Genomic DNA, 57671 nt, shown 5'->3' with positions numbered 1-57671 from the left:
ACGACAGATATTTATCTTTTTATGTCGCGGACAGCGGATATATCAAGGCAAATATTCTGCACATTGACGATTATTGGGTATACTTCAATGTGCAGATTGCACTGCTTCAGGATTTTGCGGTTATGACGGGTGTATCAAGACGTACATCGTGAATGTTGAAGTGGATTAGAACCCGGGTTATCGGGTCTGATGAAAATGTTCATCGTGAAACAGTAATGGAGATAGGGATAGATGGGATTATTAAGTTTTGTGAAAGAAGCGGGCGAAAAAGTCTGGGATGCCGTATCCGGCGGCAGCAAGGAAGATCAGGCCGATAAGCTGAAAAAACACATTGATAGCCTTAACCTGCCTGGTGCCGAAAAGGTCAATATTGATGTCGCGGACGATGGTACCGCGACGGTGACGGGCGACGTCGGCTCACAGGAAGATAAGGAAAAAATTCTGGTAGCGGTAGGTAACGTCACCGGGATTGGGCAAGTCAATGATAGCGTTACTGTGACGCAAAGCGGGGCGGAAAGCCGTTATTACACGGTGAAATCCGGCGATACCCTGAGCGCCATCTCGAAAGCAATGTATGGCTCCGCCAATGACTACCCGCGTATTTTTGAAGCCAATAAACCGATGCTGACGCATCCTGACAAGATCTATCCGGGTCAGGTACTGATTATCCCGGCGAAGTAAGTCGTGAATTAAAGATTATTAGCAATGTTTGTAGGGAGTCGGCAATGGGATTATTCGATCTAATCGGCGGCATGTCTGGCGGGCAGGCTGGCAAGGCTGAGCAACTTCAGGCGATCATGGCCTGGATTGAACAGCAGGGCGGTATCCAGGGAATTCTGGAAAAATTTCGCAACGGCGGCTTAGGTGAAATCGTCGAGTCGTGGCTTAGCCAGCAGAGCAATATGCTGGTAAATAGCGAGCAGATCGCTTCGGTGTTTGGTTCGCCTGCGCTACAGGAACTCGGCGCGAAACTGGGCATTGATTCGCAAACCGCCTCGGCGCTAATTGCCGAATACTTGCCAAAAATCGTCGATGGTCTGTCACCGCAGGGCGAAGCATCGGCTGAGGGCGATCTGGTCTCTGCAGGGATTAATCTGCTGAAAGGTAAGTTATTTAGTTAGATTTACGTCATTTGAGTATTCACGCGTGGCAAATTACAGGCCTGTATTCAGGCCTGAGACTGATGATAAACCTGTATCAGATATTGTGCCCGCATTTGCGCCGGGCGGCGGCTAACGCCTTGCCCGGCCTACAAAAATTATGATATCAATAGGTTACACATCACCTGTCGGTCCGCGCAAGCGAAACGCCGCCGGGCGATTCCTGAACAATGCACGCGGATGACTGCCCCCTAACTGACCAGCATTATTCTCGCCGCTACCCGTATCCCAGAACCGGCACAACCCGATCGCACCTGAACCACTACAGATCAGGCGCTGAGGATTAATTTTTGGCGATCAAACGTTCCGGTAACAAAAAGCTGAAACACGTGCCTTTACCCGGCGTACTCTCAATTTCCAGACGGCTGTCGTGATGACTAATGGCATGCTTGACGATCGCCAGCCCCAGTCCACTGCCGCCGGTCTGCCGCGAACGCGCTTTATCCACCCGATAAAAACGTTCAGTCAGGCGTGGAATATGTTCCGGCGCGATCCCCGGCCCGTTGTCCTCCACACGGAACAACGCCCCGTGCGGCGCACGCTGCCAGCTAACGGTGATTTCCGTTCCCGCCGGGGTATGATTAACCGCGTTATACACCAGATTGGAAATCGCGCTACGCAACTGTTCTTCATTGCCCAGCACTTTTAGCGCCTGATCGACTGAAAAATGCAAAACATGCTTCTGCTGGCTTAGCGTTTGTGCCTCGCGTTCAACGAGCCGCAGCATCATCGGAACATCAATTTTATCGTTCATCGCCAGCACCGGCGCCGCTTCAATTCGCGACAATGTCAACAACTGTTTCACCAGCCCTTCCATACGCTGCGTTTGCTCGCGCATGGTGTGTAACGCTTTTTCGCGCGTGGCCCCGGCCAGTTCCTGCTCCTGCATCATCTCCAGATACCCCTGCAATACCGTCAGCGGGGTACGTAACTCGTGGCTGACATTGGCAAAAAAATTACGCCGCGCCCCTTCGAGATTGTGCATCTGCGTAACATCGCGCGCCACCATCAACAGTTGATTATCGCTATAGGGCATCACGCGAATTTCCAGATGGCGGGCATTATTCAGCACCAGATTAAGCGGTTTTGAAAAGTCTCTGTATTTCAGATAGTGGGTAAATTCAGGATAGCGCAGAAGATTAAGGATATTCTGCCCATTATCATCCGGCCAGCGCAGATTCAGCAGTTGCTGGGCCAGACCGTTGCACCAGAACATGACGCCATCTTCCGTGGTCAGCACCACCGCATCAGGCAGAGATTCCGCACCGCTGCGAAAACGCTTAATCAGGCTACCCAGTTCGCGTCGACGCTTTTTATTACGCATCTGCATCTGATGCAGACCGTACAACAGCGGTTCCCAACTGCCGCTGCCAGGCGGCGGCGTCATGCTGCGATCAACCCACAGCCACCACGACAGGCGCATAAGATTCCAGAAATGCCAGATAAGAAGCGTTGTCACCGCCGCTAACAGAAACCACGGCAGATGACCCAAAAGCGCCCCGAGGATCAGGGCCGGGATACAACACAAGAAAAGCTCAAGCGCCAGCCTTTTCCATGACAGCCGTTCCAGCACGGGTCACACTCCTGTCAACATTCAGAAACGGGTAGAGAAACGATATCCCGTGCCGCGAACCGTTTGCACCATCCGATCATGGCCGCTATGTTCCAGCGCTTTACGCAGACGACGAATATGCACGTCCACCGTTCGGTCTTCTACATAGACGTTAGTTCCCCAGACATGATTCAGCAACTGTTCGCGGCTATAGACCCGTTCCGGATGTGTCATGAAGAAGTGTAATAATTTAAACTCCGTTGGCCCCATCTCCAGCGGATTTTCGCCGGTCATCACGCGATGTGAAGACGGATCGAGGCTCAGCCCCTGCATCTCAATCACCTCTTCCACCGCCATCGGCGAAATGCGTCGCATCACGGCCTTAATCCGCGCCACCAGCTCTTTCGGTGAGAATGGTTTGGTAATGTAATCATCCGCTCCGGTTTCCAGCCCGCGGACGCGATCTTCCTCTTCGCCGCGTGCGGTCAGCATCACCACCGGAATATCGCGGGTCATCGCTTCACGCTTAAGTTGTTTAATAAACTGCAGACCTGACCCACCCGGCAGCATCCAGTCAAGGAGGATCAAATCAGGCCAGGGTTCATTGAGTTGATTAACCGCGCTGTCAAAATCTTCCGCCTCAACCGGCTGAAAGCCGTTTTGCTCCAGCACAAAGCAGACCATTTCACGGATTGGAGCTTCATCTTCAACGACCAGAATTCTTCTCGCCATTATTTACCCTGTATTTTTTAGCCATCAGTATAGAAGTGCGCGGCCATTATGCGTCAGATTTATGACAGATTTATGAAAAAATGACGGACTGATGAACACGGATTTTGAATTATGACACGGACTTAACTCACCGCAGAGCGGTGTTATCCGGGGTGCTTAAAGGCGGCACGGGAGCAGGTCTCTGGCGCACAGGTAACGATGTCACCGGGGCGAGCGTAGCCAACACATAAGCAACCAGGAGTATGACAGGTATATAATACCGCTTACGTTTTTTCGCTAAGGGACCACTATGCGCATCCTTCACACGTCAGACTGGCATCTGGGCCAGAATTTTTACAGCAAAAGTCGCGCCGCTGAGCACCAGGCATTTCTCGACTGGCTGCTGTCCCGCGCACAGGAGCATGACGTTGATGCGATTATTGTCGCTGGCGATATTTTTGATACCGGCTCTCCGCCAAGCTACGCGCGCGAGCTGTATAACCGTTTTGTCGTTCAGCTACAGCAAACCGGCTGCCAGCTGGTGGTGCTGGCAGGAAACCACGATTCAGTGGCGACGCTTAATGAATCGCGGGACATTCTCGCCTTCCTGAAAACCACGGTGGTGGCCAACGCGGGTCACGCTCCCTTTATTTTGCCGCGGCGCGACGGTTCACCGGGGGCCATTTTTTGCCCGGTGCCCTTCCTGCGCCCGCGTGAACTGGTGACCAGCCAGGCCGGACACTCCAGCGGCGAAAAGCAGCAGCAGCTTCTCAACGCCATCAGCGACTACTACCAGCAGCAATACCAGCAGGCCTGCGCCCTGCGCGGCAACCAACAACTGCCAATTATTGCCAGCGGCCATTTAACCACCGTCGGCGCCAGCAAAAGCGATGCAGTTCGCGAAATCTATATCGGTACTCTCGATGCTTTCCCGGCAAGCCACTTCCCCCCTGCCGATTATATCGCGCTCGGCCATATACACCGGGCGCAGATCGTCGGCGGCTGCGAGCATATTCGCTATAGCGGCTCGCCCATCCCGCTGAGCTTTGATGAAACCGGAAAAAACAAAAGCGTCAATCTGGTGACCTTTCGTGACGGCCGCCTGGCGGAGGTCACGCCCCTTATCGTGCCCATCACCCAGCCGCTGGCGGTCTTAAAAGGCGATTTCGCCAGTATTGGCGAGCAGCTTAATCAATGGCAAAGCGACGATCGGTCACCTGCCGTATGGCTGGATATCGAAATCACCAGTGATGAATATTTACATGATATTCAAAGGAAAATTCAGGAAAAGACCGAAACGCTCCCGGTAGAAGTGCTGCTGGTGCGCCGCAGCCGCGACCAGCGCGAGCGCATTCTGGCGGGAGAAAGACGGGAAACCCTCAACGAACTACGGGTCGAGGATGTCTTCGCCCGTCGTCTGGCGCTGGAAACCCTGGAAGAGGCGCAACAGCAACGCCTGGAACACCTGTTTAATGCAACCCTGCATAGCCTGAACGGTGAGGACCGCCTGTGAAAATCCTGAGCTTACGCCTGAAAAATCTCAACTCGTTAAAAGGTGAATGGAAAATCGATTTCACCCGCGAGCCGTTCGCCAGCAACGGACTGTTCGCCATCACCGGGCCAACGGGTGCCGGGAAGACCACGCTGCTGGATGCCATCTGCCTCGCGCTGTATCACGAAACCCCGCGCCTGAGCAGCGTGTCGCAATCGCAAAACGATCTGATGACCCGCGATACCGCCGAGTGCCTGGCGGAAGTGGAATTCGAAGTTAAAGGTACCGCCTACCGCGCCTTCTGGAGCCAGAACCGGGCAAGAAACCAGCCGGACGGTAATCTGCAGGCCCCGCGCGTCGAACTGGCGCGCTGCGACGACGGCAAAATCCTCGCTGATAAAGTCAAAGATAAGCTGGAGATGACCGCCTCGCTCACCGGGCTGGACTACGGCCGCTTCACCCGTTCAATGCTGCTATCGCAGGGGCAATTCGCCGCCTTCCTCAACGCCAAACCCAAAGAGCGTGCCGAATTGTTGGAAGAGCTAACCGGCACCGAAATTTACGGCCAGATTTCCGCTCTGGTCTTTGAAAAACATAAGCTCGCTCGCGTTGAGCTGGAAAAAATACAGGCCCTGGCCTCCGGCGTCCTGTTGCTGAGCGATGAACAGCAGCAGTCACTCCAGAAAAGTTTGCAAGCGCTTACTGATGAAGAAAAACAGCAGATTAGCGAACAGACCCGTCTACAACATGCGTGTCAGTGGCTGGTGCGTCGCGACGAACTGACAGCGGAAGACCGAAAAGCGCAGGCCGCGCTGCGCGAGGCCCGACAGGCTCTCGAACAGGCCCAGCCGCAGTTGACTGCGCTACTCAATGCGCAGCCTGCGGAGCATTTACGCCCGCACTGGACGCGTCAGCAGGAACAAACCGCCGCGCTGGCGCAAATTCGCCGCCAGAGAGAAGAAGTAAATGCTCGCTTACATGAGAAATTACGCTTACGGGCTGGCATTCGTCTCGCCGCGCAGCAACAGTCAGAACGCCTGCACGCTCTCCGGCAAACGCTATCAGCATGGCTGAAAGAGCACGAGCGCTATCAACAATGGGAAAATGCGCTGGCGGGCTGGCGGGCGGCGTTTCAACAACAATCACGTGACACCCAGCAGCAATCCGCATTACAACAGCGTCTGGAGGAAGCCAGCCGCAAACTGGCCGAGCTACCGTCCGCCAGCCTGACGCTGGATGCCGAACAGGTCAGCGCCGGACTGTCTCTGCACGCCGCCGCCCGGCCGCTTCGCCAGCAACTCTCTGCTCTGCATAGCCAGTTGCAACCACTGGGCCAACGTCTGGAACAGCTCAATCGCGCCGGGCAGACCAGTAAGCAGGAGCAGACGCAACTGGAAGCCACGCTGGCCCGGCGTCGTCAGGCATATAAAGAAAAAAATCAGCAGTTCAGCGATGTCAAAGCCTTGTGTGAACTGGAAGCGCGTATCGCCAGTCTGGAGGCTGAACGTACCCGCCTGCAGCCCGGCTCGCCCTGCCCGCTCTGTGGCTCTGAACAACACCCGGCCATCGCCGCATATCAGGCGCTGGCTCCTGACGTTAATCAGGCGCGGCGCGATGCGCTTGAGCGTGAAGTCAAACAACTGGCGGAAGCTGGCGCGCTGGTACGTGGCGAGCTGGATGCGTTGCTTAAGCAGCAGCAAAAAGAAGCCGCCGAGAAAGCATCACTTCTTCAGCAGAAGCAAGCGCTTACATTACAGTGGCAAGAGACGATCGCTGGATTGAATATCAACCTGACGCCGCAGGACGATATTCCCGGCTGGCTAAATACGCAGCAAGAGCATGAACAGCGACTGTACCAGCATCAACAGCGTCTGGCCTGGCAGACCCGACAGCAGGAGAGCCAACAGCAGCTACAGCAGCTGCGGCAAGAACACGCGCAGCGTAGCGCCGCGCTGGAGAGTGAACTGGCCGCATTCGCCCTTAGCTTACCCGCCGCGGACCAGGCCGCGGGCTGGCTGGCGCAGCGGGAAGAAGAGAGCCGCAGCTGGCAAGCTAAACAGAACGAATTAACGGCCCTGCAGGAACAAATCCAACGGCTTTCGCCGCTGCTGGAGACCCTGCCGGAAACGGAGCAGCAGACCGAGCCTGCGTCGATCGAGGGCTGGCGTCAGGTACACGATGACTGCCTGGCGCTCCAGAGCCAGTGGCAAACGCTGGGGCAGCAGGAAAACCAATTACAGGCCCAACTGACAGAGACCGCACAACAGTTCAGCGCCGCGCTGGCCGCCAGCCCGTTTGCCGATCGGCAGGCGTTTCTCGCCGCGCTGCTGGATGAAGAAACGCGCCAGCGGCTCGAAAACCTGAAGAAGACACGGGAAAGCTCGCTACAGCAGAATCAGGCGCTGGCGCTGCGGGCCCGCGCCGCGCTGGATAGCCATAGCCAGCAACCGCCGCAGGAAAGCGATAGTAGCCAGCCGCTTGAGCAGGTGCGGGAAAAGCTCCAGCTGTTGACATCGCAGTTGCGGGAAAACAGCGCTCGCCAGGGCGAAATTCGCCAGCAGTTGAAGCAGAATGCCGAAAATCAGCAGCGTCAACAGACGTTACGCCAGCAGATGGAGCACGCCGCGCAAGAAGTGGATGACTGGGCGTGGCTGAACTCACTTATCGGCTCCAAAGAGGGCGATAAGTTCCGTAAGTTTGCGCAAGGCCTGACGCTGGATAACCTGGTGTGGCTGGCCAACCATCAGCTCAACCGCCTGCATGGCCGTTATCTGCTACAGCGTAAGGCCAGTGAAGCGCTGGAACTGGAAGTGGTAGATACCTGGCAGGCGGACGCGGTACGCGATACGCGGACGCTTTCCGGCGGCGAGAGTTTTCTTGTCAGCCTCGCGCTGGCGCTGGCACTGTCCGATCTGGTGAGCCATAAAACGCGGATCGATTCGCTGTTTCTTGATGAGGGCTTCGGTACGCTCGATAGCGAAACCCTTGATACCGCGCTGGATGCGCTGGACGCACTGAATGCCAGCGGCAAAATTATCGGCGTGATCAGCCATGTCGAGGCAATGAAAGAACGCATTCCGGTACAGATTAAGGTAAAGAAAATCAATGGGCTGGGCTATAGCCGTCTGGATAAGATCTTCGCGGTGGAGTGAGGCGCGGCTTCGCTGGTGCGCCCCGCCCCATTTGGTGAGCCCGCAATCAATCAGCGACGACCTGAGCGCTGAAAGTCATAATATCCAGAGGCGAAAACACAGCTCGCTTCTGAAATAACACGAGTTACACCGATTTACAGCGGCCACAGCCAGGCCGCTCCGCGCACGCCGCTGGAGTCACCGTGCGCCGCTTTACGAATCGGCGTCTCGCATTCGCCGCCGAATACCCACGGTTTCAGCAAATTCGGCACCGTCTGATACAATCGGTCAACGTTGCTCATTCCCCCGCCCAGTACAATAACGTCCGGATCGAGGATATTCACGACGTGCGCCAGTGATTTCGCCAGCCGCATCTCATAGCGGCTCAGCGCCAGTTCCGCCAGCGGATCTCGCTCGCCGACGCGCTGCATAATCTCGCTCCCCTTCAGCGAATGACCGCTTAAGCGATGATAATCAGTAGTAAAACCGGTGCCGGAAATAAATGTTTCAATACAGCCCTGCTTGCCACAATAGCAGGGCACCTCTTCCCGATAGCGCAGTTCGTCGTCATCCATCCACGGCAGCGGATTATGCCCCCACTCGCCCGCCGTCCCGTTACCGCCAATATGCGCGCGACCGTTAAGCGCCACGCCAGAACCACAGCCGGTGCCAATAATCACCGCAAATACCGTTTGCGCCCCGGCCGCCGCGCCATCCACCGCTTCCGAAACCGCAAGGCAGTTCGCATCGTTCGCCAGCCGTATTTCCCGTCCCAGGCGCTGACTGAGGTCTTTATCAAACGGCTGACCGTTGAGCCAGGTCGAATTAGCATTTTTAACTACGCCCGTATAGGGCGAAATTGAACCAGGGATGCCGATACCGACCGTACCTTTCTGCCCGCTGGCCTGCTCAGCCATCTCCACCAGCGAGGCTATCGTCTCTATCGTCTGCCGATAATCCTCTCTCGGCGTCGGCAAACGGTGGCGAAATAACTGCTCCCCCTGGTCGCTTAGCGCGATGACTTCCGTTTTTGTTCCACCTAAATCAATCCCAATACGCACTGTTAGTTCCTCACCCCGATTAACAATGCAAGCATAGCGACAATTCGCTATCATGCCCGCTGGATTTAATAAAAAAGCCGTGGAAATTATCATGCTTTGGTTCAAAAATTTAATGGTTTACCGTCTCAGCCGCGACATTTCCCTGCGCGCGGAGGAGATGGAAAAACAGCTTGCCGGTCTGGCGTTTACTCCGTGCGGCAGCCAGGATATGGCCAAAACCGGTTGGGTACCGCCGATGGGTTCGCACAGCGATGCGCTGACGCATACCGCAAATGGCCAGATCGTTATCTGCGCGCGTAAAGAAGAGAAGATTCTGCCATCGCCGGTGATCAAACAAGCGCTGGAAGCGAAGATCCTCAAGCTGGAAGCTGAACAGGGCCGCAAGCTGAAGAAAACCGAAAAAGATTCGCTGAAAGATGAAGTGCTGCACGCCCTGCTGCCGCGCGCCTTCAGCCGCTTTAGCCAGACCATGATGTGGCTCGATACCGTCAACGGATTGATTATGGTGGACTGCGCCAGCGCTAAAAAAGCGGAAGACACGCTGGCGCTGCTGCGTAAAACCCTGGGCTCGCTGCCGGTTGTCCCTCTGGCTATGGAAACCCCGATCGAGCTGACGCTAACCGAGTGGGTACGTTCCGGGACCGTCGCTCAGGGCTTCCAGCTACTGGACGAAGCGGAGCTGAAAGCTATGCTGGAAGATGGCGGTGTGATCCGCGCGAAAAAGCAGGATCTGGTCAGCGACGAGATCGCCGTGCACATTGAAGCCGGTAAAGTCGTGACCAAACTGGCGCTCGACTGGCAGCAGCGTATTCAGTTCCTGATATGCGATGATGGTTCGATTAAACGTCTGAAGTTCTGCGATGAATTGCGCGATCAAAATGAAGATATTGACCGGGAAGATTTCGCTCAACGCTTTGATGCGGACTTTATTCTGATGACCGGCGAACTGGCAGCGTTGATTCAGAATCTGGTGGAAGGATTAGGCGGCGAAGCGCAGCGTTGATATTCTGAGCTCCTTCCTGCACCGGCAGGAAGGAGCTCAGGCGATGTCCCGTAGCAGGTCGTTGCGTCTAAAGCCCGGCATCGGCCCCCACACGCTATTGCGGGACACGGCCTGACATTACAGATAGCGGCATAAATAAGACGTTGGCTCAGCCACCTGCAAATTAAACTCGCTATTTCCCGGAACGTTGAATACTTCACCGGCGGCGTACACTTTCCACTCAGTCTCGCCCGGAAGAAGCACGTTCAGCGCACCGCTAACCACGGTCATCTCTTCCGGCTGCCCGGTGCCAAAGGTATATTCCCCTTCCGCCATCACGCCAACGCTGGCGCGACCGGTGCTGCTGCTGGTGAAACCAATAGATTTTACTTTTCCGTCAAAGTATTCATTGCTTTGAAGCATAAACTCGCCCTTATGATCTTGTGTTGAAGGCACAATATAGGGGGCGCTCGTTACCCCTGTCACGTAAAATTAACGCACGACGGCAGGTTAAACTAATAGTTCTGCCGCCAACCGAGAAACCAGCACATTTGACAACAGAACCGGGATATCCAGCGCTTTTTGTAACACGTCGCGATGCTTCTGGTGATAGCAAAGACAATCCATCATCAGCACATCCGCCCCCTGCTCGATTAACTCCCTGCCCGCCGCCAGTAAGTCGTCGTCGCTACCGGTAACGGGATTCGCCAACGCATAGTAGGGCGTATTTTTTAACACCCGCCATTTCTCCCGCTGCAACGGCAAAATCTCTTCAACCGGAACAATCACGCCGACCTGATGCCCATCAACAATCGATGCAACGAGCGGCGGGATAATTCTTTGCGGCTCAAGCAGAATCGCATTATTCGCGGTAAAATCGCCGAATGGATGGGTACTCATCAATAAAATAAGATCATAATTTTGTTTGTCGAGCATGGCGATAATGCGACGTAAATCGCGCTCAACCTTGTGCCGGGAGACCGGTATGATTTGCTTATCGCTGAGCAAGATCAGCAGCGTCTCCTCACCAGCTTCAGCGCCATAGTCTTGAATAACCTCTTCGCGCGTCATTTTGCCTGACAGGCTAATGTGGACAATCTGCTCTTCCCTGATATGTTCGGTCAAAAGCGGCAACATCTCCACCACCGGTACCACCCCAATGGTCAAAATAGCCATCAATGCACTACTCATATCATGTACCTTTTACTGCCACTGTTTTAAAACGAGCTTCTATTTACGACTTCTGCCCCCTGTTGGCTGAAAATCAACCGTCAAGAAGCGTAGCAGGTTACAGCTAATATGGCATGTAAAGATTCCAGAAACATCAAAAACGCTCCTGAAAAAACCAGCATCAGATAATCATTAGTACCGCTGATAAATTAAAGATGTGATATATGCCCGGTAACGATCTTTTCAGAACATATCCCGGGCGTGAGGGGGAATTATGATTTGTCAGGATCTTCATAGCGCCGTTTAGCATCCAGCGCTTCCTGTTCAGTGGGGTGTTCACTGATGAGCGAGTTCGGGGCAGGATAGTCAGCACGCAGTTCATACCAGGTTACCGTTTGGCCCTGCGGACCTTTTTCGACCGTAACAATACGCGCTTCTCTTGGATAGGGGGGTCTGGTCGGCATAGCGCTTCCTTTTTTATCTCGTGGATCCTAAAGTATAGGCGTTGCCGATCCGTTGTCCGTAAGCAAATTCTTAACTGGTATAGCTCACACCGCACACTGTCGCCATAATCTGTTCAACCACCTCATCCGGCGTAGCGGTGGCATCAATAATATGGTGCGCAGCCGTACGATACAGGGCTTCCCGTTGCGCCAGTATTTCGCCGACTTCATCACGAACGGGTTTTCCGGTCAGCGTCGGACGTTGCTCCGCTTTCGGATAGGCTTCCAGACGCTCAATCAGCGTCGAAACCGAGGCTTCAAGATAGATCACCACACCATTTTCACGCATAAACTGACGATTGTACTCACTGAGAATAATGCCGCCGCCGGTCGCAATAATCGTCGCTGGCTGCGAGACTCTTTCTAAAGCCTGAGTTTCCAGCGCACGGAAGCGCTCCCAGCCTTCCTGCTGAACGATAGCCGCGACCGTGCGCTGCTCATGTTCCTGCAGCTCATGATCAGTATCCGCAAACTGGTAGTTACGCGCTCGCGCGAGGGCGTGACCAATCGTCGTTTTACCGCAGCCGCGAGGCCCGACAAGAAAAATTAGCTGTGTCATTACCGAAGACCCCTTGGTTCCGCCATTGTGGTGCGGATAAATGAAAGCGAAAAGAGAAGCAATAGTACCGCAAACTTACTCAACACCAACCGTAAAATAAACGTTACACACCATCAATAAAACCTTTCACCTTACTTTACGAAAGGATATTGAATGTAAACTTATCATTGCACGTGGTGTTATGCTAGCTTTACTTTTATGCGAAAGCTATTTTTTGTTCTCAGTCTGGCGTAAACAGTAACACATTTCCGCATAGCTTTACGTAGTAACATATTTACAACACCCGTGTTTCAGAGCGACTCTGACGCCAACCAATCAGTATGACAGAGGAATGTATCATGCAATCTGAAGAGCAACGCCTTATTGATGGACTGTTTTCCCGGCTGAAAGAGGCCGAGACCCGCAGCGCATCACGCGATGCCGACGCCGAGGAGCAGATTGCCCGGCACATCAAAGAGCAGCCTTTCGCCCCTTACTATATGGCGCAAACCATCCTGATTCAGGAAGCGGCAATTAAACAGCTCAATGCCCGTATCCAGGCGCTGGAAAACCAGGTGACGCAACTTCAGGCCGCGAAACCCAGCAGCGGCGGGTTCCTTTCCGGCCTGTTCGGCGGCGGTCAGTCCCGTGGTTCCGCCCCGATTCCCGGCGCAGAGCAGTATGCTCGCCCGCAGACGCCTCCCCAGCCGCAGTACGCCCCACAGGCGCAGCAGCAAAACTATGCGCCTCAGGCGACCCGCAGCGGCGGCGGTTTTATGGCCGGCGCGCTGCAAACAGCAGCCGGCGTCGCCGGCGGCGTGGTGCTGGGGAACATGTTGACTCATATGTTTAGCGGTTCACACCCGCAGGAGATCGTCAACATTATTGAAGAGCAACCGCAGCCGGACCTGAGCCAGCCGCAGGACAGCAATGTCGCGGACGATACGTTCCGCCAGGATGACGGCCAATTCCTTGCCGACAATAATGACTATGATTCCGACTTTGATGCCGGTTTTGGCAACGATGATTTCGGCAGCGGCGACGATGACAGCTGGGTTTAACTCTGCTGACGCCTGACGTCTGACAGCCACTTCTCCAGCGCGGCGGCAAATTGCTGGCGATCGCGCTGAGATAAACTATCCGGACCACCGGTCTGCACGCCGCTGGCACGCATAGTTTCCATGAAATCGCGCATCGTCAGGCGTTCGCGAATGGTCGCCTCGCAGTAACGTTCGCCGCGCGGATTTAACGCCGCGGCGCCTTTTGCCAGAACGTCGGCAGCCAGCGGGATATCCGCGGTAATCACCAGATCGCCTGCGGCGCATAACCGAACGATTTCGTTATCCGCCACATCGAAACCCTGCGCCACACGTAGAGTACGGATAAAACGCGAGGGCGGAACCCGTAGCGGCTGATTGGCCACCAGCGTCAGCGAGGTTTGTGTACGCTCGGCGGCGCGGAACAAAATATCTTTAATCACATTCGGACATGCATCCGCATCAACCCAAATAGCCATTACGGCTCCTGTCGACAAAAAAGAGAAGTCATATTGTCACCTGCTTTTACCTTTCGTGAAAGCGACAAGGTGATAAGCTATGTCTCTAACGATAAAACAAGTAAAGGGGATTGATGATGGAGAAAAAAATCGGCTTTATCGGCTGCGGCAACATGGGGAAGGCCATTCTGGGCGGCCTGATCGCCAGCGGACAGGTACAGCCGGGGCAAATCTGGGTCTATACCCCGTCGCCGGAAAAAGTGGCAGCCCTGCATGACCAGTACGGCATTAATGCGGCGCAAAGCGCACAGGAAGTCGCTCAGGTGGCAGATATCGTTTTCGGCGCTGTAAAGCCGGGGATTATGGTCAAAGTGCTTAGCGATGTGGCTTCCAGCCTGAATAAAGACTCGCTGGTCGTTTCGATTGCCGCTGGTGTGACTCTCGACCAACTGGCGCGCGCGCTGGGCCACGACCGTAAAATCGTCCGCGCAATGCCTAACACCCCTTCACTGGTGAACGCAGGTATGACATCCGTCACGCCAAATGCGCTGGTCAGCCCCGAAGAAACGGCTGATATCCTGACCATCTTCCGTTGCTTCGGCCAGGCGGAAATCATCGCTGAGCCAATGATTCACCCGGTAGTTGGCGTCAGCGGTTCCGCACCGGCTTACGTATTTATGTTTATCGAAGCGATGGCCGATGCCGCTGTGCTCGGTGGGATGCCACGCGCGCAGGCCTACAAATTCGCCGCGCAGGCGGTGATGGGTTCGGCCAAAATGGTGCTCGAAAGCGGCGAACATCCGGGTACGCTGAAAGATATGGTGTGCTCGCCTGGCGGTACCACGATTGAGGCCGTACGCGTACTGGAGGAGAAAGGTTTCCGCTCCGCCGTTATTGAAGCGATGGCGAAATGCATGGAGAAATCAGAGAAACTCAGTCGTTCCTGATTGATCCCCCGGTGCCGGTTGAAAGCGGGTGAGGTTCCCCACCCGTTTGTTGTTATTTTTTCAGGCAAGTGCCCATAAATTTGCTTCGATCATCCCCTTTCAAAGACTGCCGGGTCGCCTGACTGTTGCAGTCGCGCATTTTTTGCTGCTGCGGCGTCAGGGTTTTGCCGTCCTGGGTTGTTGCATTTTTCTTCAGGCAGTTGCTCATAAACGTTTTACGTTCATCCCCTTTCAGCGACTTTGAAGAGGCGGCTTTATTACAGGCGCTCATCTTCTGCTGCTGCGGTGTTAACGTTTTTTCCGCAGCGCTGGCCCCTGTCATAAATACCAGGCCCAAAAGTAGCGTCGCAAGCAAGTTTATTTTCATCGTACATCCTTCTTTGAGTGAATCTTTGTAATTCTGGTCGCTAATGGAAAAAAAACCAGTCGGCAACGAAAATTCGTCGCTGACAGCCAATGCCAGGGCAGAGGGACGAGCGAAACGTCCCCCTGTCCGTTCACAGACAATGAATACGAAGAATATCCTGGTGTTCACAGTGAACGGAACAGGTCGCAGACCAAAATCTGAAGGAAATAAGGCACATGCCATTTTTGCCAAAACCACCTGAAAAGCGACATTCAGGCTGACAGGCATTCATCACCGGCAGCGGTCTATCACAGATTCAGCGCCGCTTTCATGGTGTAGAACAGATCGGTCTGGTCCGTTAACCCCACCACATTTGCCGCATATGGGCCGTAAGCAGCAATACGCAGTTGGGTTCCGGTATGCTCCATCGACGCCGCTTCTGAATTGCCGTAGCTTATCACCATCACCGAGCCGTCTTTCGTATTCAGCGCCTGAGTCAGGCCGGGAGCTTTCGTCTCCGCCGGGATAATCTGGCTGGAATGCGCATGATCGGCGGTAACGATAACCAGGGTATTACCGTCTTTTTGCGCAAACGCCAGCGCCTTCTGCACGGCTTCATCCAGATCAACGGTTTCCCCGATCTGACCACAGGGATTCGCCGCATGGTCCTGTTTATCAATCGAAGCGCCTTCCACCTGCAGGAAAAAACCTTTCTCATTGCCGCTCAGCAGATCGATGGCTTTTTCAGTCATCTGCGCCAGCGTCGGTACCGAAGCGTCACGTTTGGGATTTGGGGTACAGGTTACCGCCGCCTGCTCGATATTACCGTGATAAGACGCTTTCGGACCTTGCCAGCGTACCGGCATATTGCCCTGGGAGAAGAGTCCCAACAACGGTTTGTCCTGATTTGCCTGGCTAACGGCAGCCAGAGAACTGGCATCAGTGACAATTTGATAGCCGCGTGCAACAGCCTGATCGTGCAGAGTTTTCCCCTGCCACTCGCCAGCCGTGGCGATTTCAGCGAAGGTTTTCGCCCCGCCGCCAAGCGTCACATCGGCTCGGGCATTCAACAGTTGTTCAGTAATGGAGCCTTTACCGCCCTTTTCCAGCGCATTGCTGGCACATTTTTCACGGGTTACGCTCGGACCATAGCATTTACGTGAAGTGACGTGCGCCACCAACGCGGCTGGCGTCGCATCCTGCAGTTCCGCCGTTGAGACGTTACCGGTCGCTAACCCCGCCGCTTTAGCCAGCTCAAGAATGGTTTGATGAGATTTTTCATGAATGTCGACGCCCAGCGCGCCATTATAGCTTTTCACACCGGTCGTCCACGCGGTCGCGGAGGCGGCTGAGTCCGTGACATAATTCGGCTTACCGGTTTTTTTGTCCAACGAATAATGGGTGTACTGACCAGTCAGCGGCAGCGCGTCAATACCTTTAAAAAAACCGCCGGCCCCTTCAGCATAATTACGCGCGGCGGTAATTTCAGCATCACCCATTCCATCGCCAATCAGCAAAATAATATTTTTAGCTGGCTTATTAATTAACGACGCTCGCAGGGCCTCCGTCCGATCGCTGCTTAAACGCCGCGCGCCGCCCGGCGTAGTAATATCACCCTGAGCGGCCCGACTTTCCAAAAGCGGCATCATTGTTGTTTCTGCGTGAATAACCGGGGCGCCCAACAGAGGTAGCAAAGCAATAAACAGGACACGTAATTTCACTTTTATCATCTCCATGTAATAAATACTTTAAAAAACAACACGAGGGAGACTGTATAAAAGCGATGTGACAGTAAAATGACAGCATCCATACCCTGTCACAACACTAGCTACGAGGATGCTGTAATAGCTTCTTTATATATTGCTGCAATAACTGGGCGTCGCGATCGTCCACCAGCGGACCAGGGCTGGCCTCTTCGATTGCCCGCTCGATATCATTGATTAACGCCTGCCGGGTGTCCTGCGACATATGACGCAGGAGCGATGTGACCACCACTTCCAGCGCTTCAACCTGAGCCGTCAATTCCTTTGACTCTTCTTCCTTTTGTGCCAGTTTCACCAGTAGTTCAGCAATGAGATTCTTCACAACGCGTTATCCTTATGCGAGGTCCGTTTTCTGCTAGTTATGTCATACATTAGCCATCGGTTGCCACAATTATTTTTAGAAAATGGCTTTCCGTATCAATCAAAAATAAACGAAACGTTTTTCTCATTACCTATTTAACCAGGAATTTACTTAACGGCAGGTTAATAACCATATTCAACACCATAAGAATAAAATGGAATATCAGCGTTAATCCATAGCTACAACGTATCACCATAATATATCTGATAGGCCAGATTAACGCGGTCTGCCGCGTCTTTACCGGCCAGCCGCGCAATAAGTATTTCACTCGCCGTTTTACCTATTTCATAACGTGGGGTAATGACGCTGGCTATTTTTTGTAGCCGCGCGCGGCCAATTTCCAGACCATGAAAACCGGCAATAGCTATGTTTTGCGGCACAGCGATTCCCTGGGCCTGGCACGCCAGCAACACACCAACGGCCAGATCGTCGTTGGTACAAAAAATCGCGTCAATATCCGGTCGCGACTGCTGCATCTGCAGGAACATCTGTCGGCCAAGCGCAACTGAAGAGATCGTCCGCGGCGCCATGTGATACGCCTTCAGGCCATGCGCCGCCAGCGCCAGTTCGGTGCCGTGAAAACGGCTTAAATCCCGCGGATCGTCCATTGAACCAAAAAAGGCAATCGCCCGCTTGCCGCTTTCAAGGAAAGCGTTGGTCATGTCCCACGCCGCCTTTTCGTTATCGAAACCCACCTGAATATCCAGTTGCTGACCGCCGAAATCCATCAGTTCAGCAACAGGTATGCCGCTGGCACGCACGTACTGCACCATACGATCGCTATGCTGCTTACTGGTCAAAATCAGCCCATCAATATTGTAAGAGAGCAGATTGAGCACTTCACGCTCTTCGCGCTGTGGATCGTATTCGTAGTTGGCAATCAGCGTCTGGTAGTGATGCGCAGAAGTGACCGACTCGATTCCGGCCAGAACATCAGCAAAAATCTGGTTACGAAATGAAGGGATAAGCACGCCTATCGTTTTACTACGCGCGTTAAGCAGGATTTCCGGCGCCCGATTAGGGATATAGTTGTTCTCTTCCATGACCTTTGCAATCAGCTCACGGCTGCGCTGGGAAACCTGGCCGGGGTCGCGCAAATAACGGCTGACCGTCATTTTATTGAGTCCCGCCAGGTTAGCGATATCCTGTAATGTCATCCGGTTGTTTTTCATCAGGTTCTCTACGACATACGACTTATGCGTTCCCAGAGAACCTTATCACAGCAGCCAGGTTTTATGTTAACCCGTCACCTTTTTTGCTGTCACGGACGTTAAAGAAGGCGGGTTATTCGCACGAACGTTATACATCAACACCACAGAAGCCAGCAGCGCAATAGCCATGAAGGTATAAGAGACGCCGGGTCCGCCGGTAATACCGTTCAGATACCCCACCAGCCATGCGCCGAGGAAAGCGCCCAGCGCACCAAAGCTATTAATCAACCCCATCGATACACCTGAGACGTTACGCGGCAGCAGCTCGGGAATGAGCGCGAAGAATGGTCCATAAGGCGCATACATGCAGGCAGCGGCAATGACCAGCAACACATAAGAGAACCAGAATGCCTGGTTCCCCACTATCCACGAACCAAAAAACGCAATAGCGGCAATCAGTAATAATGGCCAGACAAACAGCTTACGGTTCTGGAACTTATCCGACAGCCAGGAGACCGTCAGCATCAGGCAGATCGCCGCAAGATACGGCACCGCCGCCAGCCAGCCTACCGCCACAATATCCATCTGCGCGGCGTTTTTCAGAATCGACGGCATCCACATCATGAAACCATACACCCCGATACTCCACAGCGCATGAACGGCGCAGAGCATAATCACATTGCGCGAGCGCAGCGCTTCACCATAGTTACGCACCGGCTTTATATTGCTCTGCTCGCTGTCCATTGCCTGCTGCAGGACCTGCTTTTCCCGATCGTTGAGCCAGGAAACGTCTGCGGGTTTATCGCGAACCAGAATCCACCAGCAAATCGCCCACAGTACCGCCGGAATACCCTCGATAATAAACATTTCGCGCCAGCCCCAGGCCTGAATCAGGTAGCCGGAAACAATGGACATCCACAGGACGGTCACCGGGTTGCCGAGGATCAGGAAAGTATTGGCTCTCGAACGCTCGGTTTTGGTAAACCAGTTGCTGATATAAATCAGCATCGCTGGCATTACCGCCGCCTCAACTATACCGAGAATAAAGCGAATCGCCATCAGCATCGGGATATTACTGACAAACCCGGTTGCCGCCGCGCAGAATCCCCATAATATCAGACTAAAGAAAATCATTTTCCGTACGCTGCGTTTTACTGCATATATCGCACCAGGCACCTGGAAAAAGAAATAGCCGAGAAAAAATAACGCGCCAATAAGTGAAGCGGTTCCTTTGGTAATACCTAAATCACTTTCAATTCCTGCCGCAGCGGCAAAACCATAATTTGCACGATCGAGATATGCCAGACTGTAGGTAATAAATATAATCGGCATTAAATACCACCAGCGGCGAGCTGGTAATTTCGAGAGCATTTGCATAAGCAATCCTCATATTATGAATAACATCACAGGGGGTTAATTCATTCTGCAGACCCACTCGCCGAGCCAGGGCTTCCGCAACCAACGAGCAGGCAATCTGCAGTGTGCCGGAGATCAGACGGCGGCGAGCATCCCGCCATCCACAAACAGCAGATGACCGTTAACGAAGTTTGCCGCTGGGGAAGCCAGATAGACCGCAGCGCCAATTAACTCTTCCGGTTTTCCCCAGCGCGCCGCTGGAGTCCGCTGATACAACCAGGCGGAAAACGCTTCGTCATTCACCAGAGCGGAAGTCATCTCGGTGGCGAAATATCCCGGTGCAATACCATTAACCTGAATATTATATTCCGCTAATTCAACGCACATTCCGCGGGTCAGCATTTTTACCGCCCCTTTCGACGCGGCATAAGGAGTAATTGTTTTACGTCCCAGTTCACTCTGCATCGAACAAATATTAATTATTTTCCCTGCCCGGCGCGGGATCATATATTTAGCCACCTGCTGCGAAACAAGAAAAACGCCCTTTTGGTTAACTTCAATAACCCGATCCCACTCCTCTTCAGGAAATTCGGTAAAAGGGAATCGACGCTGGATACCGGCATTATTAATTAAAATATCAATTGCTCCGACTTCCTCTTCAATACGGGCAATCGCCTGCTCAACTTCCGCCGCCTGAGTGACATCAAATGCATACCCTACGGCGCGATGGCCCTCGGCAACCAGCACCTGCGCAGCCTGGTCGGCCCGCGCCTGAGTACGGTCATTGATAATGATTTCAGCGCCATACTCTGCAAGTCCACCAGCCAGCAGATTCCCGATCCCCTGGGCAGAACCGGTGATCAGCGCGCGCCTGCCTGACAAATCAAATAAATTTTTCATACAACCTCTTTTTAAATAACTGTTACGCGTAACTGTATACGCGTAACAGTTAATATTGGAAGAGGTCAGGAGATAAAAACGATCGTTTTGTGATCGGTAATACATTTAGAACCAAAGAGACCCAACAACCGGCATTTACCTTGTGAGGTCAATACCGGTTGAGACGAGAGAAAGGTGATTACGCAGCAGTACGGCGGCTACGACGCAACATGATCGCCAGTTGCCAGATATTAACAAGCACGATAATCGCAGTCGCGATAAACACCCAGCGGAAACCGGCCATCGCCGAAACCGAGGCGCCAATCAGTGGCCCCGCCACGTTGCCGAGATACATAAACGACTGGTTATAACCGAAAATTCGCCCGGTCACGCTGTCGCTACAGTACTTCAGCAGTAAAGTTTGTACCGCCGGCAGCATCGCGCCATCGGCAAAGCCGAGCAGAAAACGCAAAACGCCAAGCTGAAATGGCGTCGTGACAAACGACATGGCAAAGAACATCACCACCGCGCAGCACAGCGTGGCCAGCAGAATCCGCGAGGTGCCAATCCGATCGCCGAGTTTCCCCAGACGAGGCGCTGAAATCAGCGCAGAAACCCCCGGCACGGCGGCAATCAGTCCGGCGAGGAAAGCGATATTATTGCTATCCGGCACCATGGATTTAATAAACAGCGCAAGAATCGGGCCGATGGAACCGTTACACAGTTGAATCACCAGGGTGGTGAAAAAGAGGCTGATCACCAGCCCAGGATAAGTTAGCGAAGCAAACACCGCTTTACCGCTCAGCCGCTCCGCTTTGCTAACCTGCGGGCGGGTGCCCTCTTTAATCAGAAACAGCGTCACCAGGAAACTCACCGTCAGCAGGGCGGCGGTGATAATAAACACCACGCGCAAACCAACATGATCGGCGAGAAAACCACCCAGCAGCGGCCCGCCGATCACCCCGCAAATTTGCGCTGTCGAAAGCGTGCTCAATGCCCAGCCGCTGCGCTCCCGCGGAACCTGAGACGCCACCAGCGCCATCGCGTTAGGAATATAGCCGGAAGTCAGCCCCATCACCGCACGCAGGATAAACAACTGCCAGACATTGGTGGCAAAGGCCTGTAATAAAATGGCGATGGCCATACCCAGCGAAGCGCGCAGCAGCATCAGTTTGCGCCCCTTGCGATCCGCAAGGCTTCCCCACATCGGCGAGACAATCGCCGATACCAGGAACGTCACGCTAAAGGTCAACCCTGACCACATGGATAACGCTTCGTGGGAAGTGATGCCCAGTTGGGAAATGTACAGCGGCAAAAAGGGGAGAATTTGGCTGATAGCCAGTCCGGTAAAAAAACAGCCAAACCAGACGGAGATAAGATTAACCTTCCAGGATTCCATAACTACACGTATTCATTAATTTTTCGGCAGTGAGCCACTAGCTTAGCAATTTCCTTTATCCGGCGAAGTACCCGCAATGCCCAGGCGATGAGTTTGGTGCTTTATGTTGCATAATTACGCCATGACAAACAATTCCACAGTAAAAGATACCGTACAAAGCGTGATCTACTTAGAAACAGAAGCGCTGACCGCGCATCCCGAAATGAAAATGACTGGCATGCGCGGCGTTATAGTCCGGTCCTAACGCGTTGCCGTAATAGCGACAACCGCTGGTAAGCAACGCCCGTAGCCAGGAATGATATGTCGCATCATGCCACCCTTTCAGCACGCTGATACGTCGGCCATCGGATAATCGGAAACCGCTGATGTCCAGCGCTTCCGCCGTGGCATGTTCACTGCGCCGCGCGTGCTGACGATGGTAAATATTACGACAGGCAAAACTGCCTAAATGATCGATTTGCCGAAGGTCGTCTCCCAGCATCTGGCGAGCCAGCGGTTTCACCTGCTGTTGCAGATACAGCGCACTGCTCAGCGCCAGCGGACAGCTGGCGAGAAAGCTGCTGCTCAGTTTTACCGTACCAAAGTCGCGTACCCGAACCACGTTTTGCAGAGGGCACGCTCCCTCGCTGTCGGCAACCGGATGGCTGGTGATAAGCTGGCGGTGATTAGCCTCCTCCAGCAGCGTGGCGCATTTTGCGGGCGTTAACCGCCGCAACTTATACTGGCTGATTAATCCCGGCGGGTCCTCCAGACGCAGCGGCGCCAGCGGATTATATTGCGAAGGCAGATAACGGTATCCGTAAAACCCTGCCGCCAGCAGCGCCAACAGCGCGATAAAGCCTTTTTGTTTCACGCCATCTCCCAATGCTTCACCAGATGAATATTATGGCAGCCAGGCGGCGCTTTCACATGTTATGTTATGCCCTTTGATGTCATCAGGATGAAAGTTGAAATGGCTAAGATGAGGGTTGGGATCGTTTTTGGCGGGAAGTCTGCAGAACATGAAGTGTCGCTACAATCAGCGAAAAATATCGTTGAGGCGATTGATAAAACGCGTTTTGACGTGGTTCTGCTGGGGATTGATAAGCAAGGGCAATGGCATATCAACGACGCCAGTAACTATCTGCTGAATCCGCAGGACCCCGCCCACATCGCCCTGCGTCCATCCGATATTACACTGGCGCAGATTCCCGGACGCGAAGCGCAGCAGTTGATTAACGCGGACAGCGGTCAGCCGCTGGCAGCTATCGATGTAATCTTCCCCATCGTTCACGGTACGCTCGGAGAAGATGGCTCCCTGCAAGGCATGCTGCGGATGGCTAACTTACCCTTTGTGGGTTCCGACGTACTCAGTTCTGCCGCCTGCATGGACAAAGATGTCACCAAGCGCCTGTTGCGCGATGCCGGTTTGTCGATTGCGCCATTTATCACCCTGACCCGCGCCAACCGTAGCCTGGTAAGCTTTGCCGATGTGCAGGCGCAACTGGGCCTGCCGCTGTTCGTTAAACCGGCGAATCAGGGCTCCTCGGTGGGCGTCAGCAAGGTGAACAGCGCAGAGCAGTATCAGCAGGCCGTCGATCTGGCCTTTGAATTTGACCATAAAGTGGTGGTTGAACAGGGAATTAAAGGGCGGGAGATCGAGTGCGCGATACTGGGCAACGATCGTCCGCAGGCCAGCACCTGTGGCGAAATCGTTCTCAATAGCGAATTCTACGCCTACGACACCAAATACATTGACGATCAGGGCGCGCAGGTTGTGGTTCCGGCGGCAATCGACAGCGATGTCAATGATAAAATTCGCGATATCGCCGTACGCGCCTATCAGACCCTCGACTGCAGCGGTATGGCCCGCGTCGATGTTTTTCTGACCGCCGATAACGAAGTGGTGATCAACGAAATCAACACCCTGCCGGGCTTCACCAATATCAGCATGTATCCAAAACTGTGGCAGGCCAGCGGCCTGGACTACACCAGCCTGATTAGCCGACTGATTGATCTGGCGCTGGAGCGCCATGCCGCCGACCGCGCGCTAAAAACATCAATGAATTAATCACGGGCAGCGGGTAGATTTGCCCGGTAAGGCATTCACCGCCGCCGGGCAAAAATATGTGTACGATATTCATTGAGGAACTGATATCAGCTTTGCGCTTCCTCGACCGGACGGCGGCGAATAATAAGCCCGGCAATCCAGAAACTGATCGCCCATGTCACCAGTCCCACCGCGTAAGAGCGCCAGCCTTCGGTTTCCCCCCCCAGCAGCCCGATCACGCCATTCAGAATAAAAATCACCCCCAGCGCGACCGCATAGTAGTGCCAGTCACGGCGAATTTTTTCAGTGAGTTTCATAACCACTCCGACAACAAAAAAAGCATCTTCGCATAACCGCCATCACGGATCTGTAGCCGGGTTGAGAATTATCGCGCATTGGGATATCGGTCTACATTTCACGAATGTGTCGCAGGTTCGCAAATGGGTGAAATCAGGAACATTCCTGGACGGAAATTACCAGCAATCTGATACTGCAATCCCTCCGCCATTGCCACAATAGCCGCCATATAGCCGTTATCAAAACGGCAGGAAAGCGAAGTACGGAGGTAAATATGGCAGAGTTCACCTTTGCAAAGACCGTTACTGGCGGCAAAAAAAGGGGCTCTGGCACCGGCAGCAACATCGCTTACGCTCTGTTTGTGCTGTTTTGCTTCTGGGCCGGAGCGCAAATGCTGAGCATGCTGATCCACGCTCCCGGCGTTTTTGAGCATCTGATCCAAATGCAGGATAACCGCTACCCGCGAGTCGAAATAGGCTTCCTGGTCGGGACCCTGTTTGGTCTGATCCCGTTTCTGCTCGGTTGCCTGTTAATTGCACTATGCGGGCTGATTTTCCGCTGGCGCAGCCACCACTAACGGCGCGCCATACAGTTCGCCCGCCGCTCGTCAACGCGTTTAGCGAACCAGGCGGTGGTCAAATTACGGGTGATTTTCGGGCTCTCAAGCCGGATCCCCGGCAGCACCTCTCGCGGTAGCCTTTTACCGGCTTTTTTATCCGCAATCCGGAACACATTTTTGTAGAGATCGCTCTCTTCAAAGGCCAGAGAATCACCCTTTTTCAACTGACGATGGATATCATCATCGCTCATTGCCAACTGTGCGGATAAACGGCGCACCGCCTGTTCGGTGGCGCCAGCCGCGTCGCTATCGTAGCGAATTAAATCGCCATCCAGCGCCAGCTTCACGCCCGTTGCCTTAGAGACCGCATTCTGGAAAGCGGCATTGCGGCTGGCGTACCAACCGGCATTGAAATCGGCAAAGCGATACAGCGGCACGCTATAGTTCGCCGGGTAGTTCAACAGGTGATACGTACCGAACCACAGCCCACCGCGCAGGCTGAATACCTCCTGACGCACGGTACCCTCGATTTTCCACGGATAACCGTCGGTATGCTGCTGAGCGAAAGCGATGCTGACCTGCATCGGGCCGCCGGTATGCACCGGATTCAGCGAGCCAAACAGGGTCTGCCCCATCGGCACCATGCCGATAAAATCATCAAAAATCGCGCTCAGCTGTTTTTCAGTTTTCACGTTATCGAGGCGTTCGCTATAGCTTTTGCCGTCAGGCGAACCGATTTTCAGCGCGGTATGCACCAGAAACAGCGGAATATGCATTTTTTCCGCCCGACGATCGATCTCCTGCCAGGCGATTTTGCTTAACCCAGGTACCACTGGATCTGACTGATAGTTAGACTCCTGCTGCGCCACCGCCAGTACGGAACAGACGTTCTCTTCCGTCGGCGCCAGCTTCTGGCTGGCAAAGGTTTTGGCGATAGCCTGCGCCCAGGCCTCGCGGTCTTTCACGCTGGCAGGCATTTTCTGCCGCACCACCGCCGCAACATCCACCGCTTTTTCTCCCTCCTTCAGCACCGGCGTCGGCTTGCTGGAACAGGCGCTGAGGACGATACCGGCCAGTAGCGTCAGGGTGAGAGACGTAATTCTGGATTGCGCTACCGGCATAAACCATCCTTGAGTTGATTAACTTAATGTTTGCGTAACGGGCTGCAGCGCTTTGCCATCCAGCTCGCGCTCGAAGCTGCGCAGACGTTTGTAGATGGACATCAGTTCCACCAACGTAGTCCAGGAGCTAATCAGATACTGGAACGAGCCGCGAACCTGGCCAAAAACGTTGGTTATCTGGGTCATCAGGCCCAGCGTAATCGTACCGGCAACAATCGACGGAAACAGCAGGAACAAACCGAAAACGTTATCCACCTGCAGATACAGAATACGCGCGATATTGAAGTACATATAGTGGAAATAGAGACGGAAATAGTTGCGACGCACGGCGCTGAACAGTTCACGTACCGTCGGTGGCGTGGCGCGGGATCCATCATCCTCGCCGTACACCAGCTCTTTACGATAGGCCGCCTCGACACGCTGGTTTTTAAACTCCAGGCCCGGTAGCTTAATCCCCACCACCGCCAGCAGCCCCGTCCCCATCAGCGACCACAGGATAGCCGCAATCACCAGACCGTATGGCAAATGGCCGACAATCGGCAGATCCGGCACATGTTGAGAGAGCGTGACCAGCACTGGCAAAAAGGCAATAAGCGTCATCACCGCATTGATAAAACTCACGCCCATATCTTCCAGCGTTGAGGCAAAGCGCATGGTGTCTTCCTGTACACGCTGCGCGGCGCCTTCGATATGGCGCAGATGCTGCCAGTGCGCCATATAATGCTCGTTCATGGCGGTGCGCCAGCGGAAGACATAATGGCTGACGAAGAAGTTATTCAGCACGCCAATAACGACCGCGATTAAGGCTATGCCGAGAAAAACACCCGTTTCCTGATAAAACTGGTTAATGCTGACTTTATGCGGCGTCGCCAGCGCGCTCTGAATCAGATCGTAGAACGGCGCATACCAAGCGTTAACCGCCACCCCGACTTCAACGAGGAACCAGGTGACAAAAATAATCAGCGACGTGCCGAGAATCGACCAGTATTGCCAGCGATGCGGACAGTAAATGAACCAGAACAGGGCAAAAACGCCGACGCAAAACGCATAATAGGCGTAAAACACCAGATAGTTGAGCGACCAAAAACGCGCTGCGCTGATGGCGACATTTGACGATGCTCCGGCCAACCGCAGCAGCCAGTCGCCGCCTCCCGCCTGCCAAAAGATCACGGCCAACAGCGACCAGATAAAGGCAGAAATAAAAAACGGCCCCGGATTGGGGAAAAAGGATTTAAACATCGTGCTCTCCTGCTAACTTCTTTCTCGTTTTGTTGAGCTATGCACCGCGAAAAGCGCCCGCCGCAGAGCCATCGCGGCAAAGCAAAGTGGGCGCAGTATGAGACCGGATATCAGCGACTTAGTTCGTCTGCCATCCGCTAAGAATTGTTTCTGTGGGTTTCACGTGTAAAGGATTGCCAGGAACTGTCAGCGTACGCCACACTTCGTTGTAGTGGGCAATCAGCGTGGTCGCCTGCGCCGCCGGGCGGTTGGCGGTAGTGTGGGCATCTTCGGCAACGGTAATCGCATAGCCGCGACTGCTGCCGTTTTTGATGGTGGTATCCAGGCAGTAATCCGTCGCACAGCCGCAAATCACAAACTGCCTGATGTTATGGGCGCGCAGCACCTCTTCCAGCCGGGTGTGGTAAAAGGCATCGCAGGCGGTCTTAGTGACGTACAGCGCGTCGGCGGGTTGTTGCAGTTCAGGCAGCAATTCAAAGCCTTCGCTCCCCTCTTCCAGCCCTCCCGCTTCGTTGTGCTGAATGAAGATAACGGTATCCGCAGCATTTATCAGGCGGTTAATTTGCGCAGCGCAGCGCTCGCGCTCAATCCGCGGCGTCGCGAAAACGCCATTTTGCATATCCACTACCATTACGACCCGTTTATCCGCCATCGTCTTTTTCACCCCATCATTAACCAGGCGATCATCATACCTGCGCGCGGGTAACATCGGCTATCCAAAAGCGTAAAAAAGGTTTTTTACGCCGCGTTACGTTTTTCCGCACAGATTAGCGTGATTCCCGCTTTGTTCGGCAACGCTTCGTAGTATAAATACGCACTATGTTTTTCTTCATCAGGATGGATCTCCCGTTGAAACGTAGTCTGCTCATTTTTGCTGCGCTATGCGTGGCCTCGTGGACATCGGCCCAGGCCGCGCAACCGAGCGTCGACCCGGAATTCGCCGCAGATGTTGTCGACCGTTACGCTAACCATATTTATTACGGCAGCGGCGCGATCGGCATGGCGCTTGTGGTTATTGATGGTAATCAGCGCGTATTCCGCAGCTTCGGCGAGACGCGTCCTGGCAACAATACGCGTCCACAGCTTGATTCTGTGATTCGTATCGCCTCCCTGAGTAAGCTGATGACCAGCGAAATGCTGGTCAAACTGCTTGACCAGGGGATAGTGAAGCTCAACGACCCGCTGAGCAAATACGCCCCGCCTGGGGCCAGGGTGCCGACTTATCATGGCGCGCCAATCAGGCTGGTCAATCTGGCGACGCACACCAGCGCCCTGCCGCGCGAACAGCCCGGCGGCGCCGCGCACCGTCCGGTGTTCGTCTGGCCAACGCGCCAACAGCGCTGGAACTGGTTATCAACGGCAACGCTGAAAGCCGCCCCCGGCACCCAGGCCGCCTACTCCAACCTCGCGTTCGACCTACTGGCCGACGCGCTCTCTACCGCCGCAGGCAAACCCTATACTCAGCTATTTGAAGAGCAGATCACCCGTCCATTAGGGATGAAGGACACCACCTTTACGCCTTCACCGGATCAATGCCGACGATTGATGATCCCAGAAAAAGGGGCCAGTCCGTGCAACAACACCCTTGCGGCCATCGGCAGCGGCGGCGTCTATTCCACGCCTGGCGATATGATGCGCTGGATGCAACAGTTCCTCTCCTCCGATTTTTTCACTCGCGGACGGCAGGCGGATCGCATGCAAACGTTGATTTATCAGCGTAGCCAGTTGACGAAAGTCATCGGGATGGATGTACCGGGCAAAGCGGATGCGCTGGGCCTCGGTTGGGTCTATATGAAACCGAAAAACGGCCTGCCGGGAATTATTCAGAAGACTGGCGGCGGCGGCGGATTTATCACCTATATGGCGATGAATCCGCAGGCGAATGTCGGGGCATTTGTAGTGGTCACTCGTTCCTCTTTAACGCGTTTCAATAATATGAGCGACGGCATCAATGCGCTGATCGGCGAATTAAGCGGCGTCCGCCCTGCGTTAGAGACGGCCAGCCAGTAGTCTGGGGGATGTTTTCCGGCGATTGATAAGGATCGTTTTGGTGAAACATCCCGGCCTCAATTCAGGTAAACTTGTTCTTTTCATTTCACAAAATCAGGCAAACCATGACAGATTTGATCACTCGCCCCCGCCGCCTGCGTAAATCCGCTTCGCTACGCGCCATGTTTGAAGAGACAACACTGAGTTTGAACGACCTGGTGTTGCCGATCTTTGTTGAAGAAGAAATCGACGATTACAAAGCTATTGACGCCATGCCCGGCGTGATGCGTATTCCGGAAAGACACCTGGCACGCGAGATCGAACGCATCGCCAACGCCGGTGTCCGTTCGGTGATGACCTTCGGGATCTCCCATCATACCGATGCCATCGGCAGCGATACCTGGAACGAAAACGGACTGGTGGCGCGCATGTCCCGCATCTGCAAAGACGCGGTGCCGGAGATGATTGTCATGTCCGATACCTGCTTCTGCGAATACACTTCCCACGGGCATTGCGGCGTGTTGTGTGACCACGGTGTCGATAACGATAAAACGCTTGAAAATCTCGGTAAGCAGGCGGTGGTTGCCGCCGCCGCCGGCGCGGATTTTATCGCCCCTTCCGCCGCGATGGATGGTCAGGTGCAGGCGATTCGCCAGGCGCTGGATACCGCCGGATTTACGGATACGGCGATTATGTCCTATTCCACTAAATTTGCGTCATCGTTTTACGGCCCGTTCCGCGAAGCCGCCGGAACCGCGCTGAAAGGCGATCGTAAGACCTATCAAATGAGCCCGATGAACCGCCGCGAAGCGATCCGCGAATCGCTGCTGGATGAAGCCCAGGGCGCCGATTGCCTGATGGTTAAACCGGCCGGTCCGTACCTCGACATTCTGCGCGATCTGCGTGAGCGTACCAACCTGCCGCTGGGGGCGTATCAGGTGAGCGGTGAATACGCGATGATTAAATTCGCCGCTCAGGCCGGCGCCATTGATGAAGAAAAAGTGGTGCTGGAAAGCTTAGGCGCCATCAAACGGGCCGGTGCGGATCTGATCTTCAGCTATTTCGCCCTTGATCTGGCTGAAAAGAACATCCTGCGTTAATTCAGCGATTGTCGTATCTCCGGTGGCGCAGTGCGCCACCTGGAGCCGCGAAATCTTCATTCAACTGTAATCTGAGCGACATCTGCGCCTTCTACTGTCTGGGCAGGACGAAGGAGGTGCCATCATGTTTAGTCTCGACAATGTACTCGATGACCTGTGGCCTCAGGCGAGGCCTGCGCCCTGGCAAAAAAAGGTGCTGAAAAAGCTCCTGCATGAGGAAGAGTTTCAACAATTTGCCGCGCGTCATCCTCACCTGAAAGGACTGGATACGGTCGAACAGGTACTTGAACATCTCAATATCCGCTGCGCTGTCCCGGCGCACGATCTCGAACAAATCCCCGAACATGGCCCGTTGGTCATTATCGCCAACCATCCCACCGGCACGCTTGACGGTCTGGCGCTGCTCTATGCGGTCTCCCGGGTGCGTCGCGATGTCAAAGTGGTCGCCAACCGTATGCTGACGCATCTTGAGCCGCTGAGCTCGCTGTTTATTCCGGTCGATAACATTCATGGTCGTACCGCCAAAGCGGCGCTACAGCAAATGGATCAGCAGTTGCAAAACGGCGGCGTGCTGATTTTCTTCCCGGCGGGCGAAGTTTCACGCCTGACCTGCCGCGGCATCCGTGATAAAAGATGGCACTGCGGATTTATTAAACTGGCGGCCAAATATCGCGCTCCGCTGCTTCCGGCATGGATCCACGCACGCAACAGCGCGCTGTTTTACGCCAGCACGCTGGTTTCCGCTAACCTCCCGCTACTCCTGCTGATGCCGCAAATGTTTCGCCGCCGCAACAGCAGCCTGCCGGTCAATATTGGCCAACAAATTGCCTGGTCAAGCTGGTTCGATCCTCTGAGATCCTCTCGTGAGTTGACCGAGCGTTGCTATCACCATCTGGAACAGTTTGCAAAAGGGCTTCCTGGCGTATTCAAAACCGAAAGCGCTATCGCCCGCCCGGAAGACCGCGCCCTGCTTAAGCGCGAGCTGAATAAAGCGGAAACACTGGGGCGAACGGCGGATGGAAAAGTGATTTATCTCTGGCAACGTAATGGTCAGGAAGAGGCCCCGGTGCTGCGCGAGCTTGGCCGCCTGCGGGAAATCGCCTTTCGCGCGGTAGGCGAAGGCAGCGGAAAACGTCGCGACATTGACGGCTATGATGACGACTATCTGCATCTGATACTGTGGGATGAAGAAGACCTTGAGATCGTCGGCGCTTACCGTTTTATGCCAACCGAGATGCAGTTGGAAAAGCGCGGTCTGGAAGGCATCTACAGCTACAGTCTGTTCCATTACGACGCGCGTATGGCCGATATTCTTCAGTACGGTATCGAGCTGGGCCGCAGCTTTATCCAGCCACGTTACTGGGGACGCCGCGGGCTGGACTATTTGTGGTCGGGTATCGGCGCTTATCTGGCGCGCTACCCGCACTATCGTTATCTGTTTGGACCGGTTTCCATTTCCGGTGGGCTACCGCCGACAGCGCGCGATCTGCTGGTGGCGTTTTACCGGCTGTGGTTCCCCGCAACGCACCCGCTGGCTAAGTCCCGCCGCCCGTATCCCGCTTCGCTGCCCGATGTGCTGGCGCAGTTTGGCGGTGAGGATTACAACGATGATTTAGTGCGCCTGAAATCTCTGCTCGGCAATCTCGGCTGCGCGATCCCGCCGCTGTATAAGCAATATTCGGAAGTATGTGAACCGGGAGGCGTGCAGTTTATCGATTTCGGCAGCGACCCGGAGTTTAATAACTGCGTGGATGGTCTGGTGCTGGTGGATTTAACCTATCTGAAAGCGAATCGCTATCAGCGCTATATTGGCGCGCATCTGGAATCCCGGAAGACGGCATAATCACCGATTTTATCTCTCTCGCTTCCGGATAGAGGGATGGAGTGACGGTATCACGCACGGGTGAAACGACCCCCCGGCGCTGCTTCCGGCTACTGAGCACGATAATAAGGCTTATCTCCCAGAATCGTCGCCCGGTGCATAATGCGCCGCTGCGGCAGGTAATCAGCGTTGGCATAATGCTGGGTGACGCGGTTATCCCAGATGGCTACGTCATCAAGCTGCCAGCGCCAGCGCACCTGAAACTCCGGTTTTGTGATGTGCGCAAACAAGAATCTAAGCAGCGCCTCGCTCTCTTTCGCCGTCACATCGACAATTCGCGTGGTAAAGCCTTCATTCACAAACAGCGCCTGTTTGCCGCTCACCGGATGGGTACGCACCACCGGATGCAGCAAAGGCGGATGTTTTGCTACCGCCTCAAGCCAGCGCTGATGCTCCTCATTAGTTTTGCGGTATGTGTATTCCGGGAACGATTTACGGAAATCATGCTCCGCCCGCAAACCGCTCAGCAACTGGCGAAACGGTTCGGAAAGCGCGTCATATGCGGCAATACCGCTGGTCCATAGCGTATCCCCGCCGGTAGAGGGCAGTTCCTTTGCCGCCAGAATCGCCCCTGCTGGCGGCGTCTCAATAAAGGTCACATCGGTGTGCCAGTTATCGTTATCCGGCGGGTTATCGTTATGGGTATCCAGCACGATAATCTCTTCGACGCCTTCGGCGTGGGGATAGACCGGATGAATATGCAGATCGCCAAAACGCTGTGCCAGCGCGCGCTGTTGCTGCGGCGTGATGGCTTGTTCACGCAGAAAAACCACCTGGTGGCGCAGCACCGCGTGATACAGCTGTTCAAACTGGTTATCGCTCAGCGGACGAGCCAGATCCACGCCGGAAATCCGCGCCCCAATATACGGCCCCAGCGGGCTAATACTCAGACGTTCACTCATTGTATTTCTCCATGCCAGGGCGTCAGGCGGCGCTGAAGCGCACGCAGACCCAGTGCTAAAATAAACGCGATCACCGCAAATATAGGGTCGTTACGCGTCGATGGCGCTTTTCGCTAACGCCGTGACCATATCCGGGTGTTTTTCCGAGAAGCTACTCATCCAGCGTCGGCAATAAGTACGTTACGCGATGAAATACCCATTATTGTCTGCTCCCCTGTCTTGTTATGGGGGCAGTATTTCGTTGCGGCCGAGTTTGATAAAGGAATTAAAAATTCTTGCTAATAGCAAAGCGTTTTTAGAAAAAAAACGGGAATGGTTAGTGTGGAAATGTATTTAGCATTGAGTTGTAGGCTGGATCAGGCGCTTGCGCCGCCATCCGGCAATCCATGCCTGATGGCGCTGCGCTTATCAGGCCTACCACGACAACAACACCCTGCAAATTATTGCGATTTTGTTACATTCATTCCATAACCACACCCGGATGATTGCCAGCGCAGCGGGGGCAGGCATCATAGAGGCATTATTCGGCAAGAGAGTAAGCATATGATTCGTGTGGTGCTGGTTGATGACCATGTGGTGGTGCGTTCCGGCTTTGCGCAATTATTAAGTCTTGAAGACGATCTGGATGTAGCAGGCCAGTACAGCAGCGCGGCGGAAGCCTGGCCCGCATTATTGCGCGATGACGTTAACGTCGCGGTGCTGGATATCGCGATGCCGGACGAAAACGGGCTGAGTCTGTTAAAGCGGCTACGCGCGCAAAAACCCACGTTTCGCGCCATCGTCCTCAGCATTTACGACACGCCAGCGTTTGTACAAAGCGCGCTGGATGCAGGCGCCAGCGGCTATCTGACCAAACGCTGCGGGCCGGAAGAGCTGGTTCAGGCGGTGCGTTCCGTCGGTATGGGCGGCCACTATCTGTGCGCCGATGCGTTGCGGGCGCTGCGCGGCGGCGAACAGCCGGCGCAGGTTCTGGAGGTATTAACCCCCCGTGAGCGAGAAGTTTTTGATTTACTGGTCAAAGGCGACAGCGTCAAAGAGATCGCATTTAAGCTCGACCTCAGCCATAAAACCGTTCACGTCCACCGTGCTAACGTACTGGGTAAATTGCAGTGCCACAGTACCATCGAGCTGGTGCATTTCGCCCTCGACCACCAGCTGCTGACGGGGCACTGATGTCTCGCGGCGTGCGTTACTGGGTGATCTCACTGTTTATCCTGCTGGCCTGGGGAACAGGTTGGCTGATGCTATGGACGCTGGGCTTTTACCTGACCCATAACGGCCAACAGGCGGCGCTCTTTTTGCCGCACGGCGTTTATCTTGCGCTGTTGATTTTACTCTCCCGCCGTTACTGGCCCGCGCTGATACTGCCGCCGGTGCTGATGCCGTTATGGCTCCATAGCGAGCAATTGCTCAGCGGCTACGTCCTGCTGGCGGCGCCGCTGATCTGCCTGATCCCGGCCAGCATCGGACAAAAATTCTGGCACCGTTTTCCCTTGTACTGGCAGCGTCTCACGCTGCTGCTGGCCGCCGTCACGCTGGCCTCGCTGCTGAATACCGCCCTGCTGTCGCCCTTTATAAAAAGCCCGGCGATGCTGACTGGCCTGGCGTCGTTTACCGGCGGCGTGCTGCTCACCCCCTTTGTTTATCTGGTATTTGAATTTTTACGCCAGCAGCACCGTTATCATCTGTTGGGGCTGGATACCAGCAACCCGCCGCTGCGCACTTCGCTGATCATCTGGTGCAGCCTGTTCTTTATTATCGGCATCGGCACGCAAATGGTGCTGTCGCCGGAAATTGAACGCCTGCTGCTGATCGTGGTGTTCCTGCCTAACGTGGTGATGGCGTGGAAGTTTGGCTGGCAGGGCGGCGTGCTCTCCGGCCTGCTGGGCAGCATGATGATCACCATCGCCCGCCAGGTCGGCGTCGGGTTTAACAACCTGGTCGAGCTGGAGATTTTCCTCGCTACCCAGGCGCTACTCGGCATAGGGCTGGGGATCGCCATCAGCCGCCAGCAGCATCTGGCGCAAAACCTGCACCACTATCGCCAGCGTCTGGAAGCAGAGCTGGCGGCGCGCCGGGCGCTGACCGAAAAGCTGATCCACACCGAAGAGGATACGCGCAAAAACCTGGCGCGCGAGCTGCACGACGAGATCGGCCAGAACATCACCGCCATTCAGATCCAGTCACAGCTGGTGAAACGGGCGCGCGATCCGGTGCAGACGCAGGCCGCCGCCAGCCAGATAAACGATCTCGCCCGCCGTATTCACCACTCTACCCGCCAGCTGTTACGCCAGCTACGTCCCCCCGCGCTGGATGAACTGTCGTTTCAGGAAGCACTGCTTCATCTGGTTAACGAATTCGCCTTCCCCGAGCGAGGGATTCGCTGCCAGTTTGAATATCGCCTTACGCATACCCCGGAAAATGAAACCATCAGGTTTACCCTCTACCGCCTGTTGCAGGAACTGCTGAACAACGTCTGCAAACACGCCGAAGCCAGTGAAGTCTCGATTCTGTTACGCCAGCAGAAACAGACCCTCTATCTGGAAGTACGGGACAACGGCACCGGCATCCAGCCTGAAAACGTACCGGGATTCGGCATTCAAGGGATACGCGAACGGGTTAACGCGTTGGGCGGCGAACTGATGCTCGAATCGCGGCGCGGCACGCGGGTAATTGTTAACCTGCCCACAAATTTGCAACAAACCGCGCACTAGCCAGGAAAAAGTCTTAGTCACTCCAGACTTTCTCCCATCCCCTTTCACTTTCGTTTTCCTATAGTCAGCACAAACGGAGACGGTCATGCCCCCACGCTCAGTCACTGACATCAACCAGCATTACCGCACGCTGCGGCCACAATTGCTGATGTACATGATCATCGGGTACGCCGCGTTTTACCTGACGCGAAAAAGCGTGAATTACGTGCTTCCGGCGCTACAAACGGATCTGGGACTCGATAAAGGCGATATCGGCCTGTTGGGTTCACTGTTTTACCTGACCTACGGCCTGTCGAAGTTTACCGCCGGGCTGTGGCACGACAGCCATGGGCAGCGCTGGTTTATGGGCGTCGGCCTGTTCGCCACCGGTCTGCTGAATGTGGTGTTCGCCTTTGGCGAGTCGCTGACGCTGCTGCTGGCGGTCTGGACGCTGAACGGTTTCTTTCAGGGCTGGGGATGGCCGCCCTGCGCCCGACTGCTGACCCACTGGTATTCGCGCAACGAGCGCGGCTTCTGGTGGGGCTGCTGGAATATGTCGATCAACATCGGCGGGGCGATTATCCCGCTGATTAGCGCTTTCGCCGCCCACTGGTGGGGCTGGCAGGCGGCGATGCTGGCGCCGGGGATCATCAGCATGGCATTAGGTATCTGGCTCACGCTACAGCTGAAAGGCACGCCGCAGGAAGAGGGATTGCCAACGGTCGGCGCATGGCGTCATGACCCGCTGGAGCTGCGCCAGGAGCAGCAAAGCCCGCCGATGGGGCTGTGGCAGATGCTGCGCGCCACGATGCTGAAAAACCCGATGATCTGGCTGCTGGGCGTCTCATATGTGCTGGTCTATCTGATCCGCATCGCCCTCAACGACTGGGGCAACATCTGGCTCACGGAAAGCCACGGCGTTAATCTGCTCAGCGCCAACGCCACGGTGATGCTGTTTGAAGTCGGCGGCCTGCTCGGCGCGTTGTTCGCCGGTTGGGGATCGGATTTGCTGTTCAGCGGCCAGCGCGCGCCGATGATTTTGCTGTTCACGCTAGGGCTGATGGTGTCCGTCGCCGCATTGTGGTTAGCGCCAGTACACCATTACGCACTGCTGGCGGTCTGTTTCTTTACGGTGGGCTTTTTCGTTTTTGGCCCGCAAATGTTGATTGGCCTTGCCGCCGTCGAGTGCGGGCACAAAGCGGCGGCCGGTTCCATCACCGGGTTTCTCGGCCTGTTCGCCTATCTGGGGGCAGCGCTAGCGGGCTGGCCTCTGTCGCTGGTCATTGAACGCTACGGCTGGTCGGGCATGTTCAGTCTGCTCTCGGTCGCTGCGATACTTATGGGTTTATTGCTGATGCCGCTGCTGATGGCGGGCATCACCACCTCGCTCAGTCAAAGGATAAAACAATGAAATTGACGCTTACCTCTACCCTGATTGCATCCGGCATTGCGCTGGCAACCTTAACCGGCGCCGCGCAGGCCAAAGGCCGCCTGGTGGTTTATTGCAGCGCCACCAATGAAATGTGCGAAGCAGAAACCAAAGCGTTTGGCGACAAATATGACGTCAAAACCTCGTTCATCCGCAACGGCTCCGGCAGTACGCTGGCGAAAGTCGACGCCGAGAAGAAAAACCCGCAGGCGGACGTCTGGTACGGCGGGACGCTGGACCCTCAGTCCCAGGCGGGTGAAATGGGGCTGCTGCAACCCTACAAGTCTCCCAATCTTGAGCAGGTCATGGAGAAATTCCGCGATCCGGCGAAAGTAAAAGGCAACCTCTCTTCAGCGGTGTATGTCGGTATTCTCGGTTTTGGCGTCAATACCCAGCGCCTGAAAGAGAAAAATCTGCCGGTGCCAAAATGCTGGAAGGATCTGACCAAACCGGAATACAAAGGCGAGATCCAGATTGCCGACCCGCAAAGTTCAGGCACCGCGTATACCGCGCTGGCGACCTTCGCCCAGCTATGGGGAGAAGATCAGGCCTTTGATTACCTGAAACAGCTCAACGCCAACGTCTCTCAGTACACCAAATCCGGTATTGCCCCGGCACGTAACGCCGCCCGTGGCGAAACCGCTATCGGCATCGGCTTCCTGCACGACTATTCGCTGGAAAAAGAACAGGGCGCGCCGCTGGAGCTGATCTCTCCGTGCGAAGGCACCGGCTATGAAATTGGCGGCGTCAGCATTCTGAAAGGCGCGCGTAATCTTGATAACGCCAAACTGTTCGTGGACTGGGTGCTGTCAAAAGATGCCCAGGAGCTGGCGTGGAAAAAAGGCAAGTCTTATCAGATCCTGACCAATACCACCGCAGAAACGTCACCAAACTCGCTGAAGCTCGACAACCTGAAACTGATCAACTACGACATGGATAAATACGGTTCGACCGATGTCCGTAAGGCGTTGATCAATAAGTGGGTTAGCGAAGTGAAGATGGGTAAATAAGCCCACATTTGCGTTCATTTGCCGGGTGGCGGCGTAAACGCCTTACCCGGCCTACGACACCGGAACCGCTATGTCACACACACTTGCACACCATCCCGTGAAAAAACGGGATGCGATATTCTTTTGGGTTCTGCTGGGCTGGCTGGCGTTTGCCCTGCTGCCGAGCTGGAGCCTGGATTACGGCCTGCTGGAGTCCACGGGCGATGAAATCCTTGAGTCCTACGGCTGGTCACAGCGCAATATCAGTTGGCTGTGGTATCTGCTGCCGAGCCTGCTGCTGATTCGCCCGTTCCATGAAGCCAGGCGCGAACAGCGCAGCCGCCATTACCTTGATGCGGGCTGGGCGCTGTTGTGTATGGCCTTTATCGTCGTCAGCGCCACCGTTGAAGGCCGTGGTTTAGGCTACGCCACTATCGTGCTGTTCGTCGCGCTGGGCGCGATCATGACGCTGGCGTTGACCCGTCTGGAATGGCTGGGCGGCGACCGCTTCGTGATCGGCTCACTTACCGCCATTGTGGCGCTGATCGGCATCTTTATCGTCTGGCCGAGTATCGCGATTTTCATCCCGATGTTCACCAACGACGCCGGGGAATTCGCGCCGCTGGCGTTTATGACGGTGCTGTCGCAGGCGCATATCATCCAGGTGATCCTCAACTCCATCGCCCTGTCGATTGCGGTGGGCGTGGGCTGTACCTTCTTCGGCCTGGTACTGGCGATTTACACCACCCGCATTGCCAAACGCAGCGCCATTATTGGCCGCATCTTCTCGATTCTGCCAATCGTCACGCCGCCGTTCGTAGTGGGTTTAGGCGTTACGCTGATGATGGGACGCTCCGGCTACGTCACCGAATTGATGGTCGAGTGGTTCGGGCTGACCAACACCAACTGGCTGTACGGATTTACCGGCATCTGGCTGGCGCAGGTGCTGGCATTCACCCCGATGGCGTTTATGATCCTCGACGGGGCGATCAAAACCATTCATCCGTCGCTGGAAGAAGCCTCGTACACCCTGCGCGCCAGCCGTTGGCAGACCTTTAACGGCGTGTTTGTCCCGCTGCTGAAACCGGCGCTGGCGAACGCCTTTTTAATTGTGGTGGTGCAGTCGCTGGCCGACTTCAGTAACCCGTTGGTGCTCGGCGGTAACTTCGACGTGCTGGCGACGCAGATCTATTTCTATATCACAGGTTCGCAGCTTGATTATCAGGCCGCCAGTACGCTGGGCGCGTTCCTGCTGCTGTTCTCGCTGCTGGTGTTCTGTGTGCAGTATATGTGGATCGGTAAGCGCTCTTATGTCACGGTCTCCGGGAAATCGTACCGTGGCGACGTCCAGCCGCTGCCGGTCACCCTGGTGTGGAGCGTCATCGCCATTCTGGCCGTGTGGATAGCCTTCAACGCCCTGCTCTACGGCAGCATTTTCTACGGTAGCTTCACCGTCAACTGGGGCGTGGATTACACCCTGACGCTGGCGAACTTTATCAAGCTGTTCGGCCAGGGTATGAGCGACGGCGCGTGGCCTTCCCTGCTTGATACGTTGCTCTACGCCGGAATTGCCGCGCCGATCACCGCCATCTTCGGTCTGCTGATCGCCTGGATTGTGGTACGCCAGCAGTTCAAAGGCAAAAAGACTATCGAGTTCACCACCATGCTGTGCTTCGCCGTACCGGGCACCGTGGCGGGCGTGTCGTACATCCTCGCCTTTAACAGCGCCCCGGTGTACCTCACCGGAACGGCGGCGATTGTGATTATTTCGATGGTGATGCGTAACGTGCCGGTTGGGATTCGCGCCGGGATCGCCGGATTAGGCCAGATCGATAAATCGCTGGATGAAGCGTCGCTCAGCCTGCGCGCCGGGAGCTTACGCACCATCACGCACATCCTGCTGCCGCTGCTGCGCCCGGCGATCCTCTCGGCGCTGATCTACAGCTTTGTGCGCGCCATTACCACCGTCAGCGCCATTGTGTTCCTCGTCACGCCAGACACCCGCGTGGCGACGGCCTACATCCTCAACCGCGTGGAAGACGGTGAATACGGCGTGGCGATCGCCTACGGCTCAATTCTGATCGTGGTGATGCTGGCGATTATTTTCATCTTTGACTGGCTGATCGGGGAAGCGCGTATCTCCCGTTCAAAAGCCAAAAACCAGGCGTAATGGAGCGCACTATGAGTCAGAAAAATTTTGTTGAACTGCGCAACGTCACCAAACGATTCGGCAGCAACACGGTTATCGATAATATCAATCTCACTATCCCGCAGGGGCAAATGGTGACGCTGCTCGGCCCTTCCGGCTGCGGCAAAACGACCATTTTGCGTCTGGTGGCCGGGCTGGAAAAACCGAGCGAAGGACAGATTTTCATTGATGGCGAAGACGTTACCCATCGCTCTATTCAGCAGCGTGATATCTGTATGGTCTTTCAGTCTTATGCCCTGTTCCCGCACATGTCGCTGGGGGAAAACGTCGGCTACGGTCTGAAGATGCTTGGCGTGTCGCGCAGCGAAGTGAAAGCCCGTGTGCAAGAGGCGCTGGCGATGGTGGATCTGGAAGGATTCGAAGACCGCTATGTTGATCAGATCTCCGGCGGTCAGCAGCAGCGCGTGGCGCTGGCGCGCGCGCTGATCCTCAAGCCGAAGGTGCTGCTGTTTGATGAGCCATTAAGTAACCTCGACGCCAACCTGCGCCGCAGCATGCGCGACAAGATCCGCGAACTGCAAAAGCAGTTTGATATCACCTCGCTGTACGTCACCCACGATCAGAGCGAAGCCTTTGCGGTTTCCGATACCGTACTGGTGATGAACAAGGGGCATATTATGCAGATCGGTTCGCCGCAGGATCTCTACCGTCAACCTGCGTCACGCTTTATGGCGAGCTTTATGGGCGATGCCAACCTGTTCCCGGCGACGTTTAGTCAGGAGTATGTGGATATCTACGGCTACCGGCTGCCGCGCCCGGCGCACTTTGCCGCCCAGGGTTCCGGCACCGTTGGCGTGCGCCCGGAAGCGATTACCTTGAGCGATCGCGGCGAAGAGAGCCAGCGCTGTGTGATTCAACATGTCGCCTATATGGGGCCGCAGTATGAGGTGACGGTGGCGTGGCACGGACAGGAGATTTTATTGCAGGTTAACGCCACCCGATTGCAGCCGGACGTGGGGGAAAATTATTACCTCGAAATCCACCCGTACGGGATGTTTGTTTTAGCAGACGCAGTGTAATTGATGCCGGGTGGAGCGACGCTTACCCGGCCTGCGGTTCGTGCACGTTGCAGGCCGGGTAAGGATCAGCCGCCCCCCGGCACACACTCAACGTTGCGCGTTCAATTCAGCAATATCCTTCGGCGTCGTCCGGCAGCAGCCGCCAATCAGCTTCGCACCCGCCGCCAGCCACTGCGGTAAATACTCCGCCAGCGTGGCGCACGCTTCGCCGTGATGATGCCATGTTTTGCTTACCGCATCGTACCGCTCGCCCGAATTGGGATAAACCACCAGCGGCAGCGCGGTCAGCCCGTGCAAATGCTGCAATGCGGCGGTGACGTTTTCCTGCGCGATACAGTTTACGCCAGTCGCCACAACCTGCGGGCAGGCGTTGAGAAACGCCGCCACGTCACGCAGCGGCGTACCGTCGCTCAGATGCTCGCTGTCGCGCAACGTAAACGAAAACCATGCCCGCGCCCGTGGATATTCGGTTAACAACTCAGCCAGCGCTTTAATCTCAATAAAATTCGGCAGCGTTTCGCAGGCCAGCAGGTCAACGCCCGCATCCAGCAGCGCTTCCACACGCGGGCGATGAAAAGCCCAGAACGTTTCGGGAGTACATACGTAATCCCCGCGATATTCCGCACCGTCGGCCAGATACGCGCCATATGGCCCGATGGAACCCGCCACCAGCAGCGTGCCCGCCTGCGGGTTCTCAGCCAGATACGCTTCCCGCGCTTTGCGTGCCAGTTCGACGCTCTTGCCAATCAGCGCTTTCGACTGCGCTTCGTTAAACCCACGGGCGGCAAAGCCCGCCGGGGTTGCCTGGTAGCTGGCGGTAATCGCTACCTGCGCGCCAGCGCGGAAATAGTCGAGGTGGACTTCGCGAATAAGCTCCGGGTTTTCAACCAGGACTTTCGCCGACCACAGGCTGTCGGCTAAATCGCAGCCGCGCGCTTCCAGCTCCGTCGCCATCGCGCCATCCAGCAGGATAAAGGGCTGTACGTTAAGGATGGCGGTTAACGGATTATTCTGCGACATGTTGAGGCTCCTGGGTGAGTTTCCGTAAACGGGTCAGATAATACGCACCATAACACACTGCCACAAACGGGATCCCACACCACAGCGCAATCCTCTGACTCGGATCAAACGCCAGGCCAATACAGGCCACCAGGCAAAGCACAAATCCCAGTACTGCTACCAACGGATATCGCAACGAACGAGAAAGTAAAGAGATCGCCAGGATGTATAAAGTTAAAAAGATTCTGGCACCATCATTCGTGGGAAATGCTACATTTGCGGGCAATTGCACCATCATGAACTCCTCTCCACGTGCAATCTGCCCCTTTTTGGATCGTCTGCCAACGAAATACGCATATTTATTGTTGTTATAACCTGGCACTCTCCTTGCACTCATCAGATATCTGAAATGTCAGGCTCATCAGGCGTAATTGTTGTAAGCAGTTTGGGCATGGACAGCACGCAGAAACCGGGGCGTACGCATCGTACATGAGGATTGACTCGCTGATTTTTCCTTACGGATCGCTCACCAGGGCGTTCTTGAGCGCAGCCCGGATATAAACAAACAAATACAAATAAAACAACGTGATGAGCCGGGTTTCTTTATCTGGCGAGGCATCAAATATGACAACACAAACCACAACACTAAAAAGAACGCTCGGCAGTTTCCGCTTATGGGGAATCGCCGTTGGGCTGGTTATTTCCGGGGAGTATTTTGGCTGGAGCTACGGTTGGTCTCAGGCGGGAACACTGGGCTTTATGATCGTCGCGCTGGCGATCGCCGCCATGTACTGCGCCTTTATTTTTAGCTTTACCGAACTGACGACCGCCATCCCGCACGCAGGCGGGCCTTTTGCTTACGCCTACCGCGCCTTTGGCCCGACCGGCGGTTTTATTGCCGGGTTCGCGACCCTGATTGAATTTGTCTTTGCCCCGCCCGCCATTGCCATGGCCATCGGCGCCTACCTTAACGTGCAGTTTCCGGCGCTGGACCCCAAATGGGTCGCCTGCGGCGCCTACATTATCTTTATGACGCTGAATATTCTCGGTGTTGGTATCGCCGCCACCTTTGAGCTGGTGGTCACCCTGCTGGCGATCTTCGAGCTGCTGGTATTTATGGGCGTCGTCGCGCCGGGCTTCTCCTGGAGCCACTTTACCGCTAACGGCTGGGCGGGCGCGGAGAGCTTCAGCGGTCTGGCGTTGCCAGGCATGTTTGCCGCAATCCCGTTTGCGATCTGGTTCTTTCTGGCCATTGAAGGGGCATCAATGGCCGCCGAAGAAGCCAAAGATCCGCAGCGTACCATTCCCCGCGCGCTGGGCGGCGGTATTCTGACCCTGACCGTACTGGCGATTGGCGTGATGGTCTTTGCCGGCGGCGTCGGCGACTGGAGAGCGCTGGCAAATATTAACGACCCGCTGCCGCAGGCGATGAAAATAGTGGTTGGCAACAGCAGCGGCTGGCTGCATATGCTGGTATGGCTGGGACTGTTTGGTCTGGTGGCGTCTTTCCACGGTATTATTATGGGCTACTCGCGGCAGATATACTCCCTGGCGCGCGCGGGCTATCTGCCAGCGAGCCTGGCAACGATTAATCGCCGCACCCGTACTCCGCATCTGGCGATCCTCGCCGGAGGCGTCATTGGTATCGCCGCTATTTTCTCCGATTCATTGATAACCATCAGCGGAATGCCGCTGACCGCCTGCATCGTCACCATGTCGGTATTTGGCGCGATTGTTATGTATATCATCTCAATGGCGGCGCTGTTTAAACTGCGCCGCAGCGAACCGAAGCTCATTCGACCGTTCCGCGCGCCGCTCTATCCGTGGGCCCCTGCCTTTGCGCTGGCGATGGCGGTTCTTTGTCTGGTGGCGATGGTCTGGTACAACACCCTGCTGGCGCTGATTTTCGCCGCCATGATGCTCGGCGGCTATCTGTGGTTCCGCAAGACCGCCGCAGCCCGCGAGCGTGCGGCAGCGGACCCGCAGTTACGTACGGTCTCCTGAGGAGTTGAGGCATGTATAAAACCACGCTATCGGGCCAGGTATGGCATTTTGATAGTCTGAAAACATTGCTGGCGAAAGCCTCCCCGGCGCGTTCTGGCGACGCGCTGGCGGGCGTTATCGCCGACTCTGCCGAAGAACGAATGGCGGCCAAAATGGCGCTGGCGGACGTTCCGTTAACGGAAATTCTTGATAATCCGTTGATTCCCTACGAGCAGGATGAAGTGACCCGACTGATACTCGATACTCACGACGCCAGCGGTTTTGCGGCGATTCGTCACCTGACGGTAGGCGATTTTCGCGACTGGCTGCTCGACGACGCCACCGACGAGTCGGCACTGGGCCAGGTCGCGAGGGCGATAACGCCGGAGATGGCGGCGGCGGTTAGCAAGCTGATGCGCAATCAGGATTTGATCCTGGCTGCCAGTAAATGCCGGGTTATCACCCGATTTCGCAATACCATCGGCCTGCCGGGGCGCCTCAGCGTGCGCCTGCAGCCAAATCACCCGACCGATGATATGAAAGGCATCGCCGCCAGTATGCTCGACGGACTGTTATACGGCGCCGGAGATGCGGTGATCGGCATCAACCCGGCCAGCGATAGCCTGCCAGTGCTGGCGCAGCTTAACCATATGCTGGACGATATTATCCAGCGCTTCGCGATCCCGACCCAGTCATGCATTTTGACTCATGTCACCAATACCTTGCAGTTGATTGAGCGTGACGTCCCGGTGGATCTGGTGTTTCAGTCAGTGGCCGGAACCGAAGCCGCCAACAGCGGTTTCGGCATCAATCTGGCGCTACTTCAGGAAGCCAGAGAAGCCGCCCTCAGCCTTAACCGCGGCACGATCGGCAACAATGTGATGTATTTTGAAACGGGCCAGGGCAGCGCCCTATCCGCCAATGCGCATCACGGCGTTGACCAGCAGACCTGCGAGGCCCGCGCTTACGCCGTCGCCCGCCACTTCGAGCCGCTGCTGGTCAATACGGTGGTTGGCTTTATCGGTCCGGAATATCTGTATGACGGTAAACAAATTATCCGCGCCGGGCTGGAAGATCATTTCTGCGGCAAGCTGATGGGCCTGCCTATCGGTTGCGACGTCTGCTATACCAATCACGCCGAAGCCGATCAGGATGATATGGATACCCTGCTGACGCTGCTGTGCGCCGCCGGGCTAACCTTTCTGATCGGCGTACCGGGGGCTGACGATATTATGCTCAACTATCAAAGCACCTCCTTTCACGATGCGCTATACGCTCGCCGTCTGCTGGGTTTAAAGCACGCGCCTGAGTTCGCTGACTGGCTAACCAGGATGCAAATTATCGATCCGCACGGCGCGCTGCGCCTGACCGACGCGCGTCATCCGCTGCTTTCCGTCCTGCCGCAAGGAGAACCGGTATGAATCCTCTCGACGCATGGAGCCCATTGCGTGAATTTACCGATGCGCGGATTGCGCTGGGCCGTAGCGGCGCCAGTCTGCCAACCCGTGAAGTGCTGAATTTCGGCCTCGCGCACGCCCGCGCGCGCGACGCGATTCACCGGCCCTTCGTCAGTGAACAACTGGAACAACCGCTGGCCGATTTGGGGCTCTCATCGCTGACCGTCCACAGTGCCGCCAGCGATCGTCATGTCTACCTGAATCGCCCGGATCTTGGACGACGTCTGAACGAAAAGAGCCGCGCCGATCTGGCCGCCAGCGGCGTGCGTCCGGCCGATCTGCTGCTGGTGATCGGCGACGGGCTGTCGTCATACGCCGTGCATCGTCAGGCCGTGCCGCTAATCCGCGCTCTGCTTCCTTACCTGAAAACGCTAGGCCTGAGCCTCGCGCCGGTGGTGCTTGCGCACCAGTCGCGGGTGGCGCTGGGCGATGATATTGGCGAAACGCTGAAGGCCAAAGCGGTCGCGATTTTGATTGGCGAACGGCCGGGTCTCTCTTCGCCGGACAGTCTCGGGGTTTATTTAACCTGGCAGCCGCATCGTCAGCGGCTGGAGTCGGAGCGCAACTGTATTTCCAATATTCGCCCGGAAGGGCTGAGCTACGAAGCGGCGGCATTTAAGCTGGCGTGGCTGCTGGAGCAGGCATTCTTACGACGACTGACCGGCGTGCGCCTGAAAGATGAAAGTGATAATCCGGCGCTGCATGGTAAAATAAAGCCGCTGGGCAATATCGATAATAAATAACAAGGAAATGAGAGTTCTGCTTTATTATTAATCAAGACAGATAAAATTTATTTATACTCTAAATAATTCGAGTTGCAGGAAGGCGGCAAGAGAGCAAATCCCCAGGAACATAGATAGCTATATGACTGGGGTGAGCGAGCGCAGCCAACACACATGCAACTTGAAGTATGACGAGTATATATTCGTCATACTTCAAATGACAGGTGTATTGGCTTCAGAGTGACTCTGCTCATTCATAAGGCCCGCCCTTAGCGGCCACTACTTTTCAGCGTTCATAACGGATAACCGTTTTGTTCTGGCAATTGAATTAGAGCCTATCCCACCAGGCGTTATTGGCGCAGACAGTTTGAACACGGCCAGCGCGGAAGAACCGGAGCGTACACGTAGTACGTGAGGATTCTGAGCACTGCCCTGGTTCAAAATGACAAGCAAAATAGCTCTAATGGGATAGGTTCTTAATTAGGATATAAGAATATTGCATGAGTAAAAGTGAAACAATCGTTGTAAGGTAAAGTTGCGCATTAAATATGCCCGTGATACTTCAGGTTGCATGTGCATTGACTGTGTTCATGCAGTCCAAATTATTGAGAGTATATTTCGTTATCTATTCAAAATAACAGCCAATAATTCGCCAGATTAACTGGAGAATTATTCTCAATGTTATGCAGTCATTGATGGTTACACATAAATAATCGATTGACCGAGGGTGAGGTAGCAATGAAAAAATTTTCCGGAAAAGCATCTTTAATGGCCACATTGGTTGCCGCGTTGATCGGTGCGAGTAGCGCGCAGGCGGCGGAAATTAAAATCGGCGTGGTATTACCGTTAAGCGGCGCGCTGAGCGGTTACGGGCAACCGTCACAAAAAGGACTGGATATCATTCAGGGCATTACCCCAACATTAAAAAATGGCGACACCATCAAGCTTATCGTCATTGACGATAAGAGCGACAAGGTTGAAGCAGCTAACGCCATGCAGCGCCTGGTCTCCAGTGATAAGGTCGATGCGGTGATCGGCGAAGTCACCTCCTCCAATACCCTGGCGATGACTAAAATCGCTGACGACAGCAAAACGCCGCTGGTCTCCTCGACGGCCACTAACGATCGCGTCACCCGCAACCACCCTTACGTCAGCCGGGTCTGCTTTTCCGATAGTTTCCAGGGCGTGGTTGGCGCGAACCTCGCTTCCCGCGACCTGAAAGCCAAAACCGCCGCCATCGTCTTTGATAGCAGCAACGATTACTCCGTCGGCCTGGCGAAAGCCTTCCGCACGCAGTTTCTGAAAAACGGCGGCACCATTCCTATCGAAGTTCAGGCACCGGGCGGCAGCAAAGACTTTAAAGCGCAGTTATCCAGCGTGAAGGCAAAAAACGTCGACATGATTTATATGCCGATTTACTACACCGAAGGGGCGCTGATCGCCGTTCAGGCTAAACAGCTGGGGCTGAAAAAACCGGTGGTCGGCGGCGACGGACTGGCGGCGGACCCGGTCTTTTTTGAGGTCGGCAAAGATGCGGTCAACGGCTATATGACTACCGATTACTACTCGCCAAATGCCAAAGAACAAACGCCGGAGGGCGAAGCGTTCATCAAAGCCTGGGAAGCCAAATACCACCAGCCGACCCATACCTGGGGCGCGATGGCGGCGGACGCATATAACGTCATTATCAACGCGATGAACCAGTGCAGCGATCCGCACGACCGGGTTTGCGTTAACCAAAAAATTCGCGCCACCAAGGACTACCAGGGCGTGACCGGCACATTGACTTTACAAAACGGCGACGCCATCCGCAGCGCGGTCATCAATGAAGTAAAAGATGGCAAGCTGGTGTTCCGTAGCGTGGTAAATCCGTAAGCCGTTATAAGGGATAACAGATGGACAGTGCCATTTTTCTCCAGCAAGTGGTCAACGGAATGAGCCTCGGGGGCATGTACGCCCTGATTGCCATCGGTTATACGATGGTTTATGGGGTGCTGCGCCTGATCAACTTCGCTCATGCGGACGTGATGATGGTCGGGGCGTTTACCACTCTGTTTTTATTTTCTTCTGTTGGGCTACCCTTCGGGGTAGCTATTTTGCTGACTCTGGCGCTATGCGGCCTGTTCGGGATGCTTATCGACCGGGTGGCCTACCGCCCGCTGCGTCAGGCATCAAAAATCTCTCTGCTGATCACCGCCATCGGTGTCAGCTTCTTCCTTGAGAATCTGTTCAACGTGCTGTTTGGCGGGAGTTCACGCTTCTTTTCATCACCTGATTTTTTCAACAATACCCGCACTTTTGGCCACGTCGTTATCACCAATGTGGCGTGGATCGTGCCGCTGATTACCGTGCTGCTACTGCTGGCTATCCTCTGGCTGTTGTACCGCACCCGCTACGGCATGGCGATCCGCGCGGTGGCTTTCGATGTCAATACCGTGCGCCTGATGGGCATTGACGCCAACCGCATTATCTCGCTGGTGTTTGCTCTCGGCAGCAGCCTCGCGGCGCTGGGAGGCGTATTCTACTCCATCAGCTATCCCACCATTGACCCATTGATGGGCGTGCTGATTGGCCTGAAAGCCTTCGCCGCTGCGGTTCTCGGCGGGATAGGCAGCGTCACGGGCGCGGTACTCGGCGGTTTTATTCTCGGCTTTACCGAAGTGGTGGCGGTCGCCCTGTTTCCCGAACTTGGCGGCTACAAAGACGCCTTCGCCTTTATGTTTTTGATTCTGGTCCTCTTGTTCCGCCCGGTTGGCATTATGGGCGATGAACGTCTGGAAAGGAGCCGTTTCTGATGCTCAACGCTACAACTACCGCCGGGGCGCAAATGCGCAACCTGGTCATTATTGTTATCTGCGTCGCGCTGCTGGCCGGGATCAACGTGGTATTCAATGACTACATTATTCGCGTCATCAGCACGATTTTTATCTTTATGATCCTCGCGGTCAGCTACAACCTGATCAACGGCGTGACCGGGCAGCTGTCGCTGGAGCCCAACGGATTTGTGGCGGTTGGCGCCTACGTGACGGCCCTGTTGATCCTCTCCGGCGACAGCAAGCTGGATATGTTTGAAATGGCCGCGCCCAGTCCGTGGATCCTCGAACTGCACGCCAGTTTTCTGCCCGCGTTGCTCATTAGCGGCTTGTGCGCCGCCGCGCTGGCGGTGTGCCTCGCTTTCCCTGTCTTCCGCGTGCGCGGCGACTATCTGGCGATTGTGACCCTCGGCTTCGGCTTTATCATCAAGATCCTCGCCATCAACAATCCGCAAATCACCAACGGTGCGATTGGTCTCAACGATATTCCTCAACAGCCGCATCTGCTGTTCTGGTGCGGGCTGTTCGCCCTGGTCGCTACCGGGATGATCCTGCAACTGGTGTGGTCGAAATATGGACGGATGATGAAAGCGGTACGCGACGATGAAGATGCCGCTATTGCCATGGGGGTGAATACGTTTCGTATTAAAACCTGCGCTTTCGCCACCAGCGCTTTCTTTGAAGGGATCGGCGGTGGCCTGCTGGCATCGCTGCTGACCACCATCTCCCCAGGTCTGTTCGACTTTATGCTCACCTTCCAGCTGCTAATTATTATCGTGCTCGGCGGGCTGGGCAGCACCACCGGCGCACTGCTCGGCACCGTGCTGGTGGTCGGTAGCGGGGAGTGGCTGCGTTTTCTCGATCAGCCGCTGCAGTTCTTCGGCCATGACTTCGGCTCATATCCGGGCCTGCGAATGGTGGTGTTCTCGCTGCTGCTGCTGATCATCATGCTGTTCGCCCGTGAAGGCCTGCTGGGCAAAAAAGAGATTTGGCAAGTGAGCAAAAGGAGTCGCGACCATGGCGCAAAATAAGGTCATTTTGCAGGTGCAGGACGTCACGATGCAATTCGGCGGATTGCGGGCCATCGACAATGTCAGTTTCCATGTTGACGAAGCGGAAATTTTTGGCCTGATTGGCCCTAACGGCGCGGGCAAAACCACGATGTTCAACGTCATTACCGCTAACTACAAGCCGACCAGCGGCAGCGTGACGCTCGCGGGAAAATCGTTGAAGAAACTAAAGCCGAATCAGGTGGTCAACGCCGGAATTGCCCGTACCTTTCAGAATATCCGCCTGTTCAACTCGATGACGGTATTAGAAAACGTGATGGTCGGCCTCGATAGCGCCAGCCGCTATTCGCTGCTGGAAGCGGCGCTGCATATTGGCCGTTATTTCCCCGCCGAACGGGCGGCGAAAGCCAAAGCGATGGCGATTCTGGAAGATATTGGCATTGCTCATTTTGCCGATATGCAGGCGACCAATCTCAGCTACGGTAACCAGCGTAAGGTGGAGATTGCCCGCGCGCTGGCGACATCACCAAAATTATTGCTGCTGGACGAACCCGCAGCCGGGATGAACCCGAAAGAGACCGAGGATCTGGCGGATTTGATTTTCCGCATGCGTAATGACTACCAGCTCAGCGTACTGTTAATCGAGCACGACATGCCGTTCGTCAACAAACTGTGCGAGCGGGTCATGGTGCTGGAGTACGGTAAACCGCTGTTTAGCGGTCTGATGACCGAGGCCATTCAACATCCTGATGTCATTTCCGCTTATCTGGGGGACGTTCGTTATGCTTAGCGCACGTGAGTTAAAAGTTTTTTACGGCGTGATTCAGGGGCTGAAAGGCATCGATATTGATATTTATGACCGGGAAATCGTCACCTTAATCGGCAGTAATGGCGCGGGGAAAACCTCAACCCTCAACGGTATCGTCAACCTGGTGCGCTCTACAGGACGGGTCAATTTTCTCAACGAGGATATTTCCCGCAGCCAGACGCACCAGATTGTGCGTCGGGGGCTGGCGCTTGTGCCCGAAGGGCGGCGCATCTTCACCAACCTGACCATTGAAGAAAACCTGCGCATGGGCGCCTACAATAATCTCGCCGGGTTTACCCGCTTGCGCGACCGGATGTACAGCCTGTTTCCCCGGCTAAAAGAGCGGCGCAATCAGATGGCGGGCACCATGAGCGGCGGCGAGCAGCAGATGCTGGCGATTGCCAGGGCATTGATGAGCGAACCGGTATTACTGATGCTGGACGAACCGAGCCTCGGTCTGGCGCCGAAAATTGTCGGGGAACTCTTCGCCACCATTAAGCAACTGCGGGAGGAGAATATTACGGTACTGCTGGTGGAGCAGAACGCCACGGCGGCGCTGACTATCGCCGATCGCGCCTATGTGCTGGAAAACGGGAAAATAATGCTCTCAGGCCCGGCACCGGAGGTGCTGGCAAACCCGGAAATTAAACGGATGTATCTCGGCGGATAGGGAAGCGAATGCGCGGTTCGTTTGCCTACATGAAGCTCGTTGTTGGGTTGGTTTTGACGCAATCGCGCATTGTTTCTCCCCCGCTGGCTGGCGACCGCGCTGAAGCGGCGGCATTTATCTCTTACGGACAAACCTCGATGTCGCTTTTAACGGCAGCGGCCGACAGATAAATCCGCTGATGGTCAGACAGAGACATTCAGGAGAGGATGACTAGTGGCGGATCTGCGCCAGATCGTCTTCCGTCAGGCCGGTCATTTTCATGACCGTATTGCGGTCGATGCCGTTCTGCAGCATGGTACGGGCAACTTCGAGTTTGCCTTTTTCAATACCGCGTTGTTCACCCAGTTGGATTCCCTGCTGGATTCCCTTCTCGATGCCCTTCTGTTCAAGTTGTTGTGCGATGGTCATGAGAACGTCTCCGTGTTGCGGCACACGCTGTGCCAGTTCGCGAACAAAGGCTTCGGCATCGGATGTTTCGCCTGCCTGTAATATATAGTGTACCAGCGATATCACCTGCGATGAAGAAAGATATCCGGCCAGTAAAATGGGCGCCAGCCGGTCGATCAGTTCAGCCAGGTCCCGCTGATGAATATGTTTCTGAAGCAGAGTCAGGGCGGCCATTCTGCGATGGCCTGCAATTTCATCATCCGGAATAACCGTCACATCAACCAGCGGGAAAGCACTGCTGTACAGTTTGCCTGCCAGCGCCGGAGCGTCAAATTCATCCAGCCATCGGGTTGAGTATGGATACGGGCTGCGCTTACCGGTATAGAACAGTATCGGTATTACCAGCGGCAGTTTCTTATGGCCTGCGTCAAGATGGCGCTGCATGGCGGCCACCGCATAACGGATCAGGCGAAAGGCCATATGTCTGTCGGGCGTCGACTGGTGTTCCACAAGTACGTGAATGTATCCATCGCCAGATGACGTTTTCAGGCTGTAGAGTACGTCACTGAAGTACTGTCGAAAGTCATCCTCGACGAACGAACCTGATTCCAGCTTCAGCGTGCTGAGATCGCAGATCGCGCGTAGTTCCGCTGGTAAGTGAATTTCCATGAAATCACGGGCCACATCCGGCTGTGTCAGGAACTGCCGGAACGTGGCATCGTGGGGGGTGGGTGTGCTGCTTTTCTTTTTCTTCATCATCATCCCTGGCTCTGAAAAATAACCCGTATGTGTTACCACTGCTGGTGCGGATCAATTGCTACTACGTAAAATCCCGATTGCCCGGCATTACGGTATAAACCGGAGCATTTAGATTCTGATGCCCTAATATGAAGAGTTTTCCGGCCGGCAAGGTTTACCCAAACCAATGCTTTTGGGCTCCGGGTCGTGCTCGACTCTGATATCAATGGCGTTTTGCGCCACCGACATCATCAGCTTCAGGCGGTTAAACTGATTGACTTCGCTGGCGCCAGGGTCGTAGTCAATAGCGAAAATATTGGCCGCCGGATACTTCTGCTTCAGGCTTTTGAGCACGCCACGCCCGGTAATGTGGTTTGGCAGGCAGCCGAAGGGCTGAACGCAGACGATATTATTGACCCCGGCGTCCAGAAGCTCCATCATTTCTGCCGTTAGCAGCCAGCCTTCGCCCGCCTGATTGCCCAGTGACACTACCTTTTCCGCCATTGCCGCCAGCTCGGCGATAGCCGGGGGCGCGCTGAAGCGCTGACTGCGGGTTAACGCCTTGTTTACCGACTTGCGCATCCATTGGATGGTGGATGTGGCCACCTGATTGCGCGCCATGCTGAGGAAATTCAGCCCATACTGGCGGTGGTCGTAGCGCGTGCCATAAGTGCAGGAAAGGAAAAAATCGAGCATATCGGGAACCACCGCCTCGCCGCCTTCCGCTTCAATCTGCGCGACCAGATCGTTATTAGCGCCGGGATGATACTTCACCAGAATTTCGCCAACGACGCCGACTCTCGGTTTTTGCGCCGGGCGCAGCGGGAGTTGGTCAAACCCGGCGACGATTTGCGCCACGTCGGCATTAAACTGCCCCATGCTGCCTTCAGCCGCAAGATTTTGCTTTACCCGCTGATTCCAGTATTCGTAGAGCTTTTGCGCCGAACCGGGCTCAGACTCATAGGGGCGCGTTCGCAGCAACGCTTTCATTAGCAGATCGCCGTAGATTATCGACATCACCGCCTTTTTCACCATCCGTAAGCTATAGCGAAAACCGGGATTATCTTCCAGTCCGGCGGCGCTGAGAGAAATGACCGGAACCTGCGGAAAGCCCGCGTCCTCCAGCGCTTTACGAATAAAAGCGATATAGTTGGTGGCCCGGCAGGCGCCGCCGGTCTGAGTGATAATAGCGGCGCTGGTATCCGGATCGTACTGCCCGCTGGTCAGCGCGTCGACAATTTGCCCGGTGACCAGCACACAAGGGTAGCAGGCATCGTTATTGACGTATTTTAACCCCTGCTCAATGGCCGATCGGGTCACGGTCGGCAGCACCTGCAGGCGATAGCCTTCGGCACGGAAAACAGCCTGAATCAGGTCAAAATGGATGGGGGCCATCTGCGGCGCCAGGATGGTGTGGGTGTCACGCATCGCTTCGGTAAAGGGCGCTCTTTTGTCCTGGTAAGACGTATCCGGGACGGTAACGCCGTGCCGTCGTCGGGCGGTCATCGCCGCCTTAAGCGAGCGAATGCGGATCCTGATCGCGCCCGGATTAGCGCCCTCATCAATTTTTATCAGGGTATACACCTTATTGGCGGCCTTTAACACCTCCTCCACCTGATCGGCAGTCAGGGCGTCAAGGCCGCAGCCGAATGAGGTGAGCTGCACCAGTTCCAGTTGCGGGCTGGCCGCCACGTAAGCCCCGGCAGCGTACAGGCGTGAGTGGTAAGCCCACTGGTCGACGACGCGTAGCGGGCGGCGTAGCAGCGACTCACCCAGATGCGCCACGCTGTCTTCCGTCAGCACCGCCATCCCCTCTTCAACGATGATGCGGTCAATGCCGTGGTGAATGCCCGGATCGACGTGATAGGGGCGACCGGCGAGCACAATGCCGGGTCGGTCGTTTTCCACCAGCCACTGAACCACCTCTTTTCCTTTATTGCGGATGTCCTGCCGCATTGCCTGTAGTTCCTGCCAGGCTTTTTGTACCGCCAGTTTGACCGCTTTACGGGTCAGTCCGAGCGCGTTGAATTCGTCAAACAGCACCTTTTCCACCGACGCGAGGTGGTTAAAGTTGATAAACGGGTTATGAAACGCAACCTCTCCCTGACTGATGGCGTCGATATTAGTGCGAATAACTTCCGAATAAGTGCTGACTACCGGGCAGTTGAAGTGATTGTCGCCGCCCGGTGTTTCCCGCCATTCATAGGTGACGGACGGGAAGAAGATGCGATCGACTTTACGCTCTATCAGATGCTCTATATGGCCGTGTACCAGTTTGGCCGGATAGCAGGCCGACTCGGAAGGGATCGTTTCGATTCCCTTTAAGTAAAGGCGTTCCGTTGACGGCGGCGACAGCACCACACGAAAGCCCAGTTGAGTGAAAAACGTGTGCCAGAAGGAATAATTTTCGAACTGGTTGAGCACGCGTGGAATACCGACCGTTCCCCGCGCCGCCTGTTCTTCAGGCAGTGCTTTATAGTTGAATACCCGCCTTTCTTTATATTCATACAGATTGGGCAGGCAGTCTGGCGCCACCTCGCTCCGGGCGCCTTTTTCACAACGGTTGCCTGAAACAAACTCCCGGCCATCTCTGAAGGTATTGATCGTCAGCATGCACTGGTTGTTGCATTTGCGGCAGCGTTCGCTGCTCTGTTCTACGTCGAACAAGGCCAGTTCGTCCGGCTGCAATAATTGGCTGGGGCTGCCGTCGCTGGCGCGGTCCCGCGCGATAAGCGCCGCGCCGTAGGCGCCCATTAGCCCGGCGATATCTACGCGGGTCACGTCTCTTTCAGTGAGGTTTTCAAACGCGCGCAGTACCGCCTCGTTGTAGAATGTGCCGCCCTGAACCATGATCTTTTGCGGCAGCATATCGAGCTGTTTAATCTTAATGACTTTATATAGCGCATTTTTGATAACGGAGTAGGAAAGTCCGGCGGAGATATCGGCGACGCTCGCCCCCTCTTTTTGCGCCTGTTTGACCTTCGAGTTCATAAATACGGTGCAACGGGAGCCTAAATCCACCGGCCGTCCGGCCAGCAGCGCCCGTTGCGAAAACTCGCTGACGGGAATATTCAGCGAACGAGCGAACATCTCAATAAACGAACCGCAGCCAGCAGAACAGGCCTCGTTCAGCAGAATGCTGTTAATGACGCCGTCACGAATATACAGGCACTTCATATCCTGACCGCCGATGTCCAGAATAAACTCTACGCCTGGCAAAAGCTGCTCTGCCGCACGGTAGTGGGCGACGGTTTCTACCTCGCCCACATCGGCGCGGAATGCGGCTTTAATCAGTTGTTCGCCGTAGCCGGTCGTCGCCGACCTGACGAGGGTGACTTCGGCGGGCAACCGACGATAGATGTCGCACAACACTTCGCGCACGACGTTGAGCGGATTGCCCCTGTTGTTGCCGTAGAAGTCATACAGCAACTCGCCCTTCTCGCCGATCAGAACGACTTTGGTGGTGGTTGACCCGGAATCGATGCCCAGCCAGACCTCTCCCCGATACTCTTCCAGTGCGATGCGCGCCACGTTGGCTCGGGCATGACGCGCGCGGAAGGCGTCAACGTCGGCCTGCGTCTGAAACAGCGGCGGCAGAAGATCGACCTCTTTAACAGTGCTCTTTCTGGCGTCGCGCAGCGTGTTAATTAGCTGGCTTATCGGGACCGCCGCCTCCTGTTTCTCCGCCAGCAGCGCGGCGCCGATGGCGACGAACAACTGAGGATTGTCCGGAAAGATAACCTGATGCTTTTTCAGCCTCAGCGTTTTAATAAACAGCTTTCTTAAATTATCAAGGAAATACAGCGGGCCGCCGAGAAAAGCGACGTTGCCTCTGATGGGCTTGCCGCAGGCCAGGCCGCTGATGGTTTGATTAACGATGGCCTGCAGGATTGATGCGGCGATATCCGACCTTGCCGCCCCCTGATTGATCAGCGGCTGGATATCGGTTTTAGCGAATACGCCGCAGCGCGAGGCGATGGGGTAAAGCGTTTGATAGTTGTTTGCCAGCTGATTCAACCCTGCCGCATCGGTTTCCAGCAGCGAAGCCATCTGGTCGATAAATGCGCCGGTGCCCCCGGCGCAGCTGTTATTCATCCGCTGATCGACGCAATGACGGTCAAAATAGGTGAGTTTGGCGTCTTCCCCGCCCAGTTCGATAGCCACATCGGTTTGCGGAATAAAGGTGGTGATGGTCTTCGAACTGGCGATAACTTCCTGCTCAAACGGGATGGAGAGCAGTTCAGACAGCGCCAGACCGCCCGAGCCGGTAATCACGGGAACAACGGTCAGTGCCGGAAAGGTTTCCTGTAGCTGCCCGAACAGAGCCAAAAGCGTTTGACGGATGTCGGCGTAGTGGCGCTGATAGGCGTGATGAATCAGTTGCCGCTGTCTGTCCAGCAGCACCAGTTTGACGGTGGTTGAACCAACGTCGATTCCTGCAAGATAGTCATTGGGCGCGGATAGCATGTTTATATCAATCCCTTTGAAAAAACATTCCTTATCTGTATTAGCTCAGACCTGATCTGACAGTTACCGGTTATTTATACAGGTATCTGTCAGATTACATCTGGCTTAAATTTTTCTCAGCCCAGATGCGTTTTCCATCAAGTAACGTTTCTATTGGCGTCCG

General features: G+C 55.2%; 51 protein-coding genes and 3 pseudogenes. 27 read left to right on the top strand and 27 right to left on the bottom strand.

All coding sequences use genetic code 11. From position 1 onward, the window contains the following. Nucleotides 1–231: 231 nt before the first annotated feature. Together lysM and ABK821_RS21640 are read left to right on the top strand one after the other, a co-directional pair. Nucleotides 232–681: a peptidoglycan-binding protein LysM gene (gene lysM / locus ABK821_RS21645; RefSeq protein WP_138358205.1), complete on the top strand. Its 450-nt coding sequence runs from the start codon at nt 232–234 to the stop codon at nt 679–681. A gap of 44 nt (nt 682–725) precedes the next feature. After that, nucleotides 726–1121, top strand: coding sequence for a YidB family protein (locus ABK821_RS21640; RefSeq protein ID WP_343178798.1), 396 nt, complete (start codon nt 726–728; stop codon nt 1119–1121). A 322-nt stretch (nt 1122–1443) separates the two neighbouring features. Here ABK821_RS21640 and phoR read toward each other — a convergent pair whose 3' ends face one another. Together phoR and phoB are read right to left on the bottom strand one after the other, a co-directional pair. Beyond that, a complete protein-coding gene (gene phoR / locus ABK821_RS21635; protein ID WP_343178799.1) occupies nt 1444–2733 on the bottom strand; it encodes a phosphate regulon sensor histidine kinase PhoR in 1290 nt (429 codons plus the stop codon). Nucleotides 2734–2754: 21 nt separating this feature from the next. Further along, nucleotides 2755–3444, bottom strand: a complete 690-nt coding sequence (gene phoB, locus ABK821_RS21630; RefSeq protein ID WP_138358211.1) for a phosphate response regulator transcription factor PhoB — start codon at nt 3442–3444, stop codon at nt 2755–2757. Nucleotides 3445–3733: 289 nt separating this feature from the next. Between phoB and sbcD the strand changes: the two genes are divergently transcribed. Both sbcD and sbcC read left to right on the top strand, forming a co-directional pair. Beyond that, nucleotides 3734–4936: an exonuclease subunit SbcD gene (sbcD, locus tag ABK821_RS21625; RefSeq protein WP_138358213.1), complete on the top strand. Its 1203-nt coding sequence runs from the start codon at nt 3734–3736 to the stop codon at nt 4934–4936. After that, a complete protein-coding gene (sbcC, locus tag ABK821_RS21620) occupies nt 4933–8067 on the top strand; it encodes an exonuclease subunit SbcC (protein WP_343178800.1) in 3135 nt (1044 codons plus the stop codon). Before sbcD ends, sbcC begins: the two co-directional genes overlap by 4 nt. A 134-nt stretch (nt 8068–8201) precedes the next feature. Here sbcC and mak read toward each other — a convergent pair whose 3' ends face one another. After that, nucleotides 8202–9107: a fructokinase gene (gene mak, locus ABK821_RS21615; RefSeq protein ID WP_171034788.1), complete on the bottom strand. Its 906-nt coding sequence runs from the start codon at nt 9105–9107 to the stop codon at nt 8202–8204. Nucleotides 9108–9198: 91 nt separating this feature from the next. On the opposite strand from mak, the gene rdgC reads away from it, so the two are divergent. Next, nucleotides 9199–10110: a recombination-associated protein RdgC gene (gene rdgC / locus ABK821_RS21610; RefSeq protein WP_142501786.1), complete on the top strand. Its 912-nt coding sequence runs from the start codon at nt 9199–9201 to the stop codon at nt 10108–10110. A 117-nt stretch (nt 10111–10227) separates the two neighbouring features. On the opposite strand, the gene ppnP is transcribed toward rdgC, so the two are convergent. The 4 genes from ppnP to aroL all read right to left on the bottom strand — a co-directional run bounded on the left by ppnP (nt 10228) and on the right by aroL (nt 12321). Further along, entirely contained in the window at nt 10228–10512 is a 285-nt protein-coding gene (ppnP, locus tag ABK821_RS21605; protein WP_112214097.1) for a pyrimidine/purine nucleoside phosphorylase, read from the bottom strand. An 87-nt stretch (nt 10513–10599) separates the two neighbouring features. Next, on the bottom strand, nt 10600–11280 hold the full coding sequence (locus ABK821_RS21600; RefSeq protein ID WP_171034789.1) for an AroM family protein: 681 nt from the start codon (nt 11278–11280) through the stop codon (nt 10600–10602). 251 nt (nt 11281–11531) lie between these two features. Continuing rightward, on the bottom strand, nt 11532–11723 hold the full coding sequence (gene yaiA, locus ABK821_RS21595; RefSeq protein ID WP_138358221.1) for a protein YaiA: 192 nt from the start codon (nt 11721–11723) through the stop codon (nt 11532–11534). A 70-nt stretch (nt 11724–11793) separates the two neighbouring features. Further along, nucleotides 11794–12321, bottom strand: a complete 528-nt coding sequence (aroL, locus tag ABK821_RS21590; RefSeq protein WP_138358225.1) for a shikimate kinase AroL — start codon at nt 12319–12321, stop codon at nt 11794–11796. Nucleotides 12322–12659: 338 nt separating this feature from the next. Here aroL and ABK821_RS21585 point away from each other — a divergent pair, with 338 nt between their 5' ends. Then, nucleotides 12660–13361, top strand: coding sequence for a DUF2076 domain-containing protein (locus ABK821_RS21585; protein WP_138358228.1), 702 nt, complete (start codon nt 12660–12662; stop codon nt 13359–13361). Here ABK821_RS21585 and ABK821_RS21580 read toward each other — a convergent pair. Then, entirely contained in the window at nt 13358–13816 is a 459-nt protein-coding gene (locus ABK821_RS21580) for a YaiI/YqxD family protein (RefSeq protein ID WP_343178801.1), read from the bottom strand. The two genes, ABK821_RS21585 and ABK821_RS21580, sit on opposite strands and share 4 nt — an antisense overlap. A gap of 116 nt (nt 13817–13932) precedes the next feature. Between ABK821_RS21580 and proC the strand changes: the two genes are divergently transcribed. Next, entirely contained in the window at nt 13933–14742 is an 810-nt protein-coding gene (gene proC / locus ABK821_RS21575) for a pyrroline-5-carboxylate reductase (RefSeq protein ID WP_138358327.1), read from the top strand. Nucleotides 14743–14794: 52 nt separating this feature from the next. On the opposite strand, the gene ABK821_RS21570 is transcribed toward proC, so the two are convergent. From ABK821_RS21570 to ABK821_RS21535, 8 genes are all read right to left on the bottom strand, one after another. Then, nucleotides 14795–15109: a PsiF family protein gene (locus ABK821_RS21570; RefSeq protein WP_138358329.1), complete on the bottom strand. Its 315-nt coding sequence runs from the start codon at nt 15107–15109 to the stop codon at nt 14795–14797. A 287-nt stretch (nt 15110–15396) separates the two neighbouring features. Continuing rightward, nucleotides 15397–16824: an alkaline phosphatase gene (gene phoA, locus ABK821_RS21565; protein ID WP_171034790.1), complete on the bottom strand. Its 1428-nt coding sequence runs from the start codon at nt 16822–16824 to the stop codon at nt 15397–15399. Between the two features lie 88 nt (nt 16825–16912). Continuing rightward, the gene (iraP, locus tag ABK821_RS21560; protein WP_343178802.1) at nt 16913–17173 is read right to left on the bottom strand and encodes an anti-adapter protein IraP; all 261 of its coding nucleotides are present in this window, start codon (nt 17171–17173) and stop codon (nt 16913–16915) included. 218 nt (nt 17174–17391) lie between these two features. Further along, on the bottom strand, nt 17392–18384 hold the full coding sequence (locus ABK821_RS21555; protein WP_308561193.1) for a substrate-binding domain-containing protein: 993 nt from the start codon (nt 18382–18384) through the stop codon (nt 17392–17394). 66 nt (nt 18385–18450) lie between these two features. Then, nucleotides 18451–19740: an MFS transporter gene (locus ABK821_RS21550; protein ID WP_343178803.1), complete on the bottom strand. Its 1290-nt coding sequence runs from the start codon at nt 19738–19740 to the stop codon at nt 18451–18453. A 114-nt stretch (nt 19741–19854) separates the two neighbouring features. After that, nucleotides 19855–20619 carry a gluconate 5-dehydrogenase gene (gene idnO, locus ABK821_RS21545; protein ID WP_138358245.1) on the bottom strand — a complete coding sequence of 255 codons (765 nt, stop codon included), beginning with the start codon at nt 20617–20619 and terminating at the stop codon, nt 19855–19857. 178 nt (nt 20620–20797) lie between these two features. Further along, a complete protein-coding gene (locus ABK821_RS21540) occupies nt 20798–21997 on the bottom strand; it encodes a multidrug efflux MFS transporter (RefSeq protein WP_138358247.1) in 1200 nt (399 codons plus the stop codon). Between the two features lie 169 nt (nt 21998–22166). Beyond that, complete coding sequence (locus tag ABK821_RS21535) at nt 22167–22850, bottom strand: extensin family protein (protein WP_138358249.1); 684 nt, start codon at nt 22848–22850, stop codon at nt 22167–22169. A gap of 99 nt (nt 22851–22949) precedes the next feature. Here ABK821_RS21535 and ddlA point away from each other — a divergent pair, with 99 nt between their 5' ends. Continuing rightward, the gene (ddlA, locus tag ABK821_RS21530; protein ID WP_343178804.1) at nt 22950–24047 is read left to right on the top strand and encodes a D-alanine--D-alanine ligase; all 1098 of its coding nucleotides are present in this window, start codon (nt 22950–22952) and stop codon (nt 24045–24047) included. An 86-nt stretch (nt 24048–24133) separates the two neighbouring features. Here ddlA and ABK821_RS21525 read toward each other — a convergent pair whose 3' ends face one another. Next, nucleotides 24134–24343, bottom strand: coding sequence for a DUF2754 family protein (locus tag ABK821_RS21525; RefSeq protein WP_343178805.1), 210 nt, complete (start codon nt 24341–24343; stop codon nt 24134–24136). Between the two features lie 254 nt (nt 24344–24597). Between ABK821_RS21525 and ABK821_RS21520 the strand changes: the two genes are divergently transcribed. Then, complete coding sequence (locus ABK821_RS21520; RefSeq protein WP_138358255.1) at nt 24598–24900, top strand: DUF2755 family protein; 303 nt, start codon at nt 24598–24600, stop codon at nt 24898–24900. On the opposite strand, the gene ABK821_RS21515 is transcribed toward ABK821_RS21520, so the two are convergent. The 3 genes from ABK821_RS21515 to ABK821_RS21505 form a co-directional block, all read right to left on the bottom strand. After that, nucleotides 24897–26003, bottom strand: a complete 1107-nt coding sequence (locus tag ABK821_RS21515; RefSeq protein WP_142501792.1) for a DUF1615 domain-containing protein — start codon at nt 26001–26003, stop codon at nt 24897–24899. The two genes, ABK821_RS21520 and ABK821_RS21515, sit on opposite strands and share 4 nt — an antisense overlap. A gap of 18 nt (nt 26004–26021) precedes the next feature. Next, nucleotides 26022–27242, bottom strand: a complete 1221-nt coding sequence (gene sbmA / locus ABK821_RS21510; protein WP_138358259.1) for a peptide antibiotic transporter SbmA — start codon at nt 27240–27242, stop codon at nt 26022–26024. 118 nt (nt 27243–27360) lie between these two features. Continuing rightward, a complete protein-coding gene (locus ABK821_RS21505; protein ID WP_171034794.1) occupies nt 27361–27873 on the bottom strand; it encodes an isochorismatase family protein in 513 nt (170 codons plus the stop codon). 218 nt (nt 27874–28091) lie between these two features. On the opposite strand from ABK821_RS21505, the gene ampH reads away from it, so the two are divergent. The 3 genes from ampH to ABK821_RS21490 all read left to right on the top strand — a co-directional run bounded on the left by ampH (nt 28092) and on the right by ABK821_RS21490 (nt 32174). Continuing rightward, nucleotides 28092–29252 carry a D-alanyl-D-alanine-carboxypeptidase/endopeptidase AmpH gene (ampH, locus tag ABK821_RS21500; protein WP_343178806.1) on the top strand — a complete coding sequence of 387 codons (1161 nt, stop codon included), beginning with the start codon at nt 28092–28094 and terminating at the stop codon, nt 29250–29252. 104 nt (nt 29253–29356) lie between these two features. Beyond that, the gene (hemB, locus tag ABK821_RS21495; protein WP_138358265.1) at nt 29357–30331 is read left to right on the top strand and encodes a porphobilinogen synthase; all 975 of its coding nucleotides are present in this window, start codon (nt 29357–29359) and stop codon (nt 30329–30331) included. Between the two features lie 124 nt (nt 30332–30455). Further along, complete coding sequence (locus tag ABK821_RS21490) at nt 30456–32174, top strand: GNAT family N-acyltransferase (RefSeq protein WP_343178807.1); 1719 nt, start codon at nt 30456–30458, stop codon at nt 32172–32174. 89 nt (nt 32175–32263) lie between these two features. Here ABK821_RS21490 and tauD read toward each other — a convergent pair whose 3' ends face one another. Both tauD and ABK821_RS21480 read right to left on the bottom strand, forming a co-directional pair. Further along, the gene (gene tauD, locus ABK821_RS21485; RefSeq protein WP_343178808.1) at nt 32264–33115 is read right to left on the bottom strand and encodes a taurine dioxygenase; all 852 of its coding nucleotides are present in this window, start codon (nt 33113–33115) and stop codon (nt 32264–32266) included. After that, nucleotides 33112–33198 (bottom strand): annotated as a pseudogene (locus tag ABK821_RS21480) (taurine transporter subunit); the annotation flags it as partial. The gene tauD and the pseudogene ABK821_RS21480, both read right to left, overlap by 4 nt. A gap of 460 nt (nt 33199–33658) precedes the next feature. Here ABK821_RS21480 and ABK821_RS21475 point away from each other — a divergent pair. The 6 genes from ABK821_RS21475 to fbpC all read left to right on the top strand — a co-directional run bounded on the left by ABK821_RS21475 (nt 33659) and on the right by fbpC (nt 41454). Further along, complete coding sequence (locus ABK821_RS21475) at nt 33659–34288, top strand: response regulator transcription factor (RefSeq protein WP_047458568.1); 630 nt, start codon at nt 33659–33661, stop codon at nt 34286–34288. Further along, complete coding sequence (locus ABK821_RS21470) at nt 34288–35829, top strand: MASE1 domain-containing protein (protein WP_343178809.1); 1542 nt, start codon at nt 34288–34290, stop codon at nt 35827–35829. The genes ABK821_RS21475 and ABK821_RS21470 overlap by 1 nt, the downstream gene beginning before the upstream one ends. A gap of 85 nt (nt 35830–35914) precedes the next feature. After that, nucleotides 35915–37219, top strand: a complete 1305-nt coding sequence (uhpC, locus tag ABK821_RS21465; protein ID WP_343178810.1) for an MFS transporter family glucose-6-phosphate receptor UhpC — start codon at nt 35915–35917, stop codon at nt 37217–37219. After that, the gene (locus ABK821_RS21460) at nt 37216–38247 is read left to right on the top strand and encodes an ABC transporter substrate-binding protein (protein ID WP_138358277.1); all 1032 of its coding nucleotides are present in this window, start codon (nt 37216–37218) and stop codon (nt 38245–38247) included. The genes uhpC and ABK821_RS21460 overlap by 4 nt, the downstream gene beginning before the upstream one ends. Nucleotides 38248–38317: 70 nt before the next feature. Continuing rightward, on the top strand, nt 38318–40396 hold the full coding sequence (locus ABK821_RS21455) for an iron ABC transporter permease (RefSeq protein ID WP_343178811.1): 2079 nt from the start codon (nt 38318–38320) through the stop codon (nt 40394–40396). Nucleotides 40397–40407: 11 nt separating this feature from the next. Next, a complete protein-coding gene (gene fbpC / locus ABK821_RS21450) occupies nt 40408–41454 on the top strand; it encodes a ferric ABC transporter ATP-binding protein (RefSeq protein WP_024130614.1) in 1047 nt (348 codons plus the stop codon). A gap of 87 nt (nt 41455–41541) precedes the next feature. Here fbpC and mmuM read toward each other — a convergent pair whose 3' ends face one another. Further along, a complete protein-coding gene (mmuM, locus tag ABK821_RS21445; RefSeq protein ID WP_343178812.1) occupies nt 41542–42474 on the bottom strand; it encodes a homocysteine S-methyltransferase in 933 nt (310 codons plus the stop codon). Next, nucleotides 42461–42643 (bottom strand): annotated as a pseudogene (locus tag ABK821_RS21440) (S-methylmethionine permease); the annotation flags it as partial. The gene mmuM and the pseudogene ABK821_RS21440, both read right to left, overlap by 14 nt. A gap of 434 nt (nt 42644–43077) precedes the next feature. Here ABK821_RS21440 and eat point away from each other — a divergent pair. From eat to eutC, 3 genes are read left to right on the top strand one after another with little or no spacing between them, the layout of a single operon-like run. Continuing rightward, nucleotides 43078–44457, top strand: coding sequence for an ethanolamine permease (eat, locus tag ABK821_RS21435; protein ID WP_138358281.1), 1380 nt, complete (start codon nt 43078–43080; stop codon nt 44455–44457). A gap of 11 nt (nt 44458–44468) precedes the next feature. Beyond that, nucleotides 44469–45857: an ethanolamine ammonia-lyase subunit EutB gene (locus ABK821_RS21430; protein WP_138358283.1), complete on the top strand. Its 1389-nt coding sequence runs from the start codon at nt 44469–44471 to the stop codon at nt 45855–45857. Then, the gene (gene eutC / locus ABK821_RS21425) at nt 45854–46636 is read left to right on the top strand and encodes an ethanolamine ammonia-lyase subunit EutC (RefSeq protein ID WP_343178813.1); all 783 of its coding nucleotides are present in this window, start codon (nt 45854–45856) and stop codon (nt 46634–46636) included. Before ABK821_RS21430 ends, eutC begins: the two co-directional genes overlap by 4 nt. Nucleotides 46637–47244: 608 nt before the next feature. On the opposite strand, the pseudogene ABK821_RS21420 reads toward eutC, so the two are convergent. Further along, nucleotides 47245–47391: pseudogene (locus tag ABK821_RS21420) on the bottom strand (hypothetical protein). Between ABK821_RS21420 and ABK821_RS21415 the strand changes: the two are divergent. The 6 genes from ABK821_RS21415 to ABK821_RS21390 are packed head-to-tail and all read left to right on the top strand — an operon-like array spanning nt 47384 to nt 52086. Continuing rightward, complete coding sequence (locus tag ABK821_RS21415; protein WP_171034791.1) at nt 47384–48490, top strand: ABC transporter substrate-binding protein; 1107 nt, start codon at nt 47384–47386, stop codon at nt 48488–48490. The pseudogene ABK821_RS21420 and the gene ABK821_RS21415 sit on opposite strands and share 8 nt — an antisense overlap. 20 nt (nt 48491–48510) lie before the next feature. Beyond that, nucleotides 48511–49410: a branched-chain amino acid ABC transporter permease gene (locus tag ABK821_RS21410; RefSeq protein ID WP_138358289.1), complete on the top strand. Its 900-nt coding sequence runs from the start codon at nt 48511–48513 to the stop codon at nt 49408–49410. After that, entirely contained in the window at nt 49410–50459 is a 1050-nt protein-coding gene (locus tag ABK821_RS21405) for a branched-chain amino acid ABC transporter permease (RefSeq protein WP_138358291.1), read from the top strand. Before ABK821_RS21410 ends, ABK821_RS21405 begins: the two co-directional genes overlap by 1 nt. Next, nucleotides 50446–51228 carry an ABC transporter ATP-binding protein gene (locus tag ABK821_RS21400; RefSeq protein WP_138358293.1) on the top strand — a complete coding sequence of 261 codons (783 nt, stop codon included), beginning with the start codon at nt 50446–50448 and terminating at the stop codon, nt 51226–51228. The genes ABK821_RS21405 and ABK821_RS21400 overlap by 14 nt, the downstream gene beginning before the upstream one ends. Continuing rightward, nucleotides 51221–51916: an ABC transporter ATP-binding protein gene (locus ABK821_RS21395; protein ID WP_138358295.1), complete on the top strand. Its 696-nt coding sequence runs from the start codon at nt 51221–51223 to the stop codon at nt 51914–51916. The genes ABK821_RS21400 and ABK821_RS21395 overlap by 8 nt, the downstream gene beginning before the upstream one ends. Before the next feature lie 8 nt (nt 51917–51924). After that, the gene (locus ABK821_RS21390; protein WP_171034792.1) at nt 51925–52086 is read left to right on the top strand and encodes a hypothetical protein; all 162 of its coding nucleotides are present in this window, start codon (nt 51925–51927) and stop codon (nt 52084–52086) included. Nucleotides 52087–52126: 40 nt separating this feature from the next. Here the strand turns inward: ABK821_RS21390 and ABK821_RS21385 are convergent, their stop codons facing one another. Together ABK821_RS21385 and ABK821_RS21380 are read right to left on the bottom strand one after the other, a co-directional pair. Then, a complete protein-coding gene (locus ABK821_RS21385) occupies nt 52127–53059 on the bottom strand; it encodes an Rpn family recombination-promoting nuclease/putative transposase (protein ID WP_308561350.1) in 933 nt (310 codons plus the stop codon). 126 nt (nt 53060–53185) lie between these two features. Further along, nucleotides 53186–57508 carry an acyl-CoA dehydratase activase-related protein gene (locus ABK821_RS21380; protein WP_343178814.1) on the bottom strand — a complete coding sequence of 1441 codons (4323 nt, stop codon included), beginning with the start codon at nt 57506–57508 and terminating at the stop codon, nt 53186–53188. Between the last annotated feature and the right edge of the window lie 163 nt (nt 57509–57671).

The sequence above is a fragment of the Klebsiella sp. KE9456 genome (assembly GCF_043832615.1).
Lineage (GTDB): Bacteria > Pseudomonadota > Gammaproteobacteria > Enterobacterales > Enterobacteriaceae > Klebsiella > Klebsiella indica.
The sequence above is the reverse complement of the archived record's forward strand: the minus strand, read 5'-3'. Positions and strand labels throughout refer to the sequence as shown.

Bases quoted from the DNA above. Each gene is read 5' to 3' on its own strand.
- lysM (WP_138358205.1), top strand. From the start codon at position 232: ATGGGATTATTAAGTTTTGTGAAAGAAGCGGGCGAAAAAGTCTGGGAT.
- ABK821_RS21640 (WP_343178798.1), top strand. From the start codon at position 726: ATGGGATTATTCGATCTAATCGGCGGCATGTCTGGCGGGCAGGCTGGC.
- phoB (WP_138358211.1), bottom strand. From the start codon at position 3,444: ATGGCGAGAAGAATTCTGGTCGTTGAAGATGAAGCTCCAATCCGTGAA.
- sbcD (WP_138358213.1), top strand. From the start codon at position 3,734: ATGCGCATCCTTCACACGTCAGACTGGCATCTGGGCCAGAATTTTTAC.
- rdgC (WP_142501786.1), top strand. From the start codon at position 9,199: ATGCTTTGGTTCAAAAATTTAATGGTTTACCGTCTCAGCCGCGACATT.
- ppnP (WP_112214097.1), bottom strand. From the start codon at position 10,512: ATGCTTCAAAGCAATGAATACTTTGACGGAAAAGTAAAATCTATTGGT.
- ABK821_RS21600 (WP_171034789.1), bottom strand. From the start codon at position 11,280: ATGAGTAGTGCATTGATGGCTATTTTGACCATTGGGGTGGTACCGGTG.
- yaiA (WP_138358221.1), bottom strand. From the start codon at position 11,723: ATGCCGACCAGACCCCCCTATCCAAGAGAAGCGCGTATTGTTACGGTC.
- aroL (WP_138358225.1), bottom strand. From the start codon at position 12,321: ATGACACAGCTAATTTTTCTTGTCGGGCCTCGCGGCTGCGGTAAAACG.
- ABK821_RS21585 (WP_138358228.1), top strand. From the start codon at position 12,660: ATGCAATCTGAAGAGCAACGCCTTATTGATGGACTGTTTTCCCGGCTG.
- ABK821_RS21580 (WP_343178801.1), bottom strand. From the start codon at position 13,816: ATGGCTATTTGGGTTGATGCGGATGCATGTCCGAATGTGATTAAAGAT.
- proC (WP_138358327.1), top strand. From the start codon at position 13,933: ATGGAGAAAAAAATCGGCTTTATCGGCTGCGGCAACATGGGGAAGGCC.
- ABK821_RS21570 (WP_138358329.1), bottom strand. From the start codon at position 15,109: ATGAAAATAAACTTGCTTGCGACGCTACTTTTGGGCCTGGTATTTATG.
- phoA (WP_171034790.1), bottom strand. From the start codon at position 16,824: ATGGAGATGATAAAAGTGAAATTACGTGTCCTGTTTATTGCTTTGCTA.
- ABK821_RS21555 (WP_308561193.1), bottom strand. From the start codon at position 18,384: ATGAAAAACAACCGGATGACATTACAGGATATCGCTAACCTGGCGGGA.
- ABK821_RS21550 (WP_343178803.1), bottom strand. From the start codon at position 19,740: ATGCAAATGCTCTCGAAATTACCAGCTCGCCGCTGGTGGTATTTAATG.
- idnO (WP_138358245.1), bottom strand. From the start codon at position 20,619: ATGAAAAATTTATTTGATTTGTCAGGCAGGCGCGCGCTGATCACCGGT.
- ABK821_RS21540 (WP_138358247.1), bottom strand. From the start codon at position 21,997: ATGGAATCCTGGAAGGTTAATCTTATCTCCGTCTGGTTTGGCTGTTTT.
- ddlA (WP_343178804.1), top strand. From the start codon at position 22,950: ATGGCTAAGATGAGGGTTGGGATCGTTTTTGGCGGGAAGTCTGCAGAA.
- ABK821_RS21525 (WP_343178805.1), bottom strand. From the start codon at position 24,343: ATGAAACTCACTGAAAAAATTCGCCGTGACTGGCACTACTATGCGGTC.
- ABK821_RS21520 (WP_138358255.1), top strand. From the start codon at position 24,598: ATGGCAGAGTTCACCTTTGCAAAGACCGTTACTGGCGGCAAAAAAAGG.
- ABK821_RS21515 (WP_142501792.1), bottom strand. From the start codon at position 26,003: ATGCCGGTAGCGCAATCCAGAATTACGTCTCTCACCCTGACGCTACTG.
- sbmA (WP_138358259.1), bottom strand. From the start codon at position 27,242: ATGTTTAAATCCTTTTTCCCCAATCCGGGGCCGTTTTTTATTTCTGCC.
- ABK821_RS21505 (WP_171034794.1), bottom strand. From the start codon at position 27,873: ATGGTAGTGGATATGCAAAATGGCGTTTTCGCGACGCCGCGGATTGAG.
- hemB (WP_138358265.1), top strand. From the start codon at position 29,357: ATGACAGATTTGATCACTCGCCCCCGCCGCCTGCGTAAATCCGCTTCG.
- ABK821_RS21490 (WP_343178807.1), top strand. From the start codon at position 30,456: ATGTTTAGTCTCGACAATGTACTCGATGACCTGTGGCCTCAGGCGAGG.
- tauD (WP_343178808.1), bottom strand. From the start codon at position 33,115: ATGAGTGAACGTCTGAGTATTAGCCCGCTGGGGCCGTATATTGGGGCG.
- ABK821_RS21475 (WP_047458568.1), top strand. From the start codon at position 33,659: ATGATTCGTGTGGTGCTGGTTGATGACCATGTGGTGGTGCGTTCCGGC.
- ABK821_RS21470 (WP_343178809.1), top strand. From the start codon at position 34,288: ATGTCTCGCGGCGTGCGTTACTGGGTGATCTCACTGTTTATCCTGCTG.
- uhpC (WP_343178810.1), top strand. From the start codon at position 35,915: ATGCCCCCACGCTCAGTCACTGACATCAACCAGCATTACCGCACGCTG.
- ABK821_RS21460 (WP_138358277.1), top strand. From the start codon at position 37,216: ATGAAATTGACGCTTACCTCTACCCTGATTGCATCCGGCATTGCGCTG.
- ABK821_RS21455 (WP_343178811.1), top strand. From the start codon at position 38,318: ATGTCACACACACTTGCACACCATCCCGTGAAAAAACGGGATGCGATA.
- fbpC (WP_024130614.1), top strand. From the start codon at position 40,408: ATGAGTCAGAAAAATTTTGTTGAACTGCGCAACGTCACCAAACGATTC.
- mmuM (WP_343178812.1), bottom strand. From the start codon at position 42,474: ATGTCGCAGAATAATCCGTTAACCGCCATCCTTAACGTACAGCCCTTT.
- eat (WP_138358281.1), top strand. From the start codon at position 43,078: ATGACAACACAAACCACAACACTAAAAAGAACGCTCGGCAGTTTCCGC.
- ABK821_RS21430 (WP_138358283.1), top strand. From the start codon at position 44,469: ATGTATAAAACCACGCTATCGGGCCAGGTATGGCATTTTGATAGTCTG.
- eutC (WP_343178813.1), top strand. From the start codon at position 45,854: ATGAATCCTCTCGACGCATGGAGCCCATTGCGTGAATTTACCGATGCG.
- ABK821_RS21415 (WP_171034791.1), top strand. From the start codon at position 47,384: ATGGCCACATTGGTTGCCGCGTTGATCGGTGCGAGTAGCGCGCAGGCG.
- ABK821_RS21410 (WP_138358289.1), top strand. From the start codon at position 48,511: ATGGACAGTGCCATTTTTCTCCAGCAAGTGGTCAACGGAATGAGCCTC.
- ABK821_RS21405 (WP_138358291.1), top strand. From the start codon at position 49,410: ATGCTCAACGCTACAACTACCGCCGGGGCGCAAATGCGCAACCTGGTC.
- ABK821_RS21400 (WP_138358293.1), top strand. From the start codon at position 50,446: ATGGCGCAAAATAAGGTCATTTTGCAGGTGCAGGACGTCACGATGCAA.
- ABK821_RS21395 (WP_138358295.1), top strand. From the start codon at position 51,221: ATGCTTAGCGCACGTGAGTTAAAAGTTTTTTACGGCGTGATTCAGGGG.
- ABK821_RS21390 (WP_171034792.1), top strand. From the start codon at position 51,925: ATGCGCGGTTCGTTTGCCTACATGAAGCTCGTTGTTGGGTTGGTTTTG.
- ABK821_RS21385 (WP_308561350.1), bottom strand. From the start codon at position 53,059: ATGAAGAAAAAGAAAAGCAGCACACCCACCCCCCACGATGCCACGTTC.
- ABK821_RS21380 (WP_343178814.1), bottom strand. From the start codon at position 57,508: ATGCTATCCGCGCCCAATGACTATCTTGCAGGAATCGACGTTGGTTCA.